At 72.2% G+C, this 43,716-nt stretch carries 47 protein-coding genes and 2 pseudogenes; 34 read left to right on the forward strand and 15 right to left on the reverse strand.

Going from position 1 to position 43,716, the window contains the following annotated elements; translation table 11 throughout:
• The first annotated feature begins 261 nt into the window (after window positions 1–261).
• Window positions 262–609 (forward strand): helix-turn-helix transcriptional regulator, encoded by a 348-nt coding sequence (locus tag ACFVX9_RS21160; protein ID WP_063352990.1) that lies wholly within the window; start codon window positions 262–264, stop codon window positions 607–609.
• Between the two features lie 79 nt (window positions 610–688).
• Here the strand turns inward: ACFVX9_RS21160 and ACFVX9_RS21165 are convergent, their stop codons facing one another.
• A complete protein-coding gene (locus tag ACFVX9_RS21165) occupies window positions 689–1,684 on the reverse strand; it encodes a zinc-dependent alcohol dehydrogenase family protein (RefSeq protein ID WP_387982975.1) in 996 nt (331 codons plus the stop codon).
• 279 nt (window positions 1,685–1,963) lie between these two features.
• Between ACFVX9_RS21165 and ACFVX9_RS21170 the strand changes: the two genes are divergently transcribed.
• Complete coding sequence (locus ACFVX9_RS21170) at window positions 1,964–2,989, forward strand: phosphotransferase family protein (RefSeq protein WP_387982977.1); 1,026 nt, start codon at window positions 1,964–1,966, stop codon at window positions 2,987–2,989.
• A gap of 98 nt (window positions 2,990–3,087) precedes the next feature.
• On the opposite strand, the gene ACFVX9_RS21175 is transcribed toward ACFVX9_RS21170, so the two are convergent.
• The gene (locus ACFVX9_RS21175; protein ID WP_387982979.1) at window positions 3,088–4,221 is read right to left on the reverse strand and encodes an FAD-dependent oxidoreductase; all 1,134 of its coding nucleotides are present in this window, start codon (window positions 4,219–4,221) and stop codon (window positions 3,088–3,090) included.
• A 240-nt stretch (window positions 4,222–4,461) separates the two neighbouring features.
• Here ACFVX9_RS21175 and ACFVX9_RS21180 point away from each other — a divergent pair, with 240 nt between their 5' ends.
• The 4 genes from ACFVX9_RS21180 (at window position 4,462) to ACFVX9_RS21195 (ending at window position 6,979) form a co-directional block, all read left to right on the forward strand.
• The gene (locus ACFVX9_RS21180) at window positions 4,462–5,217 is read left to right on the forward strand and encodes a DUF6879 family protein (RefSeq protein WP_380480929.1); all 756 of its coding nucleotides are present in this window, start codon (window positions 4,462–4,464) and stop codon (window positions 5,215–5,217) included.
• Window positions 5,214–6,050 (forward strand): helix-turn-helix domain-containing protein, encoded by an 837-nt coding sequence (locus tag ACFVX9_RS21185; RefSeq protein WP_387982981.1) that lies wholly within the window; start codon window positions 5,214–5,216, stop codon window positions 6,048–6,050. The genes ACFVX9_RS21180 and ACFVX9_RS21185 overlap by 4 nt, the downstream gene beginning before the upstream one ends.
• Before the next feature lie 87 nt (window positions 6,051–6,137).
• Window positions 6,138–6,362 carry a hypothetical protein gene (locus ACFVX9_RS21190; RefSeq protein WP_380480924.1) on the forward strand — a complete coding sequence of 75 codons (225 nt, stop codon included), beginning with the start codon at window positions 6,138–6,140 and terminating at the stop codon, window positions 6,360–6,362.
• A gap of 113 nt (window positions 6,363–6,475) precedes the next feature.
• The gene (locus ACFVX9_RS21195) at window positions 6,476–6,979 is read left to right on the forward strand and encodes a DUF6879 family protein (RefSeq protein ID WP_387982983.1); all 504 of its coding nucleotides are present in this window, start codon (window positions 6,476–6,478) and stop codon (window positions 6,977–6,979) included.
• A 73-nt stretch (window positions 6,980–7,052) separates the two neighbouring features.
• Here the strand turns inward: ACFVX9_RS21195 and ACFVX9_RS21200 are convergent, their stop codons facing one another.
• Both ACFVX9_RS21200 and ACFVX9_RS21205 read right to left on the reverse strand, forming a co-directional pair.
• On the reverse strand, window positions 7,053–8,285 hold the full coding sequence (locus ACFVX9_RS21200) for an MFS transporter (protein WP_387982985.1): 1,233 nt from the start codon (window positions 8,283–8,285) through the stop codon (window positions 7,053–7,055).
• 168 nt (window positions 8,286–8,453) lie between these two features.
• The gene (locus ACFVX9_RS21205; protein ID WP_063352995.1) at window positions 8,454–8,765 is read right to left on the reverse strand and encodes a helix-turn-helix transcriptional regulator; all 312 of its coding nucleotides are present in this window, start codon (window positions 8,763–8,765) and stop codon (window positions 8,454–8,456) included.
• Between the two features lie 127 nt (window positions 8,766–8,892).
• Here ACFVX9_RS21205 and ACFVX9_RS21210 point away from each other — a divergent pair, with 127 nt between their 5' ends.
• The 7 genes and pseudogenes from ACFVX9_RS21210 to ACFVX9_RS21240 all read left to right on the forward strand — a co-directional run bounded on the left by ACFVX9_RS21210 (window position 8,893) and on the right by ACFVX9_RS21240 (window position 14,509).
• Window positions 8,893–9,825, forward strand: a complete 933-nt coding sequence (locus ACFVX9_RS21210; RefSeq protein ID WP_387982986.1) for a hypothetical protein — start codon at window positions 8,893–8,895, stop codon at window positions 9,823–9,825.
• A 52-nt stretch (window positions 9,826–9,877) separates the two neighbouring features.
• The gene (locus ACFVX9_RS21215) at window positions 9,878–10,360 is read left to right on the forward strand and encodes a hypothetical protein (RefSeq protein ID WP_387982987.1); all 483 of its coding nucleotides are present in this window, start codon (window positions 9,878–9,880) and stop codon (window positions 10,358–10,360) included.
• A gap of 118 nt (window positions 10,361–10,478) precedes the next feature.
• Window positions 10,479–11,027 carry a DUF1707 domain-containing protein gene (locus ACFVX9_RS21220; RefSeq protein ID WP_387982989.1) on the forward strand — a complete coding sequence of 183 codons (549 nt, stop codon included), beginning with the start codon at window positions 10,479–10,481 and terminating at the stop codon, window positions 11,025–11,027.
• A gap of 162 nt (window positions 11,028–11,189) precedes the next feature.
• Window positions 11,190–12,305, forward strand: a complete 1,116-nt coding sequence (locus tag ACFVX9_RS21225) for a hypothetical protein (protein ID WP_387982991.1) — start codon at window positions 11,190–11,192, stop codon at window positions 12,303–12,305.
• A gap of 190 nt (window positions 12,306–12,495) precedes the next feature.
• A complete protein-coding gene (locus ACFVX9_RS21230; RefSeq protein WP_380378248.1) occupies window positions 12,496–13,023 on the forward strand; it encodes a hypothetical protein in 528 nt (175 codons plus the stop codon).
• A 14-nt stretch (window positions 13,024–13,037) separates the two neighbouring features.
• A pseudogene (locus tag ACFVX9_RS21235) lies at window positions 13,038–13,881 on the forward strand (transposase); the annotation flags it as partial.
• A 49-nt stretch (window positions 13,882–13,930) separates the two neighbouring features.
• On the forward strand, window positions 13,931–14,509 hold the full coding sequence (locus ACFVX9_RS21240; protein WP_387982992.1) for a maleylpyruvate isomerase N-terminal domain-containing protein: 579 nt from the start codon (window positions 13,931–13,933) through the stop codon (window positions 14,507–14,509).
• A 67-nt stretch (window positions 14,510–14,576) separates the two neighbouring features.
• Here ACFVX9_RS21240 and ACFVX9_RS21245 read toward each other — a convergent pair whose 3' ends face one another.
• From ACFVX9_RS21245 to ACFVX9_RS21255, 3 genes are read right to left on the reverse strand one after another with little or no spacing between them, the layout of a single operon-like run.
• Complete coding sequence (locus ACFVX9_RS21245) at window positions 14,577–14,771, reverse strand: hypothetical protein (RefSeq protein ID WP_380378252.1); 195 nt, start codon at window positions 14,769–14,771, stop codon at window positions 14,577–14,579.
• Window positions 14,768–15,106 carry a hypothetical protein gene (locus ACFVX9_RS21250; protein ID WP_387982994.1) on the reverse strand — a complete coding sequence of 113 codons (339 nt, stop codon included), beginning with the start codon at window positions 15,104–15,106 and terminating at the stop codon, window positions 14,768–14,770. Before ACFVX9_RS21250 ends, ACFVX9_RS21245 begins: the two co-directional genes overlap by 4 nt.
• Window positions 15,103–15,543, reverse strand: a complete 441-nt coding sequence (locus ACFVX9_RS21255; protein WP_387982995.1) for an ATP-binding protein — start codon at window positions 15,541–15,543, stop codon at window positions 15,103–15,105. Before ACFVX9_RS21255 ends, ACFVX9_RS21250 begins: the two co-directional genes overlap by 4 nt.
• A 262-nt stretch (window positions 15,544–15,805) precedes the next feature.
• Here ACFVX9_RS21255 and ACFVX9_RS21260 point away from each other — a divergent pair, with 262 nt between their 5' ends.
• The 5 genes from ACFVX9_RS21260 to ACFVX9_RS21280 all read left to right on the forward strand — a co-directional run bounded on the left by ACFVX9_RS21260 (window position 15,806) and on the right by ACFVX9_RS21280 (window position 19,750).
• Entirely contained in the window at window positions 15,806–16,669 is an 864-nt protein-coding gene (locus ACFVX9_RS21260; protein ID WP_380561940.1) for a helix-turn-helix domain-containing protein, read from the forward strand.
• A 24-nt stretch (window positions 16,670–16,693) separates the two neighbouring features.
• Window positions 16,694–16,903 carry a DUF397 domain-containing protein gene (locus ACFVX9_RS21265; RefSeq protein ID WP_063353001.1) on the forward strand — a complete coding sequence of 70 codons (210 nt, stop codon included), beginning with the start codon at window positions 16,694–16,696 and terminating at the stop codon, window positions 16,901–16,903.
• Between the two features lie 870 nt (window positions 16,904–17,773).
• Complete coding sequence (locus tag ACFVX9_RS21270) at window positions 17,774–18,367, forward strand: PadR family transcriptional regulator (RefSeq protein ID WP_387982997.1); 594 nt, start codon at window positions 17,774–17,776, stop codon at window positions 18,365–18,367.
• Complete coding sequence (locus tag ACFVX9_RS21275; RefSeq protein ID WP_387982998.1) at window positions 18,364–19,266, forward strand: NAD(P)H-binding protein; 903 nt, start codon at window positions 18,364–18,366, stop codon at window positions 19,264–19,266. The genes ACFVX9_RS21270 and ACFVX9_RS21275 overlap by 4 nt, the downstream gene beginning before the upstream one ends.
• Complete coding sequence (locus ACFVX9_RS21280; protein WP_387983000.1) at window positions 19,259–19,750, forward strand: cupin domain-containing protein; 492 nt, start codon at window positions 19,259–19,261, stop codon at window positions 19,748–19,750. The genes ACFVX9_RS21275 and ACFVX9_RS21280 overlap by 8 nt, the downstream gene beginning before the upstream one ends.
• A gap of 39 nt (window positions 19,751–19,789) precedes the next feature.
• Here ACFVX9_RS21280 and ACFVX9_RS21285 read toward each other — a convergent pair whose 3' ends face one another.
• Complete coding sequence (locus ACFVX9_RS21285) at window positions 19,790–20,677, reverse strand: fructosamine kinase family protein (protein ID WP_387983001.1); 888 nt, start codon at window positions 20,675–20,677, stop codon at window positions 19,790–19,792.
• A gap of 118 nt (window positions 20,678–20,795) precedes the next feature.
• Here ACFVX9_RS21285 and ACFVX9_RS21290 point away from each other — a divergent pair, with 118 nt between their 5' ends.
• Together ACFVX9_RS21290 and ACFVX9_RS21295 are read left to right on the forward strand one after the other, a co-directional pair.
• Window positions 20,796–21,359, forward strand: coding sequence for a YbaK/EbsC family protein (locus ACFVX9_RS21290; RefSeq protein WP_380378262.1), 564 nt, complete (start codon window positions 20,796–20,798; stop codon window positions 21,357–21,359).
• A 192-nt stretch (window positions 21,360–21,551) separates the two neighbouring features.
• Window positions 21,552–22,316 (forward strand): SDR family oxidoreductase, encoded by a 765-nt coding sequence (locus ACFVX9_RS21295; protein WP_387983024.1) that lies wholly within the window; start codon window positions 21,552–21,554, stop codon window positions 22,314–22,316.
• Between the two features lie 253 nt (window positions 22,317–22,569).
• Here ACFVX9_RS21295 and ACFVX9_RS21300 read toward each other — a convergent pair whose 3' ends face one another.
• Together ACFVX9_RS21300 and ACFVX9_RS21305 are read right to left on the reverse strand one after the other, a co-directional pair.
• On the reverse strand, window positions 22,570–24,234 hold the full coding sequence (locus tag ACFVX9_RS21300) for an FAD-dependent monooxygenase (RefSeq protein ID WP_387983003.1): 1,665 nt from the start codon (window positions 24,232–24,234) through the stop codon (window positions 22,570–22,572).
• The gene (locus ACFVX9_RS21305; RefSeq protein ID WP_063350796.1) at window positions 24,227–24,814 is read right to left on the reverse strand and encodes a PadR family transcriptional regulator; all 588 of its coding nucleotides are present in this window, start codon (window positions 24,812–24,814) and stop codon (window positions 24,227–24,229) included. The genes ACFVX9_RS21300 and ACFVX9_RS21305 overlap by 8 nt, the downstream gene beginning before the upstream one ends.
• A gap of 196 nt (window positions 24,815–25,010) precedes the next feature.
• Between ACFVX9_RS21305 and ACFVX9_RS21310 the strand changes: the two genes are divergently transcribed.
• The 7 genes and pseudogenes from ACFVX9_RS21310 to tpx all read left to right on the forward strand — a co-directional run bounded on the left by ACFVX9_RS21310 (window position 25,011) and on the right by tpx (window position 30,018).
• On the forward strand, window positions 25,011–25,547 hold the full coding sequence (locus tag ACFVX9_RS21310) for a hypothetical protein (protein ID WP_387983005.1): 537 nt from the start codon (window positions 25,011–25,013) through the stop codon (window positions 25,545–25,547).
• A gap of 23 nt (window positions 25,548–25,570) precedes the next feature.
• Window positions 25,571–25,746, forward strand: a pseudogene (locus ACFVX9_RS21315) (SAM-dependent methyltransferase); the annotation flags it as partial.
• 366 nt (window positions 25,747–26,112) lie between these two features.
• On the forward strand, window positions 26,113–26,502 hold the full coding sequence (locus ACFVX9_RS21320) for a WXG100 family type VII secretion target (protein ID WP_063350794.1): 390 nt from the start codon (window positions 26,113–26,115) through the stop codon (window positions 26,500–26,502).
• Entirely contained in the window at window positions 26,502–28,229 is a 1,728-nt protein-coding gene (locus tag ACFVX9_RS21325; protein WP_387983007.1) for an alpha/beta hydrolase, read from the forward strand. The genes ACFVX9_RS21320 and ACFVX9_RS21325 overlap by 1 nt, the downstream gene beginning before the upstream one ends.
• Window positions 28,226–28,840 (forward strand): hypothetical protein, encoded by a 615-nt coding sequence (locus tag ACFVX9_RS21330; RefSeq protein WP_387983009.1) that lies wholly within the window; start codon window positions 28,226–28,228, stop codon window positions 28,838–28,840. The genes ACFVX9_RS21325 and ACFVX9_RS21330 overlap by 4 nt, the downstream gene beginning before the upstream one ends.
• A gap of 11 nt (window positions 28,841–28,851) precedes the next feature.
• Window positions 28,852–29,334: a hypothetical protein gene (locus tag ACFVX9_RS21335; protein ID WP_380428284.1), complete on the forward strand. Its 483-nt coding sequence runs from the start codon at window positions 28,852–28,854 to the stop codon at window positions 29,332–29,334.
• 183 nt (window positions 29,335–29,517) lie between these two features.
• A complete protein-coding gene (gene tpx, locus ACFVX9_RS21340; RefSeq protein ID WP_380378277.1) occupies window positions 29,518–30,018 on the forward strand; it encodes a thiol peroxidase in 501 nt (166 codons plus the stop codon).
• Between the two features lie 134 nt (window positions 30,019–30,152).
• Here the strand turns inward: tpx and ACFVX9_RS21345 are convergent, their stop codons facing one another.
• From ACFVX9_RS21345 to ACFVX9_RS21355, 3 genes are read right to left on the reverse strand one after another with little or no spacing between them, the layout of a single operon-like run.
• A complete protein-coding gene (locus ACFVX9_RS21345; RefSeq protein WP_363377635.1) occupies window positions 30,153–30,908 on the reverse strand; it encodes an SDR family NAD(P)-dependent oxidoreductase in 756 nt (251 codons plus the stop codon).
• Window positions 30,905–31,888, reverse strand: coding sequence for a 3-oxoacyl-ACP synthase III family protein (locus ACFVX9_RS21350; protein ID WP_063350788.1), 984 nt, complete (start codon window positions 31,886–31,888; stop codon window positions 30,905–30,907). Before ACFVX9_RS21350 ends, ACFVX9_RS21345 begins: the two co-directional genes overlap by 4 nt.
• Window positions 31,889–31,905: 17 nt before the next feature.
• Window positions 31,906–32,166 carry a hypothetical protein gene (locus ACFVX9_RS21355; protein ID WP_063350787.1) on the reverse strand — a complete coding sequence of 87 codons (261 nt, stop codon included), beginning with the start codon at window positions 32,164–32,166 and terminating at the stop codon, window positions 31,906–31,908.
• Window positions 32,167–32,941: 775 nt separating this feature from the next.
• Here ACFVX9_RS21355 and ACFVX9_RS21360 point away from each other — a divergent pair.
• From ACFVX9_RS21360 to ACFVX9_RS21385, 6 genes are all read left to right on the forward strand, one after another.
• The gene (locus ACFVX9_RS21360) at window positions 32,942–33,829 is read left to right on the forward strand and encodes a class I SAM-dependent methyltransferase (RefSeq protein WP_063350786.1); all 888 of its coding nucleotides are present in this window, start codon (window positions 32,942–32,944) and stop codon (window positions 33,827–33,829) included.
• Window positions 33,830–33,846: 17 nt separating this feature from the next.
• Window positions 33,847–35,406: a flavin-containing monooxygenase gene (locus ACFVX9_RS21365; RefSeq protein ID WP_380480877.1), complete on the forward strand. Its 1,560-nt coding sequence runs from the start codon at window positions 33,847–33,849 to the stop codon at window positions 35,404–35,406.
• A gap of 382 nt (window positions 35,407–35,788) precedes the next feature.
• The gene (locus ACFVX9_RS21370; protein WP_387983011.1) at window positions 35,789–37,267 is read left to right on the forward strand and encodes an FAD-binding protein; all 1,479 of its coding nucleotides are present in this window, start codon (window positions 35,789–35,791) and stop codon (window positions 37,265–37,267) included.
• A 1,044-nt stretch (window positions 37,268–38,311) separates the two neighbouring features.
• A complete protein-coding gene (locus tag ACFVX9_RS21375) occupies window positions 38,312–38,809 on the forward strand; it encodes an SRPBCC family protein (protein WP_387983012.1) in 498 nt (165 codons plus the stop codon).
• Window positions 38,806–39,693 (forward strand): alpha/beta fold hydrolase, encoded by an 888-nt coding sequence (locus ACFVX9_RS21380; RefSeq protein ID WP_387983013.1) that lies wholly within the window; start codon window positions 38,806–38,808, stop codon window positions 39,691–39,693. Before ACFVX9_RS21375 ends, ACFVX9_RS21380 begins: the two co-directional genes overlap by 4 nt.
• A complete protein-coding gene (locus tag ACFVX9_RS21385) occupies window positions 39,690–40,352 on the forward strand; it encodes a 4'-phosphopantetheinyl transferase (protein WP_380430525.1) in 663 nt (220 codons plus the stop codon). Before ACFVX9_RS21380 ends, ACFVX9_RS21385 begins: the two co-directional genes overlap by 4 nt.
• 194 nt (window positions 40,353–40,546) lie before the next feature.
• Here the strand turns inward: ACFVX9_RS21385 and ACFVX9_RS21390 are convergent, their stop codons facing one another.
• Both ACFVX9_RS21390 and ACFVX9_RS21395 read right to left on the reverse strand, forming a co-directional pair.
• Window positions 40,547–41,386, reverse strand: coding sequence for an SAM-dependent methyltransferase (locus ACFVX9_RS21390; protein ID WP_387983015.1), 840 nt, complete (start codon window positions 41,384–41,386; stop codon window positions 40,547–40,549).
• 107 nt (window positions 41,387–41,493) lie between these two features.
• Window positions 41,494–42,168 carry a helix-turn-helix domain-containing protein gene (locus ACFVX9_RS21395; protein ID WP_380378290.1) on the reverse strand — a complete coding sequence of 225 codons (675 nt, stop codon included), beginning with the start codon at window positions 42,166–42,168 and terminating at the stop codon, window positions 41,494–41,496.
• A gap of 182 nt (window positions 42,169–42,350) precedes the next feature.
• On the opposite strand from ACFVX9_RS21395, the gene ACFVX9_RS21400 reads away from it, so the two are divergent.
• Window positions 42,351–43,541, forward strand: a complete 1,191-nt coding sequence (locus tag ACFVX9_RS21400) for a cytochrome P450 (RefSeq protein WP_387983017.1) — start codon at window positions 42,351–42,353, stop codon at window positions 43,539–43,541.
• Window positions 43,542–43,716 lie beyond the last annotated feature (175 nt).

Consider the following 43,716-nt stretch of genomic DNA (forward strand, 5'->3'; position numbering starts at 1 on the left):
AAACCACACCTCCGCCTTCCTTGTCTGCGGCGGGCCCCCCCCCACGCGCGGGGGCCCCCCCCCGCCCGCGTGCGCGCACGGGGGCGGGCGGGGGCGCGGGGGTCGCGGGCGCGCCGGGGCGGGCGCGCGCGTGTTGCGGAGGTGTTGCGGTGGGCGTGGCGCACGGCGCGCTCGTAGTAGCGTCGAGGCGCGAAGTCGCGCACGCCGCGCGGCTTTTACCGAACCGGGACGGGGGTCGAGCGTTGGGAAGGGGTGGTGGGTGTGGGACGGGCACGCGTGGCGGCGCGGGTGATCGTGCACCCTGGTGTGGAGGACCTCAGGGTCCAGCAGGTGTTGGAGGCACTCGCGGACCCTGCCCGCAGATCGGTGGTGCGCCGGCTGGCCCACGCGGGCGCCGCGCTGAGCTGCGGCTCCTTTGATCTTCCGGTCTCCCGTTCCACCTCGACGCACCACTTCAACGTGCTGCGCCAGGCCGGACTGCTGCACCAGTACTACGTCGGCACCACCAAGATGAACTCGCTGCGCGCCGAGGAGTTGGAGGGCCGTTTCCCGGGCCTGCTGTCGGCGGTGGTCGCCGCCGCCGATGCCGAGGCCCGCACGGCGCCCTGAGCGGGCCGGCCCGTCCCGCGGCCGGCGGCCGTGGGGCGGGCCGGTTCTGGAAGGCTCGGCCCTGGTGGGGTCAGTGGGGTCAGTTCTGGACGGTGAGGACGATCTTGCCGACCTGGGTGCCGGCCTCCAGGTAGCGGTGGGCCTCGGCGATCCGGTCGAGGCCCTCGAAGACCCGGTCGACGGCGGGGGTGAAGGAGCCGTCGGCGAGCCCGGCGGTGACGAAGGCCTGCGCGCGGCGCAGCCGTTCGTCGTCGCGGGTCACCTCGTGCATGGAGTAGAAGCGGCTGGTGACGGGGGCGAAGGTGTCCTGGCCGGGCAGGGGGGTGTCGCGGGGGTCGAGGCGGCCGTAGACGATCAGGCGGCCGCCGGGGGCGATGGTGCGGGCGAGGGTGAGGACGCCGGGGCCGGCGACGGGGTCGAAGACGGTGCGCACGCCGGTGCCGGCGGTGATGGCGTCCACGCGGGCCACCAGGTCCTCCTCGCCGGTGACGATCACCTCGGCGGCGCCGGCGTCCAGGAGTTGCTGCTTCTTGGCGCGGGTGCGGGTGGTGGCGATGGGGACGGCGCCCAGGCGGCGGGCGGTGCGGATGGCGGCCAGGCCGGTGCCGGAGGCGGCGGCGGTGAGCAGGACGTGGTCGCCGGGGCGCAGGTGGCCGTCCTCGGCGAGGGCGCCGTAGGCGGTCAGGTAGGGCATCCACACGGCCGTGCCCTGGACGTCGGTGAGGCCGGCCGGGTGGTGGACGACGGCGCGGGCGGGCACGAGGGCGTGGGTGCGGTAGACGCCGTAGTCGTTCTGGGAGAAGGCCGGGACGGTGTCGACCCGGTCGCCGGCGGCGAAGCCGGTGACGCCCTCGCCGAGGGCCTCCACGGTGCCGGCGGCCTCGTAGCCGGGGGTGGCGGGCAGCTTGGGCTCGTCGAGGTAGGTGCCGGCGCGGAAGAGGGCCTCGGCGCGGTTGAGGCCGATCGCGCTGACGCGGATGAGCAGTTCGCCGGGGCCGGGCACGGGTACGGCGGCGGCTCGCACGGTCAGGACCTCCGGTCCTCCGGTGCGGTCGAAGACGACGGTCCTGGACATGGCGCAACTCCCCTGCTGTGGTGGGCCGGTGGCGGTGTGGCGTGCGGTGCGGCGTGCGGTGCGGCGTGCGGTGCGGCGTGCGGTGCGGCGTGCGGTGCGGCCACTTACGTAACCCGGTGCGCGGGAAACTGTCAAACTTCGACTGGTCTCGGAATAGTGGGCGGTCGGCGGGCGTTGACGGTGAGTTGACCCTGCGTCAGGCCCGGGGCCGCGCGGCCTGCGGGGGCGGGTGGGAACCCGGCATGGCGGCGGGCGGACGGTGTTCGTATCCTTCGGCGGATGAACGCCTTCGCGCCGCCGCACGAACCGCCACACGAACTGCCGCACGAACCGTACGGGTCCTCGGGCCGGGACTGGGCCGCCACGCTGCGATGGGTGGAGCAGGGCCTCCCCCCGGGCCACCGGGTGCGCTCGGTGACGGGCCTGCGCGGCGGCTGGACGTCGCGGATGCGGCGCCTGGACGTCGGCCCGGAGGGGGGTGCGGGCGAGGGCGGGGGCGGGTACGCGCTGGTGCTGCGTTCGTTCGTCAAGCCGTTCTACCTGCGCCACGCGCCCGCCCTGCTGACCCGTGAGGCCGGCGTGCTGCGGCTGCTCGCGGACGGCGGCGTGCCGGCGGCGCGGCTGCACGCCCTGGACGCGGCGGGCGAGTTCTGCGACCACCCGTCGCTGGTGATGTCGCTGCTGCCGGGCGGCGTGCGGGTGGCGCAGGACGGCGACGTGGAGCGCCGCGCGGACCTGCTGGCCGGTCAGCTGGCTGCCGTGCACGCCCTCGTGGTGGCGCCGGGCGAGCGACCCCGCGCCTTCGAGGCGTGGACGGCCCCGGATCGGGTGCGGGTGCCCGGGGCCACGGCGCGTCCCGGGGTGTGGCGGCGGGCGATGGACGTGATCCGCCGTGAGGCGCCCGCGTACCGGCCGTGCTTCCTGCACCGCGACTTCCACCCCGGCAACGTGCTGTTCACCGGGCAGGGCGCCGCGCTGGCCGTCAGCGGGGTCGTGGACTGGGTGGAGACCTCCTGGGGCCCGGCCGACCTGGACGTGGCCCACTGCTCCACCGCCCTGGCCCTGCTGCACGGCGTGGACACCGGCCTGGACTTCGCCGCCCGCTACCTGGCGGCCGGCGGCACGCTGGAGGAGGACCCGGGCGCGCACCTGTACTGGCGGCTGCTGGACGCGCTGGCGTTCGCCCCGGACGCGGAGAAGGTCGCCGTGCCGTGGCGGGAGCTGGGGCGCGGCGACCTGACGCCGGCCCTGCTGGGCCGGCGCCTGGAGGACTACCTGGAGGCGCTGCTCGACCGGTACGCCTGAGCGCCGCCCTGCGCCCGTTTGCCGGTGGGTGGTTCAGGAGGCCGGTTCAGGTGGGCGGTTCAGGCGGGCGGTTCAGGTGGGCGGTTCAGGTGGGCGGTTCAGGAGGCCGGTTCGCCGTCGAGGAAGGCGGCGATCAGGGCGCGGGGGGTGTCGTCGCGGTTGAGGAGTTCGTGCATGTGCACGCCCTCGGAGGCGGCCTCGGCGCTGCGGGGGAACATGGTCCGCTCGTACGCGGCGAGGGCGGCCTCGGTGTCGCCGGGGTGCGCGGCCAGGGCCTGGCCGAGTTCGGCGCCGTCGAGCATGGCGAGGTTGGCGCCCTCGCCGTTGGGGGCGGTGAGGTGGGCGGCGTCGCCGAGCAGGGTCACCCCCGGCACCCGGTCCCAGCGGTGGGCGATCGGCAGGGTGTAGTGGGGGCGCAGGACCGGGGCGGTGTCGCCGTCGGTGATCAGCGCGGTGAGTTCCGGTGCCCAGCCGTCGAACTGTGCCGCGATGCGGGCGCGTGCCGCGGCGGGGTCGGTGAAGTCGACGGCGGCGAACCAGTCCTGCGTCCTGGTGAGCATCACGTAGGTGTGCAGGGTGTCGCCGCTCTCCCGGTGGGCGAAGATCTCCGCGCCGGGCGAGGGCGCCATCATCGACCCGCCGCCGACCGCCTTCGCGGCGGCGAGGTGGCGGGTGTCGGCGTCGAACAGGTAGGTCTCGACGGACGACGTGCCGGTGTACTCGGGGGTGGCGGCGGACAGCAGCGGCCGCACCCGTGACCACGCGCCGTCCGCGCCGACCAGCAGGCCGGTGACGGCGGTGGCGCCGTCGGCGAACGCCACCTCGTGGCGGCCGGCGCCCAGGGCGCGGACGCCGGCGGCCTTGCGGCCCCACCGGACGGTGCCGGCCGGGAGCGAGTCGAGCAGCATCTGCCGCAGTTCGGCGCGCTGCACCTCGGGGCGCCCGCCCGTGCCGTCGTCGGCCTTGTCGAGCAGGACGCTCCCGTCCCGGTCGAGGATCCGCATCGCCTGGCGGCCCTCCAGCACGAGGGCCTCGAACTCGTCCATCAGGCCGGCCGCCCGGACGGCGAGCTGCCCGTTGTAGTCGTGGATGTCGAGCATCCCGCCCTGCGCACGCGCCGCCGGCGAGGCCTCCGCCTCGTAGACCGTGGACGCGATGCCGTGCAGGTGCAGGACCCGGGCCAGGGTCAGCCCGCCGAGTCCGGCGCCGATGATCGTGATGTCGGTGGTCATGGTGGTTCCCTGTCTGTCGCACGCCTGCCGGATGGGCACCCGGACTGTCCCCGGAAAGCTCCCAGGGCCCACCGGCACGCCACTGACAGGCCACCGGCACCCGGCTCACACCCCCGGCATCCGGCCGTCACCGCGCCCGCGTTGGACCGTCATGAGAATCATCGAGAATCACGCCTTCCGGAGCGCCGGTTGACGCCGATCATGGGAGGACTTTCCTGTCCGCCGTCGAGAGGAACAGCTATGGCAAGGCGGCTGCGCGTCATCGGTAGCACCTCGGGTGTCGGCGACTGCCCGACGCTGTACGAGGACGTGGACACCGGCGAGGTGGTCGTGCAGGGGTATGCCGTGACGGACCCCGAGGACGTGGCGCAACTCATGCACGTGAAGGACGATGAGGGCTTCGTAGTCGTGCCCCGCGAACTGCTGGTGCGGTTCGCGCCGAAGGAGTCAACGCCGGTGCCGGAGTTCGTACCGCAGCAGCGGATCACCGAGTTCATCAACGACGGGTTCGAGCACACCGCGTGGCGGTTGGAGACAAGGGCGGGATACCTCTCCGACAAGCTGACGCCCTCCTACGCCGAGTTCCTTCGGACGGGGGACAGCGCCGGGGAGGTCGGGCACCCCTGGTTCGAGAACGTGCGCCGCATGATCGGCAAGGGCAAGAGGTTCGAGCGGGTGCGCCTGGTGGACGATCCGCCGACCGAGGGGCAGCGGTACCTGCTGGCGTGTGCCCGGACCAACGTGGCGGCCGGTGAGGACATCCGGTGCATGTGGCGTTCGGAGGCCGAGGCGGCCGGGCTGGCCGGGCTGTCGGACTTCTGGCTCTTCGACTCCCGCACGGTCGCGCGCTTCCACTTCGAGGGGGAGCGCACCGTGGGAATGGAGTTGGTCACCGACCCGCTGGAAGTCCTCCGTGCCTGCCAGACGCGTGATGCCGCCTGGCACCACGCGAGGCCCTACGCGCAGTTCCGGGCTCAGGTACCTTCCGACATGTGAGCACCGACTATCAGCAGGCGCGGTCTGCTCTTGGTGCCCGGATGCGTGAACTCCGCACCGAGTGCGGGTTGTCCGGACGCGCCTTGGCCGTGCGGCTGGGCTGGCCCCGGTCCAAGGTCAGCAAGTTGGAGAACGGCAGGCAGTCTCCCACCAGGGCCGACGTGGTCGCCTGGGCCGAGGCCGTCGGCCGGCCCGACGCCGGCGCCGAACTGGTGGGCCGGCTGCGGACGGTGGAGACCCAGTACCGGTCGTGGCGGCGCCAGCTCGCCGGCGGTGTCCGGCCGGTGCAGGAGGCGCACGCCGCGCAGGGGAAGCGGACCGGCGACCGGCGGTCATTCGACCCGACCCTGGTTCCCGGCCTGCTCCAGACCGCCGAGTACGCGCGAGCGGTCCTCACCCGGTACACCAGGGTCCATCCGTCGATCCGCGACGTCGAGGCCGCGACAGTAGCCCGCATGGAGCGTCAGAGGGTTCTCAACGACCGGTCGCGGTCGTTCCACTTCCTGGTGTGGGAAGGCGCCCTCGTCTCCCGGCTCTGCCCGCCGGCCGTACTGGCGGACCAGCTGGAGTCCCTGGCCCCCTGGCTTGCTCGTGGGAACGTCCGGCTCGGGATCGTGCCGTTCGATGCCGATCTCAGAGTGCCCGCGGGAGTCGGATTCTCCATCCACGACGGCGCGTTGGTCATCACCGAGTCCTGGCACGCGGAGATGTGGTTGGACGATCCGGCGGACGTCGCGCTTCACATCCGGGCGTGGGAGGCCCTGGCGCAGAGCGCCGTCTACGGCCCGTCAGCCCATCGGGTGATTGTCCGGGCGCACCGGTCGCTGCTGTGAGAATCACCGGGAATCACCTCCGCCCGGCTCCGGCCGCCGCCCCTACCTTCGTGGTGACGGAAACCCCACCGGTCAAGGGAGTGGCACATGTCGGGTCTTGAGCCGACTGGACAGTCGGAACGGGTGAGCGCCGGGGAGTCGGCGGCGAACGATCTGAGGGAAGCGCTACGCGCTGCCGGGATCTCCACCCTCGTCCGTGGCGGCCCGGACGTGTTCACGGATTCCAGCTTCTCCTGGGTGGCCCTGGGACACCTCAAGGAGGCCGAGGCCGCCGTGCTCGCCACCCTGATCCGCAAAGCCCTGGGCACGTGAGCGCGGCACCGCAAGGGGCCCCCGACCGCCGGGAGGCGAAGCCGCCCCGCCGGACCCCGACGAGCGGTTCGGCCGTCCGAGCTGTCCCCGGAGGAACGCAGGCGCCGTCGAGCGTGCCCGACTTCGCCGAGCTGCTCGGGCGGTGCCGGCGTTCCGCCGTCCATCTGGAGCTGCGGGACTCCTACGCCCCGACGGAGCGGTTCGAGGCGTGGCGGCGCGGCGAGCGGATCGACTGGGAGGACCGCGGGTCCTGGTGGCATCCCTATGACCAGTTGATCACGGACACGGTGGCCCGGGGTGTGGCCGTGCGCCGGGCCCGGGTCGTCTCCGAGCCCGTGTCCGCGTACATCCGGTGGGAGCACTACGTCACCCACGCCAACGTCACGGCGGGCGAGGAGGTCCGCTGGCTGCCCCGGCGACGGGCCACGGACATCCCCCTGCCGGGCAACGACTTCTGGCTGTTCGACGACGCGCTGCTTCGGGTGCACCACTTCTCCGGCGACGGCGCCGTGATCGAGGACGAGATCACCGAGGACCCGCAGACCGTCAAGCTGTGCGCCACCGCGTTCGAAGCGGTCTGGGAGCGAGCGGTCCCGCACCACCTGTACGGAATCTGACGAAGGCCCGCCTCCATGCCCGCGCACCCCTCTGCGAGCGTCCGGCAGGCCCGCGAAGCCCTGGCCGCCCGGCTCAGACGGTGGCGGGCGGTGCGTCCTGCGCCTGCGGCGCCGGGGCGGTGGGGGCGGCGGGGGCGCCGGGGCCCAGGCGGCGGCGGAGCAGGACGGCGACCAGGGCGGCGAGGGCGAAGCCCGCTCCGGCCCAGGGCAGGTGGCGGGCGCCGGCGGTGGAGACGACGAGGCCGCCCACCGCGCTGCCGGCGGTGATGCCCAGGTTGGAGAAGGAGATGAACAGGCTGTTGCCGAACTCGGGTGCGTCCTGGGCGTCGCGGGCCAGCCAGCTCTGGCTGACGACGAGTCCGCCGGAGTGCACCGCGCCCCAGAGCAGGACGCCGGCGAGCATCGGCGCGGGCCAGGGGCCGATCGCGTAGAGCAGGGCGTAGAGGAGGACGTAGAGGGCGGGGAAGGCGGTGACGGTGCGCAGCAGGTCGCGTTCCAGGAGGCGGCCGAAGAGGAGGTTGCCGAGGACCATGACGATCCCGAAGGCCATCAGCGCGGCGCCCACCAGGGAGGCGCTCAGGCCGGTGACGCGTTCCAGGTATTCGGCGAAGTAGCCGTAGACGGAGAACATCGCGGCGAACACGCACACGACGGCCAGGATCGACAGCCACAGCCGGCCCCGGCGCAGGATGGCCAGCTGGCCCCGGTAGGAGGGGCGCCCGCCGGAGGGCGAGGGCGTGGCGGGCGCTGCGGGGGTGGAGGGCAGGAGGAGCAGGACGCCCAGGCAGGCCAGCAGGTTGACGCCGGCGCCGAACCAGAACGCGGCGGCCAGGCCCGCGTGTTCGGCGAGGTAGGAGGTGAGCGGCACGCCGAAGGCGAAGCCGAGGGTGACGCCGGCGAAGACGGTGGTGGCCGCCCGGGTGGCGCGGTGTGCGGGGACCAGGTTGGCGGCGGTGGTGAGGGCGACGGCGAAGAAGACGGGGTGGAAGAGCGCGGGCAGGATCCGGAAGGCGAACATCACGGCGAAGTCGTCGGTGAGCGCGTACACGGCGTTGGAGAGCGCGAAGACGGCCAGGGCGCCCGCCAGGACGGCCTTGCGGCGCAGGCCGGAGGCCAGCAGGGTGCCGAACGGCCCGGTGGCGGCGACCACGAGGGCGAAGACGCCCACCAGCCAGCCGGCGGCGGAGGGTGTGACGCCGAGGTCCTCGGAGATGCGGGGCAGGACGCCGACGACGCCCATCTCGGTGGTGATGATCCCGAACACTCCCAGGGAGAGCGTCAGGACGGCGGGGCCGGTCTTTCCCATGTGCTGCCTCCGTCCGCCCGGCGTGCGGGGTGTGCGGGCGCACGGCACCCGCCCCCCACGCACGGGGCTACAAATCTAGATAGTTAGATGGAATGAGGCGAAAAGGAAGGGCGCAGCCCGGGCCGCCCCGGCGGGGGCGGTGGGGTGCGCCCCTGAGGGGGCGGAGCGTCAGAGTTCGTCGCGGGCGTAGGCGGCGAACGCGGCGATCGTCTCCTCGTCGCGGCGGTAGAAGGTCCACTTGCCGACGCGTTCGGACACCAGCAGTCCGGCGTCGCGCAGGATCTGCAGGTAGCCGGAGACCACGGACTGGGCGAGCCCGGACTTCTCCCGGATGTCCGTCACGCACACGCCGATGTGGAAGCCCACGCCGCGTTCGCGGTAGTAGTCCTCGTCGAAGTAGCGCTCGGGCGTCTTGAGCCAGCGCAGGAAGTCCGCGCGCGCCGGATTGGCGAGCGCTTTGTGAACGGCCAGCGGATCCACCGCACGCACCCCCTTCGCCCGACCCTCGACCAGATGACGTATCCAATATTCTAGATGTGAAGAAGCGTGTCAACCCGGGCCGGGCGGGCCGACGCGGGCCTGCCCGCCTGCGCCTAGGATCGGTGCGGTGCACCGGAGGAATCTGACAGCGGCCGACGGCGAATCCTGGGGCGGCCTGGGCCTGGAGCTCCCCCCTGCCACCGAACCGGGGCTTCGGCCGCGGACGGCGAACGGGAACCTGATCGTCCTGTCGCAGGGGCCGCGGGTGGTGCTCACCGGCAGGATCGACGACGACCGGTGCGGCGTCGAGTACTCCCGCACGGACCACTACCGCTCCCCCATCGCCCCCCTGCGGGCCGCCGAGGCGTGCGCGGTCGCCGAGGCGTGCGCGGTCGCCGAGGCGTGCGCGGTCGCCGGGCCGGGAGGGCCGTCCTGGTACGCCCGCTGGGCACACCGCTTCGCCGGCGCCCTGCACGCCCGCGCCGCCGGCCCGCTCCACGAGGGGCGGTGGGTGCTCTCCCCGCGGCTCGCCCGCGAGGGGATGGCACCGGCCGCAGGCGGGCCGGGCGGCCAGTGGCGTTCCCTGCTGCTCGACGGCCATCCCGACGGCTACATCGACTGGTTCGACGGCTCGTGGCGGGTCATGCCGCTGCGCCGGATGCCGCCACCCGACGACCCCCGGGTGAAGGCCTGCCGCAAGCAGGCCCGGGAGGGCATCCTGCTCTGGTGGTTCAGCGGGCTCAACTGCCATGCGGTCCTGGACGGCCACGCCCGCCTCGGCGCCGCCATCGCCGAGAACCGCGAGCCGGCGGTACTGGTCCTGTCCCGCGCACCGTCCCGGGAGCAGACCGGGGCCCGGACGGACAGAGCCCTGTCGACCTACCGCCTCACCATGTCCCTCCTGGACGGTCCGCATCCGGTGACGGACCGCCAGGGCCTGGCCGGGGCGGCGGGCCGCCTGCTCGCCGCCCAGCTGCACAGCCTCAAGGCCGACTACGCGCCCACCCGCGCATGGCCGTTGCCGTCAGGCCCACCCGCCCGGCCCCGGCCGGTGCCGTGAGCCGCCGAAACGACGTGGCGCCCGGGCACCGCCCTGCCGCAGGATCGGCCCCGTGGAAACGGTGATGCAGTGGGTCCGCACGTCATGGACCGGACAGTCCCGGGGCGGACCCGAAGCCGCCCGGCGCAACGCGGCCCCGACCGCCTTCTTGCTGCCGCCCGGCTCACCGCCCCTCGTCCACGAGGTCTGGATGCACGAGGCCGACGGCTTCCGGCCCCGCTCCCTGACGCACGAGAGCACACCCGGCTCCCGCACGGACACCGGCGTGCTCCTCCAGGAGGCCGGCCACCTGCTGCGGGTCCAGCTCGTCGCGACGCCCTTCGGCATGCCGCGCCGACGGCGCCGCCCCCCGGCACTGCGCCTGGCCCGCGGGCAATGGCTGCGCTGGCAGATCAACTACCGCTTCGCCCACGCGCACGACGGCGCGTGGACCTACCGGCTCGACACGCTCAACATCGCCCACGGCCCGGCACCTGCCGACCTCTTCCTGGGCACCCCCACCCTGCGCGTCAGCGAACTCGCCGCCCTGCGCTGACCGCACGCCGCCCGACGCGGGGCCGCGATCCTGCGCGCACCGGCTCCGCGCGGCACCGGCCGTTCCCGCCAGGGGCCTTGGCGGGTTCGCAGCGCAGGCGCGGCGCTAGGCTGTGGCGGTGACCTCGCTGCCGGAAGACCTCTCGCCCCTGGCCGGCGACGACGACCGCGACACGGCCGTGCAACGCCTGCAAGAGGCGTACAGCCAAGGGCGCATCTCCCACGAGGAGATGGACGAACGCCTCGACCAGGCGCTCACCGCCAGGACGCAGGGCGCACTCGCACGGTCCCTGGCCTCGCTCCCCGAGCCGGGCGCGGGTGCGGGCACCGAGGCGACGATCGGCGCCGCCACGGGACGCATCCGGCGCAGCGGCGCCTGGCGGGTGCCCCGGACCCTCAAGGTCGCCTCCGCGCTCGGCAGGGTGCACCTGGACCTGTCCCGGGCGATCTTCGAGCACCCGGTCGTCGACATCGAACTGCAACTCGGCACCGGCGGCGCCAGGATCACGGTGCCCCACGACGCGGTCGTCGACATCGAGGGCATGCACGCCGGCTGGAAGGAGGCCCGCTACAAGCCCCCGCGGCACCCCACCCCCGGCGGCCCCACCATCCGGATCTCCGGGACCACCGGGTTCGGACGGCTGAAGGTCCGCCACGCTCGGCGCTGAGGCCCCGGCCCGGCCGACCGGCGCCGCAACTGGATCAGGGCGACGACGCGGTGGTCGTGCTGCGCGAACAGCGGTGTGACCGCCGGGGGACGGCCGTGCGGGCCGCCGCGTCCCGCTCGCCGCGCCGTCGGCCCGACCGGCCTCCTCCCTAAGATGGGCTGCATGCGTGAACTGACCTCCGCTTCCTCGCCGGTCGAGTGGCGGATCGACACGGCCTCCGGCGCTCGGCTGGTCACCCTGAGGGACGAGGGCGGGCTGTCGTTCCGCAGCGTCTGCGGTGGAGCGGGCGAGGCGGTGGTGGTCGCCGCCAACCGGCACAGGGCGGACGGCGGTGACGACACCCTCTACCTGACGGTCGGTCCGGACGGTGTGGAGGAGATCACGGTGGAGCACGAGGGCGTCAATCCCGCCCTGTACACCGGCCCGGACGGCAACCCCTGGGTTCGGATGTCCGTGCTCCAGGACGGCGTGGACCACGAGCCCGACACCCTCCTGCCGTTGCGGGGACGGGGCAGGTGGGAACAACCGCCGCGCACCTCCGCCTTCGCGGGCGACTTCGTCGGGTGGATCGGCGACCGTGCCTTCTGGCACCTGGACGACGTCTTCGACGAACGCCGGCCGTCCCGGGTCCAGGCGGCAGACCTGGAGTCCGGCGCCGGCGGGCCCCGGTGGCGGGTCCGCCGCCCGGTGCGGCTGCCGTTGCCTCAGTCGCAGTACGCGGTGGTATGCACCGACGGGGCGCAGCTGGCAGTACTCGCGCTGGACGCGGATCCGGCGGGACCCGCGACGCTGCGCATCCTCACCCCGGACACCCTCGCCGTCGAGCGGGAACGTCCCGTCCTGCGGGACCCCGAGGAGGCGTTTCTGCTGCTCGCCGAAGCCCACTCCGACGGCTCGGCGCTGCTGTACTCCGTCGCCGACGACGGCCGGGTCAGCGCGGTCCGCCTCGACGGCACCGGCGCCCGGTCCACTGCTCCGGCCGGCGTTCTGCCGGACGGGCCCTTCGCGGTCTGGCCGGTCCACGGCCCCGGGCACCACGCGCTGCGCTTCACGACGGAGCACACGAACGGCCTGCTGGTCCTGGACGGCGCCACCCCGGTCGCGCTGTGGGCCGGCGCTCCAGACCGCTACCGCGACTCCGTCACGGGACGCGAGACGCGCTTGGGAGCCGACTGGGGACTGCCGGTCCTCGTCGGCGCGGCCGCGAGCGGCAGGAGCCACGCGCTGCTCCTGCGGCCCGAGGACGACCGGACCCGGCTGGCCGTCCTGTTCGGCTAGGTCCAATGCCACTGACTTAACAGCGATCACGAGCCGCTGACCTGTGGCGATGCCTCGGTCGGAGGGTCGCGGAGGACCGCAAAGTCAGTGGCATTGCGGCTAGGCCCTGTCCGGCCGATCTTGGCGGATCAGCCCGCGGAGCGCCCCGGTGGTACTTTCGCCGGACCTCTCGGAAGGGGTGGACAGACAGATGGACGGGGACATGCGGCGGGCGGCCGTCGCGGCGCTGGCCGAGCTCGGGCGCAGCCGCGACTACCGCGACCGGGCGGACGCCGGTCGCGCCCTGGCAGGCTTCGCCGAGCTGAGGGAGGCCTGCGGGCCGCTGCTGGCGCTCGTGCTCGACGCAGGCGACACCTTCGTCACCCGGGTGAGCGCACAAGCCCTGCTGCGGCGAAACGACCTGGCCGGGCTGGCGATCGTCGCGTCCGCACTGGCAGTGGCCGACGACAACCACGGCGACTGGATCCACACCGCGGTCCGCGATGTGTTCGGCGTCTTCGCCGACGACCGGGACGACGCGGTACGGCTGTGCGAGGAGCTGTCGCGGGCCGCCGACGACCGCGTCGCCCTGGGGGCCCGTCGGCTGCGCGACAGTCTGGCCGGGATCGATCCCGTTCTCCGCCCCGCAGCAGCGCGGGACGGACGCCAGCGCTCTGACCGCATAGGTTCACCGGCTTCCTGCCTGGGCGAAGGCTGGGGCCGATTGGACGGGGGCTGACATCCCATCCAATGTTCGTCGTCCAGACGGCCGCCACCCGCCCGACCAAGCTCGCCCAGCCCTTCACCCGCTGGTCCATCCGCAAGCTCGCCGCCTACATCCGCAAGGTCCACGGCCGGGTGATCCGCATCGACCGCGAGGCCCTGCGCTGCCTGCCCGCCCGACGCGGCGCCACCTTCCGGCGGGCCAAGACCTGGAAGGAGTCCACCGACCCCGGCCGCGACGCCGCGCTGGACCGGATCGAGCACGTCCCGGACCGCTTCCCTGACCGCGTTTTCGCGTTCGACGAGTTCGGGCCGCTCGGCATACGCCCGACCGGCGGATCCTGCTGGGCCGAGCAGGGCCGGCCGGACCGGGTCCCGGCGACCTACCACCACACCCACGGCATGACCTACTTCCACGGCTGCTACTCCATCGGCGATGACACCCTCTGGGGCGTCAACCGTCGCCGCAAGGGCACCGCCGATAGCCTGGCCGCGCTCAAGTCGATCCGCGCCGCCCGCCCCGACGGCGCCCCGATCTACGCGATCGTGGACACCTCTCCACGCACAAGGGCGCCGAGATCCGCCAGTGGGCCCGGAAGAACAAGGTGGAGCTGTGCTTCACCCCGACCAACGCCTCCTGGGCCGACCCCGTCGAGGCGCACTTCGGACCGCTGCGCCAGTTCACCCTCGCCAACTCCAGCCACCCCAACCGCCCCGTCCAGAACCGTGAACTGCACCGCCGCCTCCGTTGGCGCAACGCCAACGCCCGCCACCCCGCCACCCCGACGTCCTGGCCGCCCAACGCCGTGAACGCGCACGCATCCCCGGCGAGAAGGGCCTCCGCCGGGGCGGACGCCCCCTCGCAAGCGCGGCAGCCCAACCGTGGCGGATGAACCCTCCTGTCGCAGCCGTAGCATCGCCGGATGCGCTACATCGACAACCGAGACGTCAACGAGGCCGTGACCGAGATGATGCGGGTACTTGGCCCGCACGACGCGGAGGACTGGTCGGTACCGGCAGGTTCGCTGGAATGGAGCTGCTGGACGACGGCCGCCCACATCGCCCATGACCTGCTGGCCTACGCCGGGCAGATCGCCGCACGCCCGACGGACGCCTACCTGCCCTTCGACCTCGCCGTCCGCCCGGACAGCTCCCCACGCGAGGTGCTCCGGGTGGTCACCGCCTGCGCAGGGCTGCTCGGCAGTGCACTGGCCACGGCCGGCCCGGAGGCGCGGGCCTGGCACTGGGGCCCTTGCGACCCGTCAGGCTTTGCGGCAATGGGTGTCGCCGAGGTGCTCCTGCACACCCACGACATCACCCAGGGGCTGGGCGTGCCATGGCTGCCCCCGGCGCCGCTCTGCGCGGCGGTACTCCACCGGCTCTTCCCCGAAGCTCCACCCGGCGACCCGGCCCATGTCCTCCTCTGGTGCACCGGCCGGGGCGATCTGGAAGACCGCCCCCGCCGCACCTCATGGATCTGGCGCGCGGCAGTGGCCGAGTGATCAGACCTCTCGCAGGAAGACTGAGAGGCGCCCCCATCCACGGCGAACGGTCCCGGTCACAGCACAACTAGCGCGAGGGCGCCTGGCGGGCGGCGCGGTCGGCGACGGCCCGCAGCAGGGCCTCGGCACTGCCCGGGGCGGCCGCCCAGCGCCGTATCTCGGCGTGGGCGGCGCGGCGCCCGGGGCTCAACGCCCGTACGGGCAGGGAGAACTGGCCGCGCAGGCACCACCACCTCACGACCCGGGCGCAGCTGCGCCTCACCTCGGGTCCGGGAGCTCGTCGGCGTCTGCGGTGCTGCCGGTGCCGTCGGGGCTTTCGGCGGGGCGCAGGTGGATGGGGTGGGCGTGGATGCCGACGAAGGCGATCGTGCGCAGCGCGCCGAAGTCGGTCAGCCGGCGGGAGATGAGGGCGGTGGATTCGGGGGCGAACAGGTCGGCGAGGTAGGCGGCGTGGTCGTCGTCGAGGGGAAGGCGGGCCAGGGCGGTGCGCACGGCCGCCAGGGCGTCGGCGAGCCGGGTGAAGGTGGCGGTCTCGGTGACGCCGCCGATCTCGACGGTGACCGGGTGCGGGTAGTCGCGCGGCGGGATGGTGGTCACGCGGCGGCGCCGCTCTGGGGTCCGAGGACCGCCCACACCGCCTTGCCGACCCCGCCCGCGCACGGTCGGCAGCCCCACTGGAGGGCGAGTTCGGACACCAGCCACAGCCCCCGCCCGCATTCCTCGTCCCCGTTGACGCGACGCAGCACGGGCTGCCGGGAGTCGGCGTCGTGGACCTCGATCCTGAGGTCGTCGGCCGAGAGGGCGAAGCGCACGAACAGCAGCCGGTCGGACGGGGTGCGGGCGTGCTGGACGGCGTTGGTGACGAGTTCGCCGAGCACCAACCCTGAGTAGTCGCAGAACAGTTCACCCCCCTGGTGGTCGGAGAGGAAGCCGCGCAGCAGCCCCCGCGCGGTGGGCACGGACTTCTGGTGGCGCGACAGCCAGCAGGAGTACTCCCCCACGGCGGGGGGCGGGATCTTCGGCGTTTCGAACATGGCGACGCCTCCTCGGCGGCGGAGCGGCAAAGCGTGATCCGGGCACGTGAGGCAAGGCCCGAGGACCGTCGGCGGGCATGGGGATGCCCGGGTAACGATCCATCAAGATCACGCTGTGTCTTTCATGGACTACCGCCTGTAGCATGCCACTGCGCCAATGCTGTCTGCAACAAGAACGACTGCAACCGTGCAGATTTGCCAGGCGCGTGGCCCCGACGGTCCGTCACGGGGCAGACTGGGCAGTTCAAGGGAGGAATCGCGCATGACCGACGAACCGAGGCCGACCGTCCGCGGCCGCCGCCTGGGGTCGGAGCTCCGTCGGCTCCGGGAATCAGCGAACAAGACCACCGAGGACGCCGCATCCGCGCTCGCATGCTCGCGCGCGAAGATCAGCCGGATAGAGACCGGCGCGGTCGGGATCCGCCGACTGGACCTCGGCGTCCTGATGGACCTGTACGGCGTCACGGAGCCGAGGGACCGCGATTCCCTTGAGACGCTGGCCCGCGACAGCAAGAAGCGCGGCTGGTGGCACGACCACGGCGATACGATCCCGCCCGCCTATGTGGACTTCCTCGATCTGGAAGCAGACGCTCGCTACATCCGGAACTGGCAGCCACTGGTCCTGCCAGGCCTGTTGCAGACCGAGGACTACACCCGCGCTCTGCTTCAGGCCAACCCGGCTGTTGTCCGCCCGGAACGCATCGACCAGTTGGTCAGGCTCCGGATGGAACGCAAGGAGGTTCTGACCAAGCCCGATCCGGCCCGACTCTGCGCGATCATCTGGGAGCCGGCCCTCCGATGCCCGGTGGGCGGCGCCGATGCACACCGCGCGCAACTGGGCTACCTCGTCGAAGCGGCGCAACTCCCCAACGTCACCTTGCAAGTGGTTCCGCTCGACATCGGTCCGACCGCTGGCGCCTGCGGGGCATTCGTGATGTACGGATTCACTGGCTCCCCTACCTCGGGAGCAGTGTTTCTGGAGAATCTGACGAGCAGCCATTACCTGGAACGAGAGGCAGAACTCGACGGCTACGGGCTCGTCTTCGAGGACCTGCGATCGTCAGCCCTGAACCCCGCCCAGTCGCTGGATATGATCACCGCAATCGCGGCAGAGACAGCGAGTTAAGAGATCAGACAAGAGGGTGAGCGCATGACCAAGCCGAAGATCTCCGCTCGGGGCTGGTACAAGAGCAGCTACAGCGCACAGGCGAACGAGTGCGTCGAGGCGGGGAACGTCGTCGCTGGCGGCATGGCCGTCCGCGACTCGAAGGACCCCAGCGGCCCGGCCTTGGTCTTCCCGGCCGACGCCTGGTCCGCTTTCCTCACCGGGGTCAAGGCTGGCGACTTCCCCACCGCCTGACCCGCCAGCCACCCCCGTCGCACCCCCGCCCGCGCGGCCGGGGCTGCGACGTACCGTGAGCGCCAAGGACCCGTCCCAGCGGATCCACCAGGCCTCTGAGCGGGAGCCGAACAGGCGACCCGGCAGGGCGCGGGCCCGCAGCAAACCGGTGGTTCCGCGCAGGAAGTCGGACCGGCCGACTTCTCGCGCTTCAGTCCGCCCTCGCCGCCCTGCGGGGTGCGGGGCACCGCTCCCCCGCCGTGCTCGCCGACGCCGACAGCCAGGCTCCGGCGGCAATCCCGCGCCTGCGCCCTGGACTTGAAACCGAGCACGAGACTGCGCGGCCGCGGCCCGCCGACCTCGACGCTCAACCGGTAGCGAGGCGTCCCACGCACCCACCCCACCGCCTCGACCGGCAGGATCACCAGGCCGAACAGAACAACAAGCACGAGAAAGACCGGAAAGCCGTCGGAACAGGCCGCGCCGCCGTCCGGCGGAAGGCCGTGAACAGGTCCGTACAACCGCAGCACCACGGGGATGCCGTCCGGCCCGACGACCCGCCCCGCCGACCCCATCGGCGTACCGGGCCCGCGATCTCCGACCCGACCGGCCCGCCCGACCCGCACCACGGTGGCCACGACCGCCCCGCACAGGTACTGGAGACAGCCGGGACGGCCAACCCTGTTGTACCGGCGGCCCCTTGCGGGGAGCAACGGGGCCGCAGGAACGATTCGCCCCGAGTCGCGCCCGCCCCCGGCAGCGGACGCGCCTGCGTGGGAAGTCGGACCGGCCGACTTCCCACGCCCCGGCCGCACCCGCACCCGCACCCGCACCCGCACCCCGCCCATAATCGCGTTTGACTATGGCCCGTAGTCGTGTTCGACTAACACTGTGAGCACTTCGCGACTCTTCGCACTCAGCGCGCTGGCCCGGGGCGGGCCGATGCACGGCTACCAGATCCGCCAGGCGGCACAGCTCGACCGCACCGAGCTGTGGACCGACGTCAAACCCGGATCGCTCTACAGCGTCCTGCACCGGATGGCCGATGACGGCCTGGTCGAGGTGGTGCGCAACGAGAAGGTCGGCAACCCGCCCGAGCGGACCGTCTACGCGATCACCGACCAGGGCCGCCGGGAGCTCGCCGCCCTGCGCGACGCCGCCCTGCGCAAGGTGCGCCTGCTGCCCGACCCGGTCGACCTGGCCCTGCAGTACACCGCGGACCTCACGGACGAGGACCTCGCCGGGGCCGTCGCCGCGCGCCGGCGGGCCGTGGCCGACCAGGTGGCCCTGTTCGATGAGCAGTTCGAGGCCGCCCGGCCGGACCTGACCGGCCTGGAACCGTGGATCTTCGAGCACTGCCTCGCCCGCCTGAAGGCCGACCTGGCCTGGCACGACAACCTGCTCGACACCCTGACCAAGAACACCCTGCCGAAGGGCACCCTGCCGAAGAACAGCCTGCCGAAGGACACCCGGAGGACCCCGTGATACTCGTGACCGGCGCGACCGGCACCGTCGGCCGCGCCCTCGTCGGCCACCTGGCCGCCCTCGGCGCCCCCGTGCGCGCCGCCACCCGCCGCCCCGAACGGGCCCGCCTGCCAGGCGGCGTGGACGTCGTCGGCGCCGACCTCGGCGAGCCGGACAGCCTGGCCGCCGCCCTGCGGGGCGTGCGCAAGGTGTTCCTGCTCTCCGACGGCCCCGACATCCCGCGCCACGACGCCAACCTCGCCGCCGCGGCCGCCCGCGCCGGCGCCGAGGCCGTCGTCAAGCTGTCCTCCGGCCGAGCCGCCGACCCGGACGCGGACGACCCCGTCGCCCGCTGGCACCGCGCGGGCGAACAGGCCGTCCAGGACAGCGGCCTGGCATGGACGTTCCTGCGCCCGATGGGCTTCATGTCCAACACCCTCGCCTGGGCCGGAGCGATCCGCGCGACCCGCACCGTCCGGGCCCCGTTCGCCGCCGGCCGGGTGTCCGTCATCGACCCCGCCGACATCGCCGCGGCCGCCGCCCACGCCCTGACCCGGCCCGGACACGACGGCCGGGCCCACCTGCTGACCGGCCCCCAGGCCCTCACCCCCGGCGAGATGACCACGACGCTCGCCGAAGTCCTGGGCACCCCCCTGGACTTCACCGAGATCCCGCCCCCCGCCGCCCGCCAGGCACTCCTGGACCACGGCCTGCGCCCGGAGACCGCCGACGCGGTCATGGCGCTGCGCGCCGCCTCGCTCGAACCGTTCGCCGCGACCGTCACGCCCGCGGTCCAGCAGCTCACCGGCCGCGCGGCGACACCGTTCCGGGCCTGGGCCGAACGCCACCGCAAGGAGTTCACCGGGGAACCCGGCGAGGAGCCCGGCGAGGGGCCCGGCGAGGGGCCCGGCCGTGGCTGACCCCCACCGCGAACCCGTCGCCCTGGCCCCCGGGCACGGCGGGCGCCACCACGTGCCGGGCAGCCCGTACGTCGTCAAACTCGCGGGCGCCCAGAGCGGCGGATCGATCGCCGTCCTGGAGTCCACCTTCGAACCCGGCCAGGGCGCACCGCTGCACCTGCACCGCGGCCACGACGAGACGTTCTACGTCGTCAGCGGCGCGTTCCGCCTGCGGTGCGACGCGCATACCACCGAGGCGGGCCCCGGCGGCTTCCTGCACGTCCCGCGCACCCACCCGCACTCCTTCACCGCGATCGGCGACACCCCCGCCACGATCCTGGTGACGCTGACCCCGGCCGGCTTCGAGGAGTTCTTCATCGAGGCCGCCGCCCTCGCCGCCGCCGGCCGCCCGGACCGCCGGACGATGCAGACCCTCCTGGCCCGCTACGACCAGGAACTGGTCCCCGACGCACCGCAGGACCACCACAGACGAGAAGGCCGCTGAGGACGGCGCAGCGGGCGCCGGGCCGGGCGGGCGGCCGCGCTACCGGTAGGTGCGCAGCACGTCGAGGAGGTCGCCGGTGTGGCCGTCGCGTGCGCCGAAGTGGGCGGCGCAGCTGAGCTGTTCGCGCAGGTGGAGCAGCCGCATGCGGTGCTGCCAGCCGTCGGTGAGGGGGTGGTGTTCGCGGTAGGCGTCGAAGAAGCGGGCGGGGACGCCGCCGGTGCAGAACATCATGCTCAGGTCCGTCTCCGCCCATGTCCAGGACACCGCCGGGTCGATGAACGCCGGTGCCGCGTCCGGGTGGGCGAGGATGTTGGCGTGCCACAGGTCGCCGTGGGTGAGGACGGGCGGTGCGGCGGGGAGGAGTCGGGGCAGCCGGTCGCAGATGCGTTCCAGGTCGGCGCGGCCCCGGGGTCCGAGTGCCTGGCGTGCCAGGGGTTCGTCGAGGTAGCGCAGCAGGCGGTGGCGGGCGAAGAGCTCGTGTCCGTCCTGGGTCCAGGGGTTGCGCTGTGCCAGGCGGCCGAGCCGGCCGTCCTCGGCCCAGCCGAAGCGCTGTCCGGTGGTGGTGTGCAGGCCGGCCAGCGCATGTGCGGCGCGTTCCCAGAAGCCGGTGTCGTGCGCGGGCGGCTGTTCGAGGGCTTCCAGGACCAGGCCGTCCGGGTGCAGGGCCGGCACCCGCGGGGTCGGCAGGGCGCCGTGGGTGCGCAGGGCCTGCAGGCCCTGGGCCTCCTTCGCGTACGCGTCGGGGGCCAGTGCCGGGGTGGATTTCACCACCACGCGCCCGCCGTCGGCCAGGGTGACCAGCCAGACGGTGTTCGCGGCGCCGCCGGCCAGGCGCACCGCGTGCGCCGGCGGGCCGGGGAGCAGGTGCGGCGGCGGACCGTCCTGTCCGGCGGCCGCCTCATCGATGTTCTGTGCAAGATCTTCCATGGCGGACCCCTTCCCCGCGCCCGGCGCCACCGACTCCGGCCGGCACCGGATTTCGCCGCCCCAGGGGCAGCGGCAGGGCCCGCGCCAGGCCTGCCGGGGGCGCGGTACAGTCCGCTTCATGAACGAGAACGTGCGCGCCCCGTTCGGGAACTTCACCCTCGTCCGCACGGCGATCGAGGTCTGCGACGACCTCGCCGCCCCCGTCACCGACGCCTTGACGAACGCGGACGCGCACGGGTGGGCCGGATCCGTGCTGTACGTGGACACCGACCCCGACAAGGCGGACACCGCGGTGTTCTGCCAGGCCTACGACGTGCCGTTGGAGCTCTCCGCGAACTGCGTGGTGGTCGCCGCCAAACGCGGCGGCGACGTCACCCTGGCCGCCTGCCTGGTGCGCGCCGACACCCGCCTGGACGTCAACACCGCCGTGCGCAGGCACCTGGGCGCGCGCAAGGCCTCCTTCGCGCCGGTGGACGTCGCCGTCGCCGCCACCGGCATGGAGTACGGCGGCATCACCGCCGTCGGCCTGCCGGGCGGCTGGCCGCTGCTGGTCGACGAGGCGGTGGCCGCCGCCCCGCACGTGCTCATCGGCAGCGGGCGGCGGCGGGGCAAGCTGATCCTCCCCGGCTGGGCGGCGGCCCGGCTGCCCGGCGCCGAGGTCCTCCCCGGCCTGGCCGCCTGAGCCCGGCGGTGGCGGGACCGGCTCGGGCGACGGCCCGCCGGCCTGGGGCCGAGGCGTGCGCGTCCGTGTCCGTGTCCGTGTCCGGGAAAGGGCGTCACCCCCGCGCGGCCTGAGTGAACGTCAAACTCGGGTGAGTCCGACCTTGTCGGGTCGGACGGTGGGGTCTCGGCGGAACATGATCAAGGGGTGGACATGCGAGACCTCGGCGGGAAGGTCGCGCTGGTCACCGGCGCCGGCCGGGGCATCGGGCGGGGCATCGCCGAACGCCCGGCCCGGGACGGCGCCCTGGTCGCCGTGCACTACGGCAGCAACGAGGCGGCGGCGAAGGAGAGCGCCACGGCCATCGCCGGGGCCGGCGGCCGGGCGTTCACCGTGGACGCCGAACTGGGCGTTCCCGGCGACGTGGACACCCTCATGGCCGGGCCGGCGGCCGGGCTGCGCGCGCACGGGGAAGCGGCGATCGACATCCTGGTCCACAACGCCGGGTTCAACCTCATGGGGCGCCCGATCGAGGTCCTCACCCCCGAGGAGTTCGACGAGATGGTCGCGGTCAACGTCAAGGCGCCGCTCTTCCTCACCCAGCGGGTGCTGCCACGGCTGCGCGACAGCGGCCGGATCATCAACATCTCCTCCGTCTCCACCCGTGTCGCCTGCGCCCACGGCATCGGCCGCCCGCTCACCAAGGGCGCCCCGGAGGTGTTCGGCCACACCCTGGCCAAGTACCTCGGACCCCGCAACATCACCGTCAACTCCGTCGTCGCCGGACTCACCCGCACCGACATGACCGCCGACGTGCTGGCCGACCCGGCGAACCTGGAACGCAACCCCGCCCTGACCGCCCTCGGCCGGATCGGCCAGGTACCGGACATCGCCGACGCGGTCGCCTTCCTCGCCTCCGACGACGCCCGCTGGACCACCGACACCAAGATCGACGTCACCGGCGGCGTCAACCTGTAGCGGCCCCAGCCGGTGGCCGCACCGCGCGCAGGCCGTACCCGGGCCCGGGCGACCCGCCGCCCCGGGCAGCCGCGGGGCTGCCCCGGCGGGCGGGACGGCGGGCGGGACGGCGGGCGGGCGGGACGGGCCTCTCGGCACAGCGGACACCTGTGCCGCGGACGCCGTCAACGCCTCGCGCACCACCGCCGGTTCGCCCAGCGGCGCACCGGCGGCACACGGCCGGACCGCCGGAGCGCCCGGACCCCGCGCGGCACTACGGGAGGCCGGGCGCCCCCGGCACCGGCACCGCCACCGGCCCGAACCACAGGTGCAGGGCCGCGCGCAGCTGTTCGGCGGCGGCCCGGGGCGGTGCGGTGGGCGGTGCGGTCCAGGCGGCGTGGCCGTCCGGGCGCACCAGCACCGCGGGCGTGTCGGGCAGGGCGCCGGGCCGCACCGTCGCTGTCGTCACCCGGTCCGCCCAGGGGGCGGCCGCCGCGCGCAGCGCCTCGGTGGCGGTGGTGTCCTCCAGGAGCAGGGCGCCGGCGCCGGTGCGGGCCAGCAGCGGTATCAGGGCGCTGTCCTGGAGGGTGCCGTCTTGCACAGTGCCGTGCTGCACAGTGCCGTGTTCCAGGGTGCCGTGCTGGAGGGGGATGTCCGGGACCATCGCGCCCTCCCAGGGGTGGCCGCTGCCGTGGGGGGCCGGGTAGCGGGTGGCGATGCCGGTGATCTCCTCGGCCAGGGGGCCGGCCGTCTCCTTGGCCTGCGCGAGTTCGGCGAGCAGGTCGCGCACCGGCGCGAGTTCCTCGTCGTCGCCGGCGAGCAGCGCCTGGGCGCGGGTGTTGCGCAGCAGTCTGGCGCCGGCCGCGTGCCGTTCGCTGTGGTAGGTGTCCAGGAGGGTTTGGGGGGCTTGTCCGCGGGCGACGAGGGCGAGTTTCCAGCCGAGGTTCATCGCGTCGTCGATGGCGGCGTTGACGCCGATGGCGCCGGCGGGCGGGTGGATGTGGGCGGCGTCGCCCGCCAGCAGCACCCGGCCCCGGCGCAGCCGTTCGGCCAGGCGGGCGGCGTCGCCGAAGCGGGTCAGCCAGTGGGCGCGGGCGATCGGGACGCGGCGGCCCAGGGCGTGGTCCAGTGCCTGCTGGAAGCGGGGCAGGGTGAGCGGTTCGTGCCGGTCCCGGGGCGGGTGGGGGTCGGCGGTGAGCAGGCGGAGGTAGCCGGGTCTGGGGATGGCGAACACGGTGCCGCCCGGGCCGGTGTTCACGCCGAAGGGGATCTGCTGGGGGTCGGTCGGGACCACGTCCGCGAGCAGGGTGAAGCGGCGGGCGGGGGTGCCGGGGAAGGCGATGGCGGCGAGTTCGCGCACGGTGCTGCGGCCGCCGTCGCAGCCGGCCAGCCAGCCGGCGCGCAGCAGCGCGGGGCCGTCGGGGGTGTCGGTGTGGGCGTGGACGCCGTCGTCGTCGAGGTCGAGGGCGCTCAGGCGGTGGCCGCGCAGGATGCGCACGCCCAGGTGGCGGGCGTGTTCGGTGAGGATCTCCTCCACCCTGGTCTGGGCGATGCCCAGGACGTAGGGGTGGCGGGTGCGCATGGCGGCGAGGTCGAGGCGGGCCTGTGCGGTGAACGCGGTGGTCGCCACGGTGGGGCCTTCGGCGAGGAGGCGCTCGGCCAGGCCTCGGCGTTCCAGCAGTTCCAGGCTGCGGGCGTTGAGGTTGAAGCCGCGGCAGAAGCCGGGCGGGGACGGGTCGCGTTCCAGGAGCACGGTGCGCACGCGGGCCAGGGCCAGTTCGCAGGCCAGCATCAGGCCGGCGGGGCCGGCGCCGACGACCAGGACGTCCGCTTCACCGGCCCCGACGGCGCTGGTACCGGAGGCAGGTAAGCGCTGCCCGGTGGGGGCCGGCGCGGGGGCGGGCGTGGCGGCGGGGGCGGGTGCGGGGGTGTCAGGCATCGGGGGCGGCCTCCGGCCAGGCCAGGGTGCCCTGTTCGATCTCCTCGGCGGTGCGCAGCACCCATTGGCGTTCGGCGTGCAGCATGGCGTGGGCGTACTCGGCCTCGATGACGAACAGTCGGGGGGCGTGGTGTTCGCGGGTGGCGCTGTGGTGGGCCTGTTCGCTCTCGGTGATGCGGGTCTGCAGGGCGGCGGCCCGTTCGCGCAGGGCCTGGGCGGCGCGGTGTGGTCCCAGGGCGCCGAGGTAGCTGACGGCGGACAGGAATTTCGGGTATTCGCGGGAGGGTTCGCGGATGAGTTCGTCCAGCCACTGGGTGAAGTACTGCCGGCCCTGGGGGGTGTGGCGGTAGACGGTGCGGGCGGGGCGCGCGCCGACTTGTTCGGTGTCGGTGGCCTCGATCCAGCCGTCGCGGGCCAGGGCGCGCACCGTGTCGTAGAGCGAACCGGTGGTCAGTTTGAAGGCCTGGTCGAGGTGGCGCTCGCGCAGGGTGGTGGCCATGGCGTGGGGGTGCAGGGGCTGTTCGAGGAGCAGGCCGAGCAGGGCGAGGGCCAGGGGGTTGGCGGGTCGTTTGGCGGTCATGGCACTCCGTGGTCGCACGCGGGGGCCCGGGTCGGGGCCGGGGCTGGTGATACTCGGATCGTACTACTCGGATCCGAGTATGTGGAAGGGGTGGTCCGAGTCGCCCGCCGCGGCGCGGCGCCGCACCGGCCTTGCGGTGCAGGGGAGTTCGGGCCCGGCCGTTGCCGGGGCGCCGCCGGGTGCGATCATGGCGGGCGTGGCTTTTGACGACGCGCGACCCCGGACCGGCCTGGCCCATGAGCGCTGGCGTGCCCGCCAGGCGCCCCACGGGGACTTCATCATGTACGGCGACGGGTCGCTGTCGGTGATGCAGCTCATGCGGTTCTCCCCCGCCGGCCGGCGCCACGACCCGCGGGCCCAGCAGTGGAGTTGGGGGGAACTGCTGCGGGCCACCGCGTGGACCCCCACCGACTGGACGGACGTCGACACGACGTTCGCCGCCAGCACCCACGCCGGCAGCCGCGCGCTCGCGGGCGAGGCGTCCGAGCACGGCAGCATCGGCTGGGTCGCGCTGACCCGCGACGACGACGAGAACACCCTGGAGTGGCTCGCGATCTCCTGCTCCTCCAACCCGTTCGCCGACGTCACCCTGGACGACACCGCGGTGACCGCCACCAGCACCCTGGGACGGATCTGGACCTTCCCCCGCGACGCCCCTCAGCAGGTACGGATCACCGAGGACCCCGCCCACCCCTGGCCCTCCCCGGCCGGGACGGCGGACCCCGCCCCCTGAACCGCCCTGCCGGGCCGGCCCCGGTGACCTTCCGGTGGACCTGCGTGTTCGCCGCCGACGGGCAGCAGCTCACCTCCAACGCGGCGAGGTGGAGGCGGACTTGGCCGCACACGGCTTCATCCTGCGCGAGGTCCGCGACGCCCCCGACCGGCCGGGCCGCGAACTCGTCCTCATCGCCGCCCGGCCACCGCAGCCGTAGACCGCGCCCGCGCCACCACCCGGCCGCCCCGACCCACCGACCCACCGGCCCACCGGCCCCGGGTCCGCCGTGCGCGCCCGGGTGACGGGGCGCCACCCCCCGGGACACGGGCCCCGGCACGTCCCCGGACGCCCGCCGCCCGCCCGCCGCCAGGCCGTCACCGGGCAGGCGTGGGCCCGCGGCCGGGCCTGCACCGGTGGGCTGATCTGCTATTTTCGCCATGCTTCGACGCGAACCGTACAAGCGTGCGGTTTCGCATGCCCGCACGGGACCCCGGCCACGAGCCCGGCCGCGGCCCCGGGTGCGGGCCCCGGGGCGGCCCCAAGCGGGCACAGCAGTCGGTCGACCAGCGGGGGGACGGGATCCATGAACGCGTACGCGGGCTCCGACGGGCCGGGCCTGTACGGGCCCTACGGTCCGCCGGCGGGCGGGCCGCTGTTCGGGGTGAACCCGGCGGACCTGGACGCGGCGGCGAAGGTCGCCAAGGACACCGGTGAGGCGATGCCGGGCGAGCTCAAGCACATCCACGAGCCCTCCGACACGGCGGTCGCGGCGCTGTCTGGCTGGCGCACCGGGGCGTCGCTGCACGCCTGCACGGCAGCGTGGGAGGAGTGCCTGAACAAGCTGGCCTCGGAGGTGGACGGGGTGAGCCTGAAGCTGGGCCAGACCGCGGGCAACTACCGCGGCACCGACTCGGGCAACGCCGGCGCCCTCAAGGCGCCCGGCGCCGGGCCCTACGCGCCGGCGGTGAACTGATGGTCACCCTCGCCCAGCTGCGCGACGCGGACCTGTCCGGCCTGGCCGGCGCCGCCGGCGCCTACGACACCCTGGCCGGCGCGTTCGGCAAGCACGTCCAGGCGATGAACACCGAGGTCACCAAGCACGTCTTCAACAGCCAGTGGGTCGGCACCGCGGCCGGCGCCGCCAACGCCTCGCTGCAGCGCACCAGCGGGCGCCTGGACGCCGCGCACACCGAGATGTCCGCGGTGTCGGGGCTGCTGCGCGAGGCCTCGGAGAGCTTCCAGCTGGCGCAGTCCAAGCTGAAGGAGGCCCTGAAGGAGGCGCAGGGCGCGGGGCTGACGGTCGCCGAGGACGGCACGGTCAGCTGGCCGGCGCCCTCGCAGGCCGAACGCCACGACCCCGGCTACGACACGCCGCAGCGGGCCAGGGCGCTGGCGGACCGCATCTGCCACGCCGTCACCGAGGCCGACGGCGCCGACCAGAAGATCGCCAAGCTGCTGGACGACCTGACCGTGCGGGCCCGCACCGGCACCGGCCTGGACCTGGCGCAGGCCGGCGCCGACCGCAAGGCCGTCGACGAGCTCGGCACCGGCCTGATGGCGGCCGGCTGGCCGCCCGCCGGCGCCGCCCCCACCGAGGTCAACTCCTGGTGGAAGGGCCTGACCCCGGACGAGCAGCAGCGCCTGGTCCAGGCCCACCCCGACCTGCTGGGCATGCGCGACGGCATCCCCGCCACCGCCCGCGACCAGGCCAACCGCCTCAACCTGGCGCACCTGATCGACACCTACGAGCACAAGCCGAACCCGTCGGACGACGAGAAGCAGAAACTGGAGGGCTTCCGCGCGATCCGGGACAAGCTGGACAGGCGGGCGGGCCAGCAGCCGCCCGCGTTCCTGCTGGGCGTCGGCGAACAGGGCCAGGGCCGCGGCATCCTGTCCTTCGGCAACCCCGACACCGCGAAGAACGTCAGCGCCTACGTGCCGGGCCTGGGCACCACACTGTCCGCCGTCGGCGGCAAGGACGCCGACCGGGCCCTGAACGTGTGGAACGCGGCGATGAACGCCGACCCCACCAGCTCGGTGGCCTCCATGATCTGGCTCGGCTACGACCCGCCGCCCGGACTGGAGAAGGTCCTCGACGGGGACCCCCGGCCCCTGGAGGTGACGGGCACCGACCGCGCCGCCAAGGGCGGCGCCGCCTACGACACGTTCATGGCCGGACTGCGCGCCACCCACGAGGGAGCGCCCGCGCACCTGGTCGCCCTCGCCCACAGCTACGGCTCCACCACGGTGGGCCTGGGCGCGCAGCTGCCCGGCGGCACCGGCGCCGACGACATCATCCTGGTCGGCTCCCCCGGCACCGGCGCCGACAAGGCCTCCCAACTGCACATCGACCCCCACCACGTGTGGGTCGGCGACGCCGAGAACGACCCGGTCAGCCACCTGCCGGCCAAGGGCCGGGTCGCCACCGACGTGGTCCTGGGCCCCGTCCTTGGCCCCGTCGCCGACGACCTCTACGAGACGTTCGCCCCCGACAGCCAGCTCTGGTTCGGCCAGGACCCCGCCAGCAAGGACTTCGGCGCCAACCGGTTCGCGGTCCCCGACGGCAAGTCCCTGTCCCTGGACTCCCACTCCAACTACATGAACAGCTCCTCCGACACCGCGACCGCGGAGTCGATCAACAACATCGGCCAGATCGTGGCCGGCAGGTACGACGCCGTGACACGACAGGAAGGCCGATGAACATGGCAACCCCGACCGCACGACGGCTCGGCCTCACGGCCGCCACGCTGGCACTCGCCCTGACGGCCTGCGGGCACACGGGCGCGGGCGCGGGCGTGGGCGACGAGCACCCGGCGCCCGAGTCCCTCACCACACCCGAACAGGCCGTCCAGAAACTCGACGCGCTCCTGGACGAGGCGCTCTCCGGCATCCAGCCGCCGCTGCGCCACTGGGACGGCTGGCCGCGCTCCACCGAACAGAGCGGGGGCATCGACGACCACTCCAAGGGCTATGCCACCGCCACCCGCGACCGCCACATCACGACCAAGGTCTCCAAGGCCAAGTACACCGCCCTGATGGACATGGCCGAACGCGACTGGAAGGCCAAGGGATACAAGATCACCTCGGTCAACCCCAACCAGCCGGCCCTGTTCGCCGCCACCGGGGACGGATCCTCCGTCGCGATGCTGTTCGGCGCCGCCGGCAACATCACCCTCCAGGCCTCCGGCGGCGGCCGCATCCCCGTCATCCGCGACCGCGACCCGTTCGGCACCCCCACCCCCGACCCCGTGACGGCCAACGGCAACCTCGACGTCATCCCCACGGACGACGACCCGTTCTGGTCACACTGAGAGCCGCCCCCATGACCCCCGAACAGGCCGTCCACGCCCTCGACGCGCTCCTCGACGAGGCGATGTCCGCCATCCGCCCCCCGCTGCGCCACTGGGACGGCTGGCCGCGCTCCACCGAGCAGACCACCGGCGGCCTCCAGGACCGCTCCCTGGGCTACGCCACCGCCACCCGCGAGCGGCACGTCACCACCAGGGTCGCCCCCGCCAGGTACGGGGCGCTGCTGGGCGTCACCGAACGCGGCTGGCAGGCCCGCGGCTACCGGATCACCGCCGTCAACCCCCGCCAGCCCGCCATGTTCGCCACCACGCCCGCCGGATACGGCGTCGCCGTGCTGTTCGGCGCCGCCGGGAACATCACCTTCCAGGCCACCGTCGGCCCCATCCCCGTCATCCGCGACCGCGACCCCTTCGGCACCTACGTGCCCGAACCGACCCTGCCCAACGGCAACCTGGACGTCCTGCCCCGCCACGACGACCCGTTCTGGTCCGCCTGACCGGCAGACGCACCGCCAGACGCACCGGCAGACCCGCTGGCGAGCGCACCGGCGGGTGTGCCGGCGGCGGCACCCGCAGGCCCTCCCGTGTCCGAGAGGTGGCCACCCGGCGTCCGGGGCCGGAGGCGCGCAGTAGGATCGGCGGCGTTGTCACCACATTCCACCGCTGGTAGGAGGCTTTTCATGGCTCAGGTCACGCTGAAGGGGAACCCGGTCCAGGTCGGCGGCGCGCTGCCCCAGGCCGGCAGCCAGGCCCCGGCGTTCACGCTGGTCGGCGAGGGACTCGCCGACACCTCGCTGCAGGACTTCGCCGGCAGGCGCAAGGTCCTCAACATCTTCCCCAGCATCGACACCCCCACCTGCGCCACCTCGGTGCGCACCTTCAACGCCAAGGCCGGCTCGCTGGCCAACACCGTGGTGCTGTGCATCTCCGCCGACCTGCCGTTCGCGCAGGCCCGCTTCTGCGGCGCCGAGGGCCTGGACAGCGTCCGGACCCTGTCCACCCTGCGCGGACGCGACTTCCACGAGAACTACGGCGTGGCCCTGGCCGACGGCCCGCTGGCGGGGCTGACCGCCCGCGCCGTCGTCGTCCTGGACGAGAACGACACCGTCCTGCACACCGAGCTGGTCGCGGAGATCGCCGACGAGCCGAACTACGAGGCCGCGCTCGCCGTCCTCGCCTAGAACCCCCGCGCCACACCCGCCCCGCCCCGGCCGGCCTGCCCCGCGCAACGCCGCCCGGCCCGCCCCCCAGGTCTTCACCAAGGGGGGCGGGCCGGGAAGGGGACCGGGCGGGCCGGGAACCGGGGGCGGGGGGGTCAGGTGATGGAGGCTCCCGAGTCGATGCTGATGACCTGTCCGGTCATGCAGTCCTGGTCGAGGAAGAGCCCGATGGAACGGGCGACCTCCTGCGGGGTGACGAACCGCGGCACCGGCACCTTCTCCCGCATCCCGGCGATCACGTGCTCGGGCAGGGTGTCCGTCATCCCCGTGATCATGAACCCGGGCGACAGCGCGTTCACCGTCACCCCCCGGCGCCCGCACTCCGCCGCCAGCGTGCGGGTCAGCCCGATCAGCCCCGCCTTGGACGCCGCGTAGGCGGTCTGCCCGGCGGTGGCGATCAGCGCGGACGGGGAGACGATGTTGACCACCCTGCCCCAGCGGGCCCGCAGCATCGCCGGCACGCACACCCGCGCGGTGTGGAAGGAACCGACCAGGTTCGTGTCGATCACCTGCCGCCACTCGACCGGGTTCTGCATGGCCATCAGCGCGTCCTTGCGCACCGCCCCGTTGTTGACGAGCACGTCCACCGGGCCCAGCGCCTCGGTGATCCGCTCGTACATCGCGGTGACCTGCGCGTAGTCCGCGACGTCGCCGGTGACCAGGACGTGGTCGCCGGCCAGCTTGCCCGCCACCTCCTCGGCGGCCTGGCGGGCGCTGTTGTAGTGCACCGCGACCCGGCACCCGGCCGCGTCCAGCGCCAGCGCCAGCTCCCGGCCCAGACCCCCCGAGGCGCCGGTGACCAGCGCCACCGGGGAGGCGGGCCGCTGCCCGAAGGCGCCCTTGCCGCTCACCGCGCCCCTCCCCACGTCAGCAGGACCGAACCCCACGTCATCCCGGCACCGAACCCGGCCAGCAGCACCGTGTCGCCGTCCTGGATGCGCCCGGCGTCCAGCGCCTCCGCCAGCGCGATGGGGATCGACGCCGAAGCGGTGTTGCCGTACCGGTCGAGATTGGCCACCAGACGGTCCGCGGGAATCCCGGTGTGGGCGAGCACCGAGTTGATGATCCGGATGTTCGCCTGGTGCGGCACCACGTGGTCCACGTCCGCCGGCGTCAGCTTCGCCTGCTCCAGCGTCTCGCGGATCGTGCGCACCGTGTAGCGCACCGCGTTCAGGTAGATCTCGTTGCCGTTGATCTGCGCGTAGTGCAAGCCCTGGCGCACCGTCTCCTCGGTGGTGGGCATCCGCGAGCCCCCCGCCAGGACCTTCAGGCTGTCCTTGCACGAGCCGTCCGCGCCCAGGTTCCACGCCAGGACCCGCTCCACCGGGCCGGGCTGCAGGACCACCGCACCGGCCCCGTCACCCACCAGGATCGACAGGTCCCGGTCCGCCGGGTTCGCGGTCAGCGTGTGGGTGTCCGAACCGATCACCAGGATCGGGCGCGGGTCCATGTGCAGCAGACCCACCGCCGTCACCAGCGCGTACACGAACCCCGCGCACTCGGAGTTCACGTCGTGCGCGCTGCCCGCGATCTTCAGCGCGTCGTGGACGAACGCCGACGTCGCCGGCGAGGGCTGCTCCGGCGTCGCCGTCGCCACGATCAGGTGCGCGATGTCCGCACCCGACAGCCCCGCCCGCTCCAGCGCCCGGCGTCCGGCTTCCACCGCCATCGACGCGGTGCTCTGCCCCGCCCCGACCGCCCGCCGTTCCCGGATCCCGCACCTGGAGACGATCCAGTGCTCGTCCACACCGAAACGCTCCGCCAGCTCCACGCTGGTCACCACGCGCTCGGGGACGGAGATCCCCCACCCGGTGATGTCGAAGCCGCTCATCGAGCAGTGCCCCGCGCTCAGACGCCGGCCTGGCCCACGAGCGCCAGGATCCGCTCGTGCACCACCCGCAGCGTCGTCGTGTCGTCGATGTCCGCGAACAGCGACTCGTCCGCCGGAATGTGCGGGTACTGGTTCTGGAACCCGTACAGCCACTCCATCAGATCCAGCGAGTCCACGTCCGCGATGTGCTGCAGCGCCGCGTCCGCGTCGATCTCCTGCGCCCCGGACACCGCCTGCAACTGCGCGGCCAGGTCCTCGATGGTGGGGATGTCGGACATGAGTGATCGTTCCTTCCTGGACGCCCCGGAACGGGCGCCAACACGTGATGAGGCAGAACAGACCCGGACACCCCGGGAGGATCACGGACACCGCCACCGCGCCCCCCGCCGCCCACAGGCCACGGAACGCACCGCGACGGAACCCGAAAACCCCCCGGGGAAAAACCCGGGAAGGCCGTGGGGGCCGCGTGTCTTGTCGAAACCGCATGAAACCCACCCCCACGCAAACGCCCCGCAACCCCGGCCCTGCGCCCACGCTTGCGCACCGCTTGCGAGACACGCGCTTACCTGACCCGAGACACCGCACCCACACGCACGACACCCACCACCTCGCACCGCGACGCGGACACCGCACCCGCACCGCACAGCACCGCACCCGCACCCGCACAGCACCCGCACCCGCACCGCGCCGCAGGCCGCACCCGCACAGCTCCGCACCGAGGCCACCGCACCGCGCCGCAGGCCGCACCCGCCGGGGCGGGAGGGCGACCGTAGGCAAGCACGGACACACCCCGACCACCCCGACCCGCACGGCCGTTCACACCGCACGGACCCGGCCGCCCTCACCGGCGCTCCCGTCCGCAGACGACGAGAGCGGCCACCGCCACCGCAACGGCCGTCCACGCGGGGAAAGGCACCACCCGGCGCCGCGCACCACGGACACCCGCACCACCGGACACCCGCACCACCCGGCCCAGTCCAGTCCAGTCCGGCCCGGCCGAGCCCGGCCCAATCCGGTCCATCCGATCCGCCATCAGAACAGGGGCACACCCGCATGACCACCGCCGAGACCCGCTCCATCAACCCCGACGTCGACGCGATCCGCCACCACTACGAGGTCGGCAACGACCTCTACCGCCTCATCCTGGGCCCCACCATGATGTACTCCGGCGGCTACTGGGAGGACGGCGAGGACCTCGTCGCCACCCTCGACGAGGCCCAGGAACGCAAGCTCGACGTCTTCACCGACCTCGCCCAGGCCGCCGGCAAGGCCAAGGTCCTGGACATCGGCTGCGGCTGGGGCACCATGCTCAACCGCCTCACCACCGTCCACGGCGTCCAGCAGGCCGTCGGCGTCACCCTCTCCCGCACCCAGGCCGACTTCGTCGCCGCCCTCGACAACCCCGCCATCCACGCCCGCGTGGAGAGCTGGGAGGACCACAAGGCCGACGGCGAGCCCTACGACGCCGCGTTCTGCATCAACGCCCTCGAACACTTCGTGCTCTCCTCCCTCACCCCCAAGGAGCGCACCCAGCGCTACCGCGTCTTCTTCAAGCAGGTCCACTCCCTGCTCAAGCCCGGCGCCCGCTTCGTCCTGCACACCATGACCGTCGAGAACCCCCCGCTGCGCCGCCAGCTCCTGGACGACCTCAAGTTCCTCCAGCGCGAGGAGTTCGAGGGCTGCCACATCCCGCGCCTGCCCGAACTCGCCGCCGGCCTCGACGGCCTCTTCGAGGTCACCGAGATCCGCAACGAACCCGAGTCCTTCGCCCGCGCCTGCCGCGCCTGGCTCCAGCTCCTGGCCGCCCGCCGCGACGAAGCCGTCGCCATGGCCGACGAGACCACCGTCCAGCGCTTCGAGCGCTACCTCGACATCTTCGCCTACACCCTCGAAGACCACATCTTCAACAACTTCCGCGTCACCCTCACCCGCCGCGCCTGAAAGGGGACACCCCGGCCATGACCACCACCGCCGAACACCCCGCCCCCTCCGGCGCCGACCAGCCCGAACCCGCCGGCGCTACCACCCACCCCGACACCACCGCCGTACGCCACCTCAAAGTCGCCATCATCGGCGCCGGCATCTCCGGCCTGGGCACCGCGATCCGCCTCCTGCAGAGCGGCACCGACGACTTCCTCGTCTTCGAACGCGCCACCGACCTCGGCGGCACCTGGCGCGACAACACCTACCCCGGCTGCGCCTGCGACGTCCAGGCCCACCTCTACTCCTTCTCCTTCGCCCGCAACCCGCGGTGGAAGTCCACCTTCGCCACCCAGGCCGAAGTCCACGCCTACCTCAAGGACACCGCCCAGCGCTTCGGCGTCGAACCCCACCTGCGCTACGGCCACGAACTCCTCGACGCCCACTGGGACGCCGACCACCGCCACTGGCGCATCCACACCACCCACGGCCGCTACACCGCGCAGATCCTCGTCACCGGCACCGGCTACCTCTCCGAGCCCGCCGTCCCCGACCTGCCCGGCCTGGACACCTTCACCGGCACCCTCTTCCACTCCGCCCGCTGGCGCCACGACCACGACCTCACCGGCCGCAACGTCGCCGTCATCGGCACCGGCGCCTCCGCCATCCAGTTCGTCCCCGCCATCCAGAACCAGGTCGCCCGCCTCGACCTCTACCAGCGAACCCCCCCCTGGGTCGCCCACAAACCCGACAAGCCCAACACCCCCCGCCACACCTGGATGCTGCGCCACCTGCCCGGCTACCAGCGCTTCCGCCGCGCCTTCAACAAGAACGGCCGCGAGATCGTCGCGTTCTTCATGTCCCGCCCCACCCGCACCACCGGCATGAAGAACATGGCCGCCGGCCACCTCAAGAAATCCGTCCCCGACCCCGGCCTGCGCAAGCGCCTGACCCCCGACTACACCGTCGGCTGCAAACGCCTCCTGTTCTCCAACACCTGGTACCCCGCCATCCAGCAGCCCAACGTCGACATCGTCTCCGACACCATCACCGACATCGGCCCCACCCACATCACCACCGCCGACGGCACCACCCGCACCGTCGACACCATCATCCTGGCCACCGGCTTCACCGCCACCGACCGCCCCGTCGCCCGCCGCATCCACGGCCGCGACGGAACCACCCTGCGCGACACCTGGCACACCCACGGCATGAAAGCCCACCGCGGCACCACCATCCACGGCTTCCCCAACCTCTTCATGCTCCTGGGCCCCAACACCACCCTGGGCCACTCCTCCCAGACCGTCATGATCGAAGCCCAGATCGCCTACATCGTCGACGCCCTCAAAACCATCGACAAACTCGGCATCACCTCCGTCGAGATCCGCCCCGAAGCCCAGAACGCCTACAACCAGACCCTCACCGACCGCCTGAAGAACACCGTCTGGAACGCCGGCGGCTGCCAGAGCTGGTACACCGACCACCACGGCAACAACCCCTCCATCTGGCCCACCTACACCTACCGCTTCCGCCGCCAGACCCGCCGCTTCGACCTCCTCAACTACCAACGCGCCACCGTCACCCACACCACCCCCTAACCCCCCACACGCACACACCCGGACACACACGGGGGCACACGCGCGGGCACACACGCGGGGGCACACGCACACAACCACACAGGCACACCCCACACGGCCGGGCGGCACCCGCCCACCCACGGACCCCGCCGCCCGGCCGGCCCACACCCCACGACACCCCACCGGAAACCGAACCGGACACACAACCAACAACCGAACACCTGCACGGACCCAGCAAGCCGCCCACCCCGCAGGACCCACCCACCCGCCCTCACACACTAACCACCACCCGACCGCCAACCCGCAGCCCAACCCCAGAACATCACACCATCAGACACCCACACCACGAACAAACACACACCACCCGAACACCCACCCCTACCCGTGAACAGGAAACCCCCGCATGACCAACCCCACCCGACGCACCATCCTCACCACCACCGCCACCACCGCCCTCATCACCGCCTTCAACACCACCACCCGCACCTGGGCCACCACCAACACCCCCACCACCCACAACCACTGCCCCGTCCCCACCCTCGACGGCACCCTCACCACCGACACCACCACCCTCACCGAATTCAGCCACGACTTCGGCCGCCTCACCACCAACACCCCCCACGCCGTCCTCAAACCCGGCTCCGACCAGGACATCATCAAAATCATCAACTACGCCCGCCACAACGGCCTCAAAGTCGCCATGAACGGCCAAAGCGGCACCGACAACGACCTCGAATCACACTCCAACTACGGCCAAGCCTCCCCCAACGGCGGCATCAGCATCGACGCCCGCACCCTCAACCGCATCCACACCATCACCCCCACCAACGCCACCGTCGACGCCGGCGTCACCTGGGCCCAACTCACCGACGCCACCCTCAACCAAGGCCTCACCCCACCCTGCCTCACCGACTACCTCCACCTCTCCATCGGCGGCACCATCAGCATCGGCGGCATCGGCAACACCGTCCAAAAACACGGCCTCCAAGCCGACACCGTCGAATCCATCGACATCATCACCGGCACCGGCCACCTCCTCACCGCCACCCCCACCAAAAACCCCGACCTCTTCCACGCCGCCCTCGCCGGCGCCGGACAATTCGGCATCATCATCCGCGCCACCATCAAACTCATCCCCGCCCCCCAACGCGCCCTCGTCTTCAACCTCTACTACAACAACCTCACCACCTACCTCACCGACCAACAAACCATCCTCAACGACGGCCGCTTCCACACCCAAATCGGCGAAATCATCCCCCAACCCAACACCACACCCCTCTACAAAATCGAAACCGCCACCTACTACAACGGCACCACACCCCCCAACCCCACACCCCTCCTCACCGGACTCAACCCCAACCCCCACCAAACCACCACCACCGACCAGACCTACCGCGAATACACCTACCGCGCCGACACCTGGACCCAAAACCTCAAAAACCTCGGCTACTGGAACCAACCCAAACCCTGGCTCAGCCTCTTCATCCCCGCCACCCAAGCCGCCAACTTCATCACCTACGCCACCCCCCTCCTCACCCCCCAAACCCTCGGCCAAGGCCTCCTCCTCTTCTACCCCTTCCCCACCAACAAACTCACCCACCCCTACGCCATCACCCCCAACGAACCCACCACCTACCTCTTCGACCTCCTCACCTTCCCCCACCCCAACACCAACCCCACCACCCAACTCACCCACAACCGCACCCTCTACGACCACGCCACCACCCTCGGCGCCAAACGCTACCTCGTCGGCGCCATCCCCCACGTGACCCCCACCGACTGGAAAAACCACTACGGCCCCCAATGGACCAACCTCACCAACACCAAACACAAATACGACCCCACCCACACCCTCACCCCCGGCCAAAACATCTTCCCCTAACAACACAAAAACACAACAAACAGCAAACAAACACGAGCAGACACAAACACACAAACACACAGACACGGCACGGCACGGCACGGCAATAAAACAAACCAGCAAACAAACCCTCAAACAACAAACACAAACCACAGACGCACAGGCCACAGGCACCGGCACGCAAACACAGGCCACGGACACACAAGCACAAGCACGCAAACACCGGCCACGGACACCGAGCACAGGCTCCGACACAGGCATAGACATAGACACACAAAAACCGGCACACAAACAGACACACAGCAAGCCCAGACACAGACACGCAAGCCCCGACACAGGCCCACAGGCTACGGGCACCGACAAATAAACACACCGGCACAGAAACGCCGACACACGACACACGGAAACGCCGGCACGCGGGCACGCGGGCACACAAACAGAAGACACCAGAAACACAACAAGCCCAGACACAAGAACCGCCGCGCAGGCGCAGACACACAGCAGACATGCACCAATAAAACACGCAGACACAGACACACAGATAAACCAACAAACAAACCACAGACACAAGCAACAAACGCCGGACGGCAGACGGCAGACATACAACCGAAAACAACAAGCAGCAAGCGAAAAGCGGAAGACACGAACCACAAACCACAAGCCCAACCACAAACCACAAGCCCAAAACGCCGACCACCGACACACAGAACAAACCAGCAAAAACCCATAAACCACAAACACAACCCACAGACCACAAGCGACAAGCACAAAACGCCAGACACCCAGACCGCAAACCGCAAACCGCAAACCGCAAACCGCAGGCGACAGGCGACAGGCGACAGGCGACAGGCGACAGGCGACAGGCGACAGGCGACAGGCGACAGGCGACAAAAAGAAATACAGACAAAAAATACCAATAAACCAGAAGAGCAGAAGACCGAATAGACAGGAAGACAAGAGACCAGAAGGGCGGAAGGACGGAAGGGCGGGAAACCAAAGACCAGAAAAACAAGAACTCAGGAACTCAAGACATCAGGACATCAGGAAAGAACAGGAGGGCCCGCCATGCACACCTACGACCTCATCAACGAAGCCATCATCCACGCCCCCACCCACCAGGTCTGGAACCACCTCATCGCCGAACTCAACGGCACCACCACCTGGTGGACCCCCCACAACACCCACCAACCCGGCAACCCCACCCCCGAACACCCCGGCGGCACCACCCACATCACCATCCACCCCAACGGCCACACCAAACCCGGACCCAAAATCCACACCACCGCCACCACCACCCACACCACACCCCCCCACACCCTCACCACCACCCACACCGGCCACTTCACCGGCACCACCACCTACACCCTCACCCCCACCCACAACAACCAACACACCAAACTCACCATCACCTTCACCACCACCCCCCACGGATGGCCCACCCTCCTCCCCAAACACACCATCCCCAACCAACACACCAAAGCCACCCACAACGCCCTCACCAACCTCAACCACCAACTCACACGAGCCACAGACACCACAGCCGCAGACAGGAGCACCTCGTGACCACCACCGCCGACGTCACCATCACCGACCTCGCCACCACCACCCCCGACGGCGCCCGCCTCACCGTCGCCATCCACCACCCCGCCCACATCGACCCCCACGACACCACCGCCACCACCACGCCCCTGATCGTCCTCGCCCACGGCTGGGGCGCCACCCACACCGTCTGGCACGCCACCGCCCGGCTGCTGGCCGCCCAGGGCCACACCGTCGCCGCCTACGACCAGCGCGGCCACGGCACCAGCACCCTTGGCTCCAACGCCCTCACCATCCAGCAACTCGGGCACGACCTCGCCACCGTCGCGGACGCCCTCGCCCCCCACCGCCCCGTCGTCGTCGCCGGCCACTCAGGCGGCGGTTACGCCGCGCTCGCCTATGCCACCCAGCTCTACGCCGACGCCCCCCGCACCGCGCCCCAGCGCCTCGTCGGCCTGCTCCTCGCCGCCAGCGCCGCCGACGACCAGCAGACCCCTCCGGGCGAACTCCGCATCATGAAGACGAAGGTCTTCCAGCGCGCCCTCAGGAACCCCCGACTCGGCCGCCAGCTCCTCAAGAAGACCCTCCACCCCAACACCCCCGCTCACACCCAGGAGACCAACCGGCGCCTCTTCGCCAACACCGACCCCCACACCCGTCTCACCACCTTCGCCTCCACCAGCACCATGGACCACACCCCACACCTCCGACACATCACCACCCCCACCACGATCCTCCGCGGCACCCACGACACCTCCGTCGGCCAGACCCACATCCGCACCCTCCAGACCCACCTCCCCAACACCACCATCGACACCCTCTCCGACGCCGGCCACATCCTCCCGCTCGAAGCCCCTCACCAACTCGCCCGCCAGATCCACCAACTCACACTCACTTCGCAGCGGTGACCACCACCACCCTCACCACCGAGCTGGGCAGGCTCCTGCCGCCAACTGTCCACTGCACCGAGGCCTTCGGGCCGCCGCCCCAGGGCGCGCTCCTTCCTGCGGAGCGCGCCCACATCAGTGGCCGATCGCCCCGCAGGCAGCGGCAGTTCACCGCCGCCCGTACGCTCGCCCGTCGTGCTCTCGCCCAGCTCGGCCACCCGCCGGTCCCGCTCCTCCCGGGGCCGGGCGGGGCCCCCGAGTGGCCGTCGGGGACCGTCGGGAGCATCACCCACTGCGACGGTTACACCGCCTGCGCTGCGGCGCACACGGCCGATGTCGTCTCGCTCGGGATCGACGCCGAGCCTGCTCTACCGCTCCCCGACGGGGTCCTCGCCCTCACCGCTTCCGAGGACGAGCGTCACCGGCTCGACCGGCTACCTCACGGCCAAGTCCCTTGGGACAGACTGCTCTTCAGTGCCAAGGAGGCCACCTACAAGGCCTGCTACCCGCTCACCCGACGCTGGACCGGTCTGGCCGGCATCTCCGTGCGCCTCCACCCCGACCGCACCTTCACCGCCCACCACCCCCACCTGCCCGGTCGCTGCCAGGGCCGCTGGACCACCACCGGTGCCATCCTCCTCACGACCCTCACCATCCCGCACGGGACGACGACCGGTTGAGCGCGCAGCACCGAAGCACCACCGAACCGCGAACCGGCCGCCGCAGGGCCTACAGGCCCCGCCCCCACGTGCGGCGCAGGAGCGAGGCCGACGCAGGGGCGAGGGGACAGCTGACGGATCCGGTCAGAGGGACGATCCGAGGGACAGGACAGGGAGCCCCGGCCCATGGACCTGCCCCGCCCGGGCGCTCGCCCTCAACGGGCGGGGCCTGCCGGGCCGTTGTCGGCCGTGCGCACCGCTTCGATGAACCCTGTGGTGCTCGGGCCCGAGCCGGGCGGGAAGGGGCGGCCGTACGTGGCGGCGACCTCGTCGAGCAGGGTGAGCCGGGTGGTCCAGCCGTGGGCGTCGAGCCACTCGTGGGTCTGGGGGCCGAGGCCGCCCTGCCACAGGTCGGTGATGTGGGCGAGGGTCGGGTCCTGCGGGGTGCTGGTCACGTCCCGGCCCTTTTCGAGCAGCAGTCGGCTGCCCGGCGCGGAGAGGGTGCCGACGGCGGTGAGCAGGCCGGCCGCCTGGTCGGCGGTGAGGTAGACCAGCAGTCCTTCGGCCAGCCAGGCGGTGGGCCGCTCCGGGTCGAAGCCGGCTTCGACGAGGCGGCGCGGCCAGTCCGAGTCCAGCAGGTCGCCGGGCAGCGTGGTGCGTTCGCCGGCCGGGTCGGCGCCGAGTTCGTCCAGGACGTGCTGTTTGAAGGTCAGGACGGGCGCGAGGTCGAGTTCGAAGAGGCGGGTGCCGGACGGCCAGTCGAGCCGGTAGGCGCGGGCGTCCAGGCCTGCTGCGAGCAGGACGACCTGGTCCGCGCCGGCGGCGAGCAGACGGTCGTCGTAGAAGCGGGTGCGCAGGATGCCGTGGACCACCAGGCCTTTCGCGAGGCCGCTCTCCGGTCCCGAGGTGGGCATCGGCATGCCGGAGGCGGTGACGAAGGCGGCGGCGTAGGGGTCGGTGAACAGCGGTTCGGGGCGGGAGCTCTCGTAGGCGCGCACCAGCGCGACGGACAGGGCCGTACGGGAGACCGGGCTCAGCGGGTCGGTGGTCGTCATGCCCGGGAATCTACCCCGGCGCCGAGTCGGCCGGGCCGGCACTCCCCTCACCGGTCCGGACGGGCACCTGGCCTGCGGGGAAAGCGAGTTGATGTAACGCCACGAGGTCACGTCAGGAGGTGCCGCCAGCGGTCGGCGGACTCCACCATGTCCTGGATGACGCGTTCCAGGAACGTCCCGCCCCTGGCGAGCCGCTGCCCCACGGGGCTGTCGGGCCCGAACTCCGCCGCGGCCGTCATCGCGATCTGGGCCGTCCCGAGCGTCTCCCGCGAGCCGATCATGATCGAGTGGTACCAGGCCTCGTCGTCGACCACGTAGATGTCGCGACGCCGCTGCGGGTCGCGTTCGCGCCGGACGTACCCGTGCTGGACCAGGTAGTTCACGGCCACGGAGACGGAGGCCGCGCTGACGTTCAGCCTGCGGGTCAGCTCGGCCGCGGTGCGCCTGCCGTCCTCGGACAGCAGCAGGTCGACGTGCACGCGCGCCGTCATCCTCGGCAGCCCCGTCCTGACCGCCATGTCGATGATCTCCTCTCCTGTCGGGCTGCCCGAGGGCCCGTCCGCGGGTGGCGGTGCCGGGGTGCCGCGCCGCGCGCGCTGGGCCGTCGCCCGGTGCGCCTGTTCGGGCCGGTAGCCGCTGGGGCCGCCGTTGCGTCCGATCTCCCGGCTGATCGTCGAGGTCGGCCGGTCGAGCCGTCTGGCGATCTCGGCGTAGGAGAGCCCGTCGGCGAGTCCGGCCGCGATGCGCTGGCGGTCCTGCTGGGTCAGTCGTCCTCCTGGCATGCCGCCAGTATTGCCTTCGCATTCATTCATTGCAATGCGGCATTGCATTCGACTTCAGCGTCATTGCATCAATTTACCGCTACTGAACAGGGAAAACTCCTACGACTCATTGCGACCATGCTGAATGCAACGTAGCTTTCGAATAGTCCCGAAGAAGCATTTCCGCGAGATGAGGAACGGTCATGGGTGAATCCGTCCACACCGTCACCACGCTGCCGACGGCGCGCCCGCCCGGCTGCCCCTTCGACCCGCCGGCCGAGCTGACCGACGCCCGACGGCACGGCCCGATCAGCCGCTACACCCACCCCGGCGGGGCGGCCGGCTGGCTGATCACCGGGTACGAGCTGGTCAGGTCGGTCCTGGCCGACCCGCGGTTCAGCTCGCGCAAGGAGCTCATCAACGTGGGCGACTTCGAGATTCCTCCGGCTCCGCCCGGCGAGTTCCTCCTCATGGACGACCCGCAGCACGGGCGCTACCGGAAGCCGCTGGTGGGCAAGTTCACCGTGCGGCGGATGCGGCTGCTCGCCGAGCGCGTCGAGCAGATCACCGCCGAGTGCCTGGACGCCATGGAGGCGGCCGGGCCGTCGGCGGACCTGGTGACCGCGTTCGCCAAGCCCATCCCCGCCATCGTGATCTGCGAGCTGCTGGGGGTGCCGTACGAGGACCGCGGCTCCTTCCAGGAGCAGATCGACTCGTTCGTGAACGGGGAGACGAGCGACGAGGAGCTGATCGCGGCCTACACGGCGACCCAGCAGTACCTCGCGGAGCTGGTGGCCGCCAAGCGCGCGAACCCCACCGACGACGTGCTCAGCGACCTCATGGACAGCGACCTCACCGATGAGGAGCTGAGGGGCGTCGGCCTGATCCTGCTGGCGGCCGGGCTCGACACCACCGCGAACATGCTGGCGCTGGGCACCTTCGCGCTGCTGCAGAACCCGGCGCAGCTGGCCGACCTGCGCGCTGACCCCACGCTCACCGGCCGGGCCGTCGAGGAACTGCTGCGGTACCTGAGCGTCGCCAAGTCGTTCATGAGGACGGCGCTGGAGGACGTCGAGGTGGGCGGCCAGACCATCAAAGCCGGCACGACGGTCATCCTGTCGTACAACACCGCCAACCGTGACCCCGAGCGCTTCGCCGATCCCCACGTGCTCGACTTCCGGCGGCAGTACGGCGGGCACCTGGCCTTCGGCCACGGCGTCCACCAGTGCCTGGGGCAGCAGCTGGCCCGCGTCGAGCTGAGCGTCGCGATCACCGCCCTGGTCAAGCGCTTCCCCACGCTGCGCCTGGCCGTACCGGCGGAGGAGGTCGGCCTGCGGCCGGAGACCGCGGACATCTACGGGGTGAAGAGCCTCCCGGTCACCTGGGACGTGTGACCGCGAACCAGACCGGGCGAGGTCGGGGCCAGGGTCGGGGGCGGCGCCGGGAGACGGAGCGGGGGGGGGGAAGCAAAAAAGGGGGGGGGGGAGAGAAAGAATACACCCAGCCGCTAGGTGGGGCTCCCCCCCCCACCCCCCCGCCAGTGGCTTCTTTGGGCCCCCGACACCCCCC

This window comes from Kitasatospora sp. NPDC058243, assembly GCF_042882025.1.
In the GTDB taxonomy this organism is placed as follows: domain Bacteria; phylum Actinomycetota; class Actinomycetes; order Streptomycetales; family Streptomycetaceae; genus Kitasatospora.

Bases quoted from the DNA above. Each gene is read 5' to 3' on its own strand.
- ACFVX9_RS21165 (WP_387982975.1), bottom strand. From the start codon at position 1,684: ATGTCCAGGACCGTCGTCTTCGACCGCACCGGAGGACCGGAGGTCCTG.
- ACFVX9_RS21290 (WP_380378262.1), top strand. From the start codon at position 20,796: ATGAACGAGAACGTGCGCGCCCCGTTCGGGAACTTCACCCTCGTCCGC.
- ACFVX9_RS21265 (WP_063353001.1), top strand. From the start codon at position 16,694: ATGACCAAGCCGAAGATCTCCGCTCGGGGCTGGTACAAGAGCAGCTAC.
- ACFVX9_RS21255 (WP_387982995.1), bottom strand. From the start codon at position 15,543: ATGTTCGAAACGCCGAAGATCCCGCCCCCCGCCGTGGGGGAGTACTCC.
- ACFVX9_RS21305 (WP_063350796.1), bottom strand. From the start codon at position 24,814: ATGACCGCCAAACGACCCGCCAACCCCCTGGCCCTCGCCCTGCTCGGC.
- ACFVX9_RS21400 (WP_387983017.1), top strand. From the start codon at position 42,351: ATGGGTGAATCCGTCCACACCGTCACCACGCTGCCGACGGCGCGCCCG.
- ACFVX9_RS21355 (WP_063350787.1), bottom strand. From the start codon at position 32,166: ATGTCCGACATCCCCACCATCGAGGACCTGGCCGCGCAGTTGCAGGCG.
- ACFVX9_RS21295 (WP_387983024.1), top strand. From the start codon at position 21,552: ATGCGAGACCTCGGCGGGAAGGTCGCGCTGGTCACCGGCGCCGGCCGG.
- ACFVX9_RS21350 (WP_063350788.1), bottom strand. From the start codon at position 31,888: ATGAGCGGCTTCGACATCACCGGGTGGGGGATCTCCGTCCCCGAGCGC.
- ACFVX9_RS21180 (WP_380480929.1), top strand. From the start codon at position 4,462: ATGGCAAGGCGGCTGCGCGTCATCGGTAGCACCTCGGGTGTCGGCGAC.
- ACFVX9_RS21200 (WP_387982985.1), bottom strand. From the start codon at position 8,285: ATGGGAAAGACCGGCCCCGCCGTCCTGACGCTCTCCCTGGGAGTGTTC.
- ACFVX9_RS21375 (WP_387983012.1), top strand. From the start codon at position 38,312: ATGCACACCTACGACCTCATCAACGAAGCCATCATCCACGCCCCCACC.
- ACFVX9_RS21320 (WP_063350794.1), top strand. From the start codon at position 26,113: ATGAACGCGTACGCGGGCTCCGACGGGCCGGGCCTGTACGGGCCCTAC.
- ACFVX9_RS21285 (WP_387983001.1), bottom strand. From the start codon at position 20,677: ATGGAAGATCTTGCACAGAACATCGATGAGGCGGCCGCCGGACAGGAC.
- ACFVX9_RS21175 (WP_387982979.1), bottom strand. From the start codon at position 4,221: ATGACCACCGACATCACGATCATCGGCGCCGGACTCGGCGGGCTGACC.
- ACFVX9_RS21335 (WP_380428284.1), top strand. From the start codon at position 28,852: ATGACCCCCGAACAGGCCGTCCACGCCCTCGACGCGCTCCTCGACGAG.
- tpx (WP_380378277.1), top strand. From the start codon at position 29,518: ATGGCTCAGGTCACGCTGAAGGGGAACCCGGTCCAGGTCGGCGGCGCG.
- ACFVX9_RS21260 (WP_380561940.1), top strand. From the start codon at position 15,806: ATGACCGACGAACCGAGGCCGACCGTCCGCGGCCGCCGCCTGGGGTCG.
- ACFVX9_RS21225 (WP_387982991.1), top strand. From the start codon at position 11,190: ATGCGTGAACTGACCTCCGCTTCCTCGCCGGTCGAGTGGCGGATCGAC.
- ACFVX9_RS21370 (WP_387983011.1), top strand. From the start codon at position 35,789: ATGACCAACCCCACCCGACGCACCATCCTCACCACCACCGCCACCACC.
- ACFVX9_RS21230 (WP_380378248.1), top strand. From the start codon at position 12,496: ATGGACGGGGACATGCGGCGGGCGGCCGTCGCGGCGCTGGCCGAGCTC.
- ACFVX9_RS21240 (WP_387982992.1), top strand. From the start codon at position 13,931: ATGCGCTACATCGACAACCGAGACGTCAACGAGGCCGTGACCGAGATG.
- ACFVX9_RS21365 (WP_380480877.1), top strand. From the start codon at position 33,847: ATGACCACCACCGCCGAACACCCCGCCCCCTCCGGCGCCGACCAGCCC.
- ACFVX9_RS21325 (WP_387983007.1), top strand. From the start codon at position 26,502: ATGGTCACCCTCGCCCAGCTGCGCGACGCGGACCTGTCCGGCCTGGCC.
- ACFVX9_RS21360 (WP_063350786.1), top strand. From the start codon at position 32,942: ATGACCACCGCCGAGACCCGCTCCATCAACCCCGACGTCGACGCGATC.
- ACFVX9_RS21395 (WP_380378290.1), bottom strand. From the start codon at position 42,168: ATGCCAGGAGGACGACTGACCCAGCAGGACCGCCAGCGCATCGCGGCC.
- ACFVX9_RS21170 (WP_387982977.1), top strand. From the start codon at position 1,964: ATGAACGCCTTCGCGCCGCCGCACGAACCGCCACACGAACTGCCGCAC.
- ACFVX9_RS21390 (WP_387983015.1), bottom strand. From the start codon at position 41,386: ATGACGACCACCGACCCGCTGAGCCCGGTCTCCCGTACGGCCCTGTCC.
- ACFVX9_RS21330 (WP_387983009.1), top strand. From the start codon at position 28,226: ATGAACATGGCAACCCCGACCGCACGACGGCTCGGCCTCACGGCCGCC.
- ACFVX9_RS21300 (WP_387983003.1), bottom strand. From the start codon at position 24,234: ATGCCTGACACCCCCGCACCCGCCCCCGCCGCCACGCCCGCCCCCGCG.
- ACFVX9_RS21190 (WP_380480924.1), top strand. From the start codon at position 6,138: ATGTCGGGTCTTGAGCCGACTGGACAGTCGGAACGGGTGAGCGCCGGG.